The sequence below is a fragment of the Geodermatophilus siccatus genome (assembly GCF_900103785.1).
In the GTDB taxonomy this organism is placed as follows: domain Bacteria; phylum Actinomycetota; class Actinomycetes; order Mycobacteriales; family Geodermatophilaceae; genus Geodermatophilus; species Geodermatophilus siccatus.
On the sequence record NZ_FNHE01000006.1, the window covers coordinates 1 to 57,016 of the forward strand.

Genomic DNA, 57,016 nt, shown 5'->3' on the forward strand with positions numbered 1-57,016 from the left:
CCACGGCGTCACCCTCCGGCGGGTGCTGACCGACAACGCCAAGAGCTACCGCGTCGGGCGGGCCTGGATCGCCGTCTGCGCCCAGCTGGGCATCGGCCGCCGGTTCATCAAGCCCGGGCGGCCCTGGACCAACGGCAAGGCCGAGCGGTTCAACCGCACCCTGCAGACCGAGTGGGCCTACGCCACCGCCTGGAGCTGCAACGACGAGCGCACCGCCGCCCTGGACAGCTGGCTGACCCACTACAACACTTCCCGCAGCCACTCCGCCCTCGGCGGCCGCCCACCGATCAGCCGACTCGCCGCGTGAACAACCTCCCTGGTCACGACAGCTAGCGCGCCACCCGGGCCAGCTGGCGGGCCTGGGCGACCAGCCGGCCGGTGGCGTCCCAGATGCGGCACTCCTCGTCCGACCAGCCGCCGGCCACCTCGGTGGAGCGCGACTCGACCAGGCACCAGCCCGGCGCCGGCAGCGCGCGGACCAGCACCTGCAGCTGCACGGTGGGCGCCCAGCCCGTCCGGCCGACGGCGAAGGCGGTCGGCGGCAGGGCGTCGGCGAACAGCAGCAGCGCCAACGGGTCGGGGTCGCGGCCGTCGGCCAGCCGGATCCAGGAGCGCAGCACCCGCTGGTCGGAGAACCGGCCGACGGTCCAGCCCGCGGTCGCGGGGTCGAGCCGGGTGTCGATCCGCCGGACCAGGCCGACAGCCGGCCCGGCGCCGGTGGTCCGGGTGACGACGCAGTCCTCGGGGGCGGGCACCTCGGGCGCGGCGTTGACGGTGTACTCGGCCGGCTCGCTGCCGAGCGTCGCCGTCGTCACCTGCGCGGCGATCGACGGGCCGGCCTCGCCGGTGAGCAGCACCGTGGAGTGCGCCAGCGTGCGCCCGGCCGGGCCGGGCGTGACGGCGAGGTGGGCCGGCCCGGCGGCGGTGGCCCGCAGGTAGCTGGCCGACAGCGCGACCGGGTGCGGGTGCGGGCTGTCCAGGACCGCGGCACGGGCCGCGACCGCCAGCAGGTAGCCGCCGTTCAGGACGCCGCCGCCGACGTCCCAGCCGGGGCCGAGGTCGGCGACCAGCCCCCCGCCCTCGGCGCGGCGCACCGCCGTGGCGGCGTCGAAGGCGGACGGGGTCCCATCGGTCTGCGGCACGCCCGGAGCCTGCCAGGGCGGGAGTCCGGGCGTGCACGCACCCGAGCGCGGCCCGGCTCCCGCACCGCCGACGGTGACCGCCCCGCTCGGTCACCAAGCGGCGCCAATGAGGTACGGAAAGCGACGTCTCGGCGTCCGGAACGCCGCACCGTGACCACACCTTCACGAAGCGCGACGCGCCGTCCTCCGCACCCCCAGGACTGGGGGGCGGCGTCCCCCTCTGCCGCGTGTGCCCCGCACCTCCTCCTCCCCCGGAGCCTCGGATCCATCGAGAGCGAGCCGCGGGGGCGGGCTCTGCGACGCCGGGGGGCGGGTGCACGTGCACGGGTACGGGGACGAGACGGCCGGGGTGTGCCCGTTCAGCGGGACGGGCGCCGGGACGACGCGCCGCGGGGTCCCGCGGCGCACCGTGTTGGCCGGGCTGGCGAGCCTGGCCGCGCTGCCGGTCATGGGCGGGACGGCGCACGCCGCGCCGGGCCGGACGCCGACCTCGCCACCGCCGCCGCGGCCGCCGGCCCGCCGCCCGCGGGCCACGCGCGGCGCGCACGCCGTCGGCAACCCGCGCGGCAGCGACATCGCGGTGCGCGCCGGGCGGGACAAGGAGGCCCGCTTCGGCGTGATGTTCAAGAAGCTGCCGGCCTTCTCCCCGCCGGACGCGCTGCTGACCGCGCTGGCCCTCTCGATGAACGACGGCAAGGCACCGCTGTCCGACGTCAAGGACTCCGACGTCGCCTTCGACAACCCGGGCATGCCGGCCGGCTACATCTACCTCGGCCAGTTCATCGACCACGACATGACGCTGGACAAGACCCCGCTCACCCAGCAGCAGCAGGACCCGCGGGGGATGACCAACTACGACACGCCCCGCTTCGACCTGGCCAGCGTCTACGGCAAGGGCCCGGCCGGCAGTCCCGAGCTCTACGACCCGGCACGGCCGGGCTACCTGCTGTGCAACGACCACGACGGGGTGCGCGACCTGCCCCGCGACGACGTCGGCGCGGCCTACCTCGGCGACCCCCGCAACGACGAGAACCTGATCGTCGCCCAGCTGCACGCGGTCTTCCTGCGGCTGCACAACAGGCTGCGCGACCAGGGCCGGAGCTTCGAGCAGGCCCAGCAGCAGGTGCGCTGGCACTACCAGTGGCTGATCGTGAACGACTACCTGCCGCGCATCGTCGGGCGGGAGGTCGTCGACCGGCTGCTGCGCCGCCGCCGCAGCGGCCCGATCGAGTTCCTGGGCCGGTTCTACAAGCCACGCGACCCGCGACGGCCCTACATGCCGGTCGAGTACTCCGGTGCGGCCTACCGCTTCGGGCACAGCATGATCCGCGCCGAGTACGAGGTGCACGACCAGCACACCGTGCCGATCTTCGCCAACGAGGGCTACCAGGACCTGCGCGGCAACCGCCCGGTCCCCGAGGACCTCTGGATCGACTGGAACTACTTCTTCGAGATCCCCGGGATGAGCACGCCCGACGACCGGAACACGGCCCGCAGGATCGACACGCAGCTCTCCCTGCCGCTGTCCACGCTGCCACCGACCGTCGTCGCTCCGACCGCCGACGCGATCACCTCGCTGGCCGAGCGCAACCTGCTGCGCGGCAAGCGGCTGGGCCTGCCCGCCGGCCAGGACGTCGCCACGGCCATGGGCCTCGAGCCGCTCACCAACCAGCAGCTGGGCCTGACCGACCCCGGCTGGAAGGGGAAGGCGCCCCTGTGGTTCTACGTGCTCAAGGAGGCCGAGCTGCTGGGGGGCCACCGGCTGGGCCCGGTCGGCGGCACGATCGTCGCCGAGGTGGTCCTCGGCGTGATGGCCTGCGACACCACCTCCTACTTCACGGCGAACCCCGGCTTCGACCCCGGGCCGGGGTATGCCATGGGCTCCTTCCTGCTCTGGGCCGACGCCATCGACCCGCGGGCCTTCGAGGACCCGGAGGAGGAGCCTGCGGACGGCGAGGTCGACGAGCTGCCCGAGGAGGAGGCGCCGCACGAGGAGGAGCCCGAGGTCGAGGAGCCGGAGGACGCCGAGGAGCCCGAGCCGCTCGAGCCCGGGGAGGCGCCCGACCCCGCGGCCACGACCCCGGTCCCCGGCCCGGTCGTCTGAGGGAGGACCACCCCTCAGCGGCCGACCGGCCAGGCGGCGACCCGGTCGTAGCGCGGCACGGGTCCGAGGTGGCTCTCCAGCAGCTCCACCTCGGTCACGGGCCAGCCGGGGCCGCGGTGGCCGGCCAGCCGCTCGGGCAGGTCGCCGTCCCCCGGCCGGCCGGGCCGCCAGCGGCCGAGGGTGAGGTGGGCGCGGAAGGGCCGGTCCTCGACGGGCAGGCCGAGCCGGCGGGCGACGGCGGCCAGCCGGGCGGCGAGGACGCGCAGCGCCGCGTCGTCCCCCGTGACGCCGGCCCAGAACACCTGCGGACGACGCCGCGTGCCGAACCGCCCGGCGCCGGCGAGGCGCAGGCTCATCGGCGGGGTGGCTGCCACGGTGGGGCCGGCGGCGGCGACCAGCTCCTCGACCTGCTCGGCCGGGACCGCGCCGAGGAAGAGCAGCGTCAGGTGCCAGCGCTCGGGCGGCGTCCAGCGAGGTGCACCGGGTGCCTCGCGCAGCGGCGTCAGCGCACGGTCGAGGTCGGTCAACGCGCCGGCCGGCGGGGTCACCGCGAAGAACAGCCGCCGCGGCCGGGGCGCGGTCAGTCGGGCACCGCCAGGCCGGCGTCGCCCAGCGCCGCCTGCAGGCGCAGCCGCTCGACGTCGCGGGGCCGCCCCGGCGGGACGGCGTCCAGCGCGTGCGGCACCTCCAGCAGCCGGGCCGCCTCGACGAGGACGTCGTCGTAGGCCGCCTGCAGCCCGCGGCGGCGGGCCATCGGCGCCCCGGCCGGCACGCGGGCGAGCTGGGCGCCGAGCCGGCGCAGGTCGGCGGCCACCAGCTCGAGCGGGCGGCCGGCCGGCGCGATCGGCTCGCGTCTGCGGCGCAACGGCGCCGGCAGGCGCGCCGACCCGAAGACCAGGCGGGCCACCCAGCCGGCCAGGGCGACCGAGCCCACCACGCCGGCGACGATGGCGGCCAGGTGCAGCAACGAGGTCCCCATGCCGCCTCCACGGACGACTCGAGAGTGGTGGCCGTCACGGTACGACGGTCGGCCGGGGGTCAGCTCGCCTGCGTGCCCGGTGCCTCCGCCGACGCCGCCTCCGCCGCGGCCCGGGCCGTCGCCGGCGGGACCGCCCGCGGGGAGACGTGCAGCTGCAGCCGCGGTGGGACGACGCGCGCCTCCAGCCGGACCCGTCTGCCACGGGCCAGCCACGCCGCGGCGATCCCGCCCGCGGCGACCGCGACCGCGCCACCGAGGACGAACCCCCAGGGCGCCCCCCACCGCTCGGCCACCCAGCCGATCAGCGGCGAGCCGATCGGCGTCCCGCCCATGAAGCAGGTGAAGTACAGCGCCATCACCCGGCCGCGCAGCTGCGGGTCGACGCCCAGCTGCACGAAGCTGTTGTTGGCCACGCTGAACACCAGGCCCGCCGCGCCGGTCGGCACGAGCAGGGCGGCGAACGACCAGTACGTCGGCATCAGGCCGCAGACAATCGAGGCCACCCCGAAACCCGTGGCCGCGAGCACGAGGAACCGCTGCCTCGGCCGGGTGGTGCGCCGGGTCGACAGCAGCGCGCCGGACAGCGATCCGGCCGCGAAGCACGTGGTCAGCAGCCCGAACGCCTCGGCGCCGACGCCGAAGACCTCGCGGGCCATCAGCGCGATGGTGACCTGGGAGTTGAAGGTGAAGGTGCCCAGCACGAGCGCCAGCCCCAAGGCCAGCCTCAGGTCCGGCCGCGACCACGCGTAGGCCAGCCCCTCGCGCAGCTGGCCCCGGGCCCGCGCGACCGGTGGGCTGGAGTGCAGCTCGCCCGGCCGCATGGACAGGAGTGCGCCGATGGTGAACGCGAAGCTGGCCGCGTTGGTGAAGAAGGCCGGCGCGGTGTCTCCCGAGGCCGCGCCGATGAGCAGCCCGGCGACCGCGGGGCCGACCAGCCGGGCGCCGTTGAAGATCGTCGAGTTGAGGCTGACCGCGTTGGGCAGCAGCTCCGGGCCGACCAGCTCCGCGACGAAGGCCTGCCGCACCGGTGCATCGACGGCGGAGACCGAGCCGAGGGCGCCGGCGAGGACGAAGACGTGCCACAGCGCGATGCCGTCGGTGGCCACCAGCAGCCCGAGCAGGAGGGCGAGCAGACCCATCAAGGTCTGGGTGGCCACGAGCATGCGGCGCTTGGGGTAGCGGTCGGCGAGCACCCCGCCGTACAGGCCCAGCAGCAGCGTGGGGCCGAACTGCAGCGCGGTGATCAGCCCGAGGGCGACGCCGTTGTCACCGGAGAGCTGCAGGACCAGCCAGTCCTGACCGATGCGCTGCATCCAGGTGCCGGTGAGGCTGACCAGGTTGGACGCGGCATACAGCCGGTAGTTGCGTACGCGCAGCGACCGGAACGCCCCTGTGTCCCCAGCTCCCCTGCTCACCCACTCGCCGCCGGCCGCAGGTCGTGAGCCGGCGCCGCGGTGTCCGGCGTCGTCGGGCTCACGGTGCTCAGCCTAACCGCGGACCCCCAGCCGGACTCAGAAGAGCTGCTGGAGCGGCTCCAGGGCGAAGTAGACGAGGAACAGCGCGCTGATCAGCCACATGAGCAGGTGGATCTCGCGCCTGCGCCCGGCCGCGACGTGCAGCAGCACGTAGCTGACGACGCCGGCACCGATGCCGTTGGTGATCGAGTACGTGAACGGCATGAGCGCGATGGTGAGGAAGGCCGGGATCACCACCGTCATGTCCCCCCACTCCAGGTGGCGGATCTGGTTGACCATCAGCGCGCCCACGATCACGAGCACCGGCGCCGCGGCCTCCGACGGCACGATCTCCACCAGCGGGCTGAAGAACATCGCCAGCAGGAACAGGACGCCGGTGGCCACGCTGGCCAGGCCCGTCCGCGCGCCGTCGGCGACCCCGGCGGCGCTCTCGACGTAGGTCGTGTTCGACGAGACGCTCGCCGCACCTCCGGCCGCGGCGGCCACCGAGTCGACCAGCAGCACCGGTTGCGACCTGGGCAGGTTGCGCTCCTCGTCGAGCAGGTCACCCTCGGCGCCGACCGCGGTCACCGAGCCGACGGTGTCGAAGAAGTCGGCGATCATGATCGAGAAGACGATGAGCAGTGCCGCGATCACGCCGATCCGCTCGAAGCCGCCGAACAGCGAGAAGTTGCCCACGATCGACAGGTCGGGAGCGCTGACGACCTGGTCCGGCAGGGTCGGCACCTGCAGCGCCCAGCCACGCGGGTTGACCTCGCTGCCGTCGGCGCCGACACGCGGGCCGACGTCCGCCAGGGCCTCCACGACGATCGCGAGCACGGTCGAGACGACGATGCCGATGAGCAGCGCGCCCTTGACCCGGCGGACGACGAGCACGCTGGTGAGCAGCAGCCCGACGACGAAGACCAGCAGTGGCCAGCCGGCCAGCTGGCCGTTGACGCCGAAGCTGATCAGCGGGCTGCCCGGGCGGATGACCCCGGCGTCGGCCAGTCCGATGATCGTGAGGAAGAAGCCGATGCCGACGGCGATCGCCGTCTTCAGCTGCGCCGGGATCGCCTCGAAGACCGCCCGGCGGAAGCCGGTGAGCACCAGCACGGTGATGAGCAGGCCCTCGAGGACGACCAGGCCCATGATCTCGGGCCAGGACAGCTGCGTGGCCGCGAAGACCGCGACGATGGCGTTGATGCCCAGCCCGGTGGCCACGGCGAAGGGGTACCGCCCGACGATGCCCATGAGGAGCGTCATGACCCCGGCGACCAGCGCGGTGACCGCGGCGACCGAGGCGAAGGGCAGCGTGGCCCCGGTGATGTCCGCCCCCGACAGGATGATCGGGTTGAGCACCACGATGTAGGCCATCGTGAAGAAGGTCGTGAGACCGCCGCGCACCTCGCGGGTGACCGTCGAGCGGCGGGCGCTGATGCCGAAGTAGCGGTCCAGGCCGTTGCTCGGCCGGACGCGGGGGCCCTCGCTGCGGCGCGGGCGCTGTGCCCCGCCGGCGACGTCGGCGGGCGTGCCGCCGTCCGTGGTGCTGCCCGAGGACGGGCGGGACTTCTCTGCCATGGCGACTCTCCGGGCGCGCGGCCGGGCGAGCGGGCGGCGGGGGAAGCGCGCCGGCTGACCGGTGGGGACTGCGATGAGCGGCGACAGCGTGCCACACGGGTGTTCCGACCAGGTGACACGCGTCGGGGCCTGCGGGTTCTAGGGTCGACCCGTGCCCCGACCGGCCAAGCAGGCGCCTCCCCCACTGCATGTCGACACCGTGCGGGTGGTGCTGGCCGGGACGGCGCTGTGGGTGGTGGCGCTCGTCGTGCTGCTGCTGCTCGGCGACCGGGTGGACCGGGTGTGGACCTGGACCTGCGTCGCCGGCATCGCGCTGGCGTTCGTCGGGCTGGGCGTCATGCGCCTCCAGGGCCAGATCGGCCGGCGCGACTGACACCCCGCTGAGCTCGGCCACCGTCGCCGGCGCTGGAGCTGCTGCTCCCCGCCTCAGCCCCTGCCTCCCACCTGTGGGCAGGGGGTGACTCTCCTCACGGAACTCCTCCCTTGCTTCCTCCTGGAAGCAGCGGCTGAGGTTCCCGAAGACGGCTCCCCACCGTCGCGGACCGACGTGGGAGTCCGGAGGGTCCCCGAGGAGGGACGCGTCCGGCAGGGCTCGGCTCAGCCGGAGGACGGCACCTGGCCGCGGTGCTGCGACCGACGAGCGGGCCCGGAGGGTCCCCGAGGAGGGACGCGTCCGGCAGGGCTCAGCGCAGCGGGGGCACGGCACCTGGCCGCGGTGCTGCGACCGACGAGCGGGGCCCGGAGGGTCCCCGAGGAGGGACGCGTCCGGCAGGGCTCAGCGCAGCCGGAGGACGGCACCTGGCCGCGGTGTCGGCCGGTAGGCCGACAGATCACGGGGTCACAGGACGTCGAACGAGCCGGTGTCGTAGCGGGCCGAGCGCACGACCTCCGCGGCGTCGTCGGCGACCAGCGTCGCCTGGCTGTGCGCGCCGCAGCCGTAGTCGACGGCGACCACGCGGCCGTCGGCCGGGGCGTAGACGTTGCCGCAGGCACCGAAGCTCTGCCGCAGCGAGCCGGCCAGCGGCAGGAAGAACCCGCAGGTGCCGCACGGACCGGGCGCCTGGCGGGCCATCGCCGAGCGGGGACCGAACTCCCCGGCGTTCCAGCGGGCCACCGCCTCCGCGCGCCCCTCCCTGGACATGACCCGCTCGCGGCCGAGGCCGATCTCGGAGGCCACCACGGACCCCTCGGGGTCGTCGGCCGAGTCGTCGTCGGTCGTGTAGCCGGGGACCAGCCGGGGGTCGTCCTCGGTGGAGGGCAGCACGTCGCCGACCGAGAGGTCACCGGGGCGCAGCCGCTCGTGCCACGGCACCCAGGCGGGGGCGAGCAGCGCCTGCTCGCCGGGCAGCAGCACGACCTCGTCGACGGTGACGTGCTCCTCGCCGGGCACCGCCGCGAGGGTCACCGCCCAGTACCAGCCGACGTAGCCGGGCAGCCGGCTGGCGAAGGAGTGGGTGACCACGTCACCGAGGTCCGCGCCGCCCTGTTCCGCGGACGGCGTCTCGCGGGTGGCGCCGAGGTGCTCGCCCACCAGCTCGGGGGACCCGGCGGTGTCGACCGCAGCGGCCCGCGCCTGCTCGACGGCGGTGCTGGGCGCGTCGCTCCCCGCGGCGGCGGGGTCGGAGAACTCGGCCACGGCGCCATTGTCCCTGACGCCCGGAGCGGCCCGGGTGCGCGGGGGCGCTGTCCGTGTCCTCCCAGGTCGGTGCGGCACCATGGGCTGCGTGTCGTCGTCCCGCCCACCCGGCGCCCGCCGCGCCCTGCGCCGGCGCCCGTCGCCGCCTGCGGCCCCGGGTGCGGAGACGGCACCGTTGGAGGTGCCGCGGGCGGCCACCCGTCCGCTCCCGACCGCGGGCCAGGTGCCCGGGCCGTGGGCCGGGGACGGCGCGGGTGCTCCTCCGCCGACGGCTGCGCTGCCCCCGGCCGCCCCGCCGCTCGCCCCGGTGCCGCGGAAGCTGACCGTCACCCGGGTCGCGGCGGCGCGCACCCGTGAGCTGACCGGGGCCGCCGTCCGCCGGGTGCAGACCGCCAGCCGGGCCGACGGCGCCGCGGAGAGCGGGCTGGCGCAGCTGCTGTGGGTCAACGCCCTGCACATGGCCGGCGACGCGATGATCGCCGTCTCCCTGGCCGGCACCCTCTTCTTCGCCGCCACCACCGACGCGCAGCGCAGCAACGTGGCGCTCTACCTGCTCGTGACGATGGCGCCGTTCGCGGTCGTCGCCCCGGTGATCGGGCCGCTGCTCGACCGGCTGCAGCGCGGCCGCCGCTGGGCGCTGGCCGTCAGCCAGCTGGGCCGGGCCGCGCTGGCGCTGGTCATGGCCGCCCACTTCGACGACCTCTGGCTGTACCCCGCCGCGCTCGGCGTGCTGGTGCTGTCCAAGGCGCACAACGTGCTGCGCGCGGCGGTGGTCCCGCGAGTGCTGCCCGGCGCGATGTCGCTGACCTCGGCCAACGCCCGGACGTCGGTGTTCGGCCTGGTCACCGCCGGCGTCTTCGGCGGCATCGGCGCCGGCGTGGCCTGGGCGCTGGACTTCTCCTGGCTGCTGTGGGCCACCGCCGCGGTGTTCGTGTGCGGTGCGGTGCTCGCGCTGCGGCTGCCCCGGCACGTCGACGTCCCCACCGGTGAGCTGCCCGCCGACGTGCTCTCGACCGCGCCCCAGCCGGTGGCCGCGGGGCGGCGCCGCCGGCCGGTCAGCCCCCGGGTGGTCGTCGCGCTGCGGGCCAACGCGGCGCTGCGCGGCCTCGGCGGCTTCCTGACGATCTTCTCCGCCTTCCTCGTGCAGGCCACGGTCGAGGGCGGCTGGCCGGGCACGCTGGCGCTCGGCGCGGTCGCCGGGGCGGCCGGCGTGGGCAGCGTGCTGGGCACCGCCGTCGGCTCCCGGCTGCACCGGGTCGACCCGGACCGGGTGGTGCTGTGGTCGGCAGGCACCGCGGCGGCGATCACCGTCGTCGCGGCGGTCTTCTACAGCCTCGCGATGGCCGCCGTCGTCGCCGGCGTGGCCGCCGTCGCCAACGCGCTGGGCAAGGTCGCCCTCGACGCGATCATCCAGCGGGAGGTGCCCGAGAGCCTGCGGGCCTCGGCGTTCGCCCGGTCGGAGACGATGCTCCAGCTGTCCTGGGTCGTCGGCGGCGCGCTGGGCATCGCCCTCCCGCCGACCGGCTGGCTGGGCTTCACCGTCGCCGCGGGCCTGCTCGTGCTCGCCGTCGGGCTGGTGCTCTGGGGTCCGCGCCGCCGCACCCCGGCCCCGACCGCGCAGGTGCCCGCCGCGGACGCCCTCACCGACCCGCTGGGGCGGCTGTCGTGAGGCGGCTCGCGCTCCCGGCCGTCGTCCTGCTGCTGGCCGGTTGCGGCTCCGAGCCGTCGGGCCCGCAGGACGTCGTCGTCGAGGCCGGACCGCAGCGCGTCGAGGCCGCCCCCACCCAGTACTGCGTGGACGGCGAGGGGCAGCGCTACGCCACCGACCCGCCGTACGTCGAGGTCTCCCCCGACACGCCCATCCGGCTCACCGTGCCCGAGCCGGTGGCCGAGCGCGGCTGGAGCGTGCAGGTGTTCGACGAGAAGCTCGAGGGGCTGCTCGGCGAGGTGCCGGTCGACACCGGCGCGGCCGTGTTCGAGGTCAACAGCAACGACGTCGCCCCGCCGGCCTTCTACCTCGTCGTCGTCGAGGACGCCGGCGAGGAGTGCGACGGCTTCAGCGGGGCCTGGCCGATCGGCTTCCTGCGCGCCGGCGGCGCCCAGGACGGGACGGCGACGGAGCCGACGGCGCCCGCGCCCTAGGTGACGTCCTGGAACGACCCCGTCCCGGGCCCCGCCCTGAGGCTCGCCAAGGGGGCAGGACGGGGTCGTTCCTCAGTGCTCCAGGTCGGTGGCGACCGCGCGCAGCACCGAGGCGACCTTGCGGGCCACCGGCCGGTCGGGGTGCCGGCCGCGGCGCAGGCCGTTGGAGACGTCGTCGAGCAGCTTGATGAGGTCCTCGATGATCGGGACCAGCTCGTCGGGCTTCTTGCGGGTCCGCTCGGCGTGCGCCGCGGTCACCGAGGGCAGCGGGTCGAGGACCCGCACCTGCAGCGCCTGGTCGCCACGGCGGCCGGCGACGATGCCGAACTCCACCCGCTGGCCGGGCTTGAGCTCGCCGGTGCCGGACGGGAGGGCGTCCTTGTGCACGAAGACGTCCGGGCCGTCCTCACGGGAGAGGAAGCCGAACCCCTTCTCCGGGTTGAACCACTTGACTCTGCCGGTGGGCACGTTGATCCCTCAGTCGTCGATCGCGGGCGGCCCCGGCACCGGGCCGGGAGGACAGGCGGCACGGACGGCCGTTGATCCCAGGTTAGTCGCCGAGCGGCGTCGTCCCACCCGTATTGCGCCGCCCGCCTCCCCGGCCCGACCTAGCCTGGCTCGGTGCCGCCTGCCGACCACCCCGACTACCGGTTCACGCTGGCCAACGAGAGAACACTGCTGGCCTGGCTGCGCACCGGGCTGGCGTTGGTCGCCGGCGGCGTCGCGGTCGCGGAGTTCGCACCCGACCTCGGCGTCCCGTGGGGCAGCGCCGCGGTGGCGGTCGCGCTGGTGCTGACCGGGCTGGGCGCGGCCGTCGGCGGGTACGTGCGCTGGCGGCGCAACGAGCGGGCGATCGCCGCCGACCGGCCGCTGCCGCCGGGGCGCGTGCTGCCGGCACTGGTGGCCGCGGTGGCCGCCGTGCTCGTCGTCGTGGCCGTCCTGGTCGGTGTGGACGTGGTGCAGCGGTGAGCAGCCGGCAGACCCAGCCGGAGCGCACCGTCCTCTCCTGGCAGCGCACCGGCCTGGGCGTGCTCGCCCTCGCCGGCCTGCTGGCCCGCGCGGCGGTGACCGACGGTGCACCGGTGCGGCTGGCCGTGGCCGGCGGGGTGGCGCTGCTGGGCCTCGGCGTGCTGGGCGGCCTGACACCGGTGCGGGCCCGGGCGGTGGACCGGGCGCTCGACCGCGGGACCGGGGTGGCCGTGCCGCGGCTGGCGCTGGCGGTCACCGCCGTCGTCGTCGCCGTGGCCGGCGTCGCCCTGGTGGCGGTGCTCAGTCCCCGCTGACCGGCCGCTCGACGATGCCGAGCCGGTCGAGCAGCACGAGGAACACCGCGGCGAAGTCGTTGGCGGCCACCTCGCGGCGCACCCGGTCCCAGTCGACCTGCTCGCGCAGCGCCCGCGCCACCGGCAGCAGCCGCCCGTAGTCGCAGTAGTGCTCGTCGAGCGCCATGAGCTTGGTGACGACGATGTCGGTGGCCTCCAGCACCGGCATGTGCACCGAGAGCACCGGCATGTCCTCGGCCCGGTCGATGAGGTCCTGCTCCACCGGGATGCCGCAGGTGCGCCACAGGACGTCGATGAACGAGTTGCCCTGGACGACCTTGGTCAGCCAGTCCTCGGCCGGGTCGACGACCTGCAGCCCCGCCTCGGCCAGCACCTTGGCCGCCCGTTCGGCCTCCGCCGCCGGTACCAGGAAGTCCGCGTCGTGGTCGGGTTCGGGCGCCCCGCGGACCCAGGCGGCGTAGCCGCCGCACAGCGCGAAGGGGACGTCGCCCTGTTTGAGCGCGACGGCGACGCGCTTGAGGAGGTCACGGATCTCTTCGCGGTCCGAGGGTTGCACGCACAGCCTGCTACCCGGGGTGCGCCCTCCGGAACACGGCGGTGTGGGCGGCGGCGCGCGGGGCACAGGAGCCCTCGTGCGGATCGCGACCTTCAACATCCTCCACGGGCGCTCGCCGGTCGACGACCGGGTCGACGTCGAGCGCCTGGCCGCCGCGGTGAAGACCCTGGACGCCGACGTCCTGGGGCTGCAGGAGGTGGACCGGGACCAGCCGCGGTCGATGAACGCCGACCTGACCGCCGTCGCCGCCGAGGCGATGGGGGCGGTGGACTCGCAGTTCGTCGCGGCCCTCTCGGGCACCCCGGGCGGCACCTGGATGGCGGCCACCGGCGACGAGCAGCCGGGGTCGGCCAGCTACGGCATCGCGCTGCTGTCGCGCTACCCGGTGGTGTCCTGGCGGGTGGTGCGGCTGCCCGCGCTGCGCAGCCGGGTGCCGGTCTGGTTCCGCGGCGCCCCGCGCCCGAAGCTGGTCGGCGACGAGCCGCGGGTCGCCGTCGCCGCCGTCCTGGAGGGGCCCTGGGGGCAGTTCACCGTCTGCAACACGCACCTGTCGTTCGTGCCGGGGTGGGGCGCGCTGCAGCTGTCGAAGCTGGTCCGCTCGCTGACCGGCACCCGCGAGCCGCTGGTCCTCATGGGCGACCTGAACATGCAGGCCGGTCAGGCGGTGCGGGTCAGCGGGCTGCAGCCCCTCGCGCCGGCCACGACGCCGACCTTCCCGGTGGACGAGCCGATCCGGCAGCTGGACCACGTGCTGGCCCGCGGGCCGATCGCCGCGAGCGGCGCGGGCGAGGCGCTGCGGCTGCCGCTGTCGGACCACCGCGCCCTCGTGGTGCCCTGCGCCCCCGCCTAGCCTCCGCCGTCGGCCCCTGCCGGGTGGCGCCGCCGGCCCCGTCCAGAGGCTCGTCCCGAGCGTGCGAGAGATGAGGACGGAGTCCTCCCACTTCAGGCGTTGCGGACGGCGTCGGCCGCCTCCAGGCCGAGCTCCCGGACCGAGACCTCGCGCATCTCGACCTTGCGCACCTTGCCGGTGACCGTCATCGGGAAGCCGTCGACGATCTTGACGTAGCGCGGGATCTTGTAGTGGGCCAGCTTGCCGTTGCAGAACTCGCGCAGCGCCTCGGACGTGAGCGGGGCGGCGCCCTCGCGCAGCCGCACCCAGACCATGAGCTCCTCGCCGAAGCGCTCGTCGGGCACCCCGATGACCTGGGCGTCGACGATGTCGGGATGGGTGAAGAGGAACTCCTCGACCTCGCGCGGGTACACGTTCTCACCGCCGCGGATGACCATGTCCTTGATCCGGCCGACGATGTTGAGGTAGCCCTCGGCGTCCATGACGGCGAGGTCGCCGGTGTGCATCCAGCGGGCGGCGTCGACGACCTCGGCGGTCTTCTCCGGCTCGTCCCAGTAGCCCAGCATCACCGAGTAGCCGCGGGTGCAGAACTCCCCCGGCGTCCCGCGCGGCACGGTCAGCCCGGTCTCGGGGTCGATCACCTTGACCTCCAGGTGGGGGTGCACCCGCCCGACGGTCGAGGTGCGCCGGTCCAGGTCGTCGTCGGCGCCGGTCTGGGTGGAGACCGGTGAGGTCTCGGTCATGCCGTAGCAGATGGTCACCTCGGTCATCCCCATCTCCGCGACCACCCGCTTCATCACCTCCACCGGGCACGGCGAGCCGGCCATGATGCCGGTGCGCAGGCTGGAGAGGTCGTAGGAGGCGAAGTCGGGCAGGGCCAGCTCGGCGATGAACATGGTGGGGACGCCGTACAGCGAGGTGCAGCGCTCGTCCTGCACGGCGCGCAGCGTCGCGGCCGGGTCGAAGCCGGGCGCCGGGATCACCATCGTCGCGCCGTGCGAGGTGGCCGCGAGGTTGCCCATCCCCATGCCGAAGCAGTGGTAGTAGGGCACCGGGATGCAGATCCGGTCGGCCTCGGTGTAGCCGCAGCCCTCACCGACGAAGAACCCGTTGTTGAGCAGGTTGTGGTGGGTGAGGGTCGCGCCCTTGGGGAAGCCGGTCGTGCCCGAGGTGTACTGGATGTTGATCGGGTCGTCGGCCGACAGCTGGGTCTCCCGCTCGGCCAGCAGGCCGCGGTCGCCGGCCCGGCCGGTGGCCACCAGCTGCTCCCACTCCGGGGAGCCGAGGAAGACGACCTCGCGCAGGTCGGGGCAGCGGTCGCGGACCTCGTCGACCATCGCGCGGTAGTCGCTGGTCTTGAACGCAGGTGCGCTCACCAGCACCGAGATGCCGGCCTGCTCCAGCACATAGGCCAGCTCGTGGGTGCGGTAGGCCGGGTTGATGTTGACCAGGATCGCGCCGAGCTTCGCCGTCGCGTACTGCACGAAGGCCCACTCGGCGCAGTTCGGCGCCCAGATGCCGACCCGGTCGCCCTTGACCACCCCCAGGGCGTCGAGCCCCAGGGCCACGGCGTCGACCTCGGCGACGAACTCCGGGTAGGAGAAGCGGCGACCGGTGGCGCACTCGACGAGCGCCTCGTGGTCGCCCACCCGCGCCGCCGTCCGATCGAGGTCGGCCCCGATCGTGTCCCCGAGGAGGGGCACGGTCGAGGTGCCGTTGCTGTAGGACGGCAGCGCGGGCTGGGTCATGCTCTTCCTCCTGGATGTCGGCCCCCCTGCAGGGGCCCGCTGCGAGCTTGCGAGCTGTGGGGGGCAGGGGGGTCCTTCTACTACTCGCCCGCCTGGACGCCGGCCCGGTTGGGCTTGTCGGTCGGGTGCGCGTACCGGAGGCGGCTGGGCGGCAGCGGGAAGTCGTGGTCCTCGCCGAAGGGCGACAGCGGGCCGGCCGACTCCGCGAGGAACTCCGTCACCGGTGCGCCACCGTCGTCCGACTGACCCCAGGTGGGCTCCACCAGGTGCTCGTGCTTGGGGTTCCGCTTGGCCATGTGCCGTGCCCTCCGTTGTGCTGGTCCGCGCGGTGCACCGCCCGGTGCCCGCGTCCGTCGTGCATCTTGGCGGAAGCAGTACCCCGGACGCACGCCGGTCAGCCCCTGCGCCGGGTCAGTGGTGCCGCACCGCCCGGGCGCCGTAGAGCGTGGGGAGGCCGTCCGCGGTGAGCACCCACTCGCGCGGCCCGACGGGGGCGGCCCGCACCACCGCGTCGTGCAGCTGCTGGACCGCCCGGGTGCGCCAGACCGCGGTGCTGGTCAGCCGCAGCCGCACCGGTTCGGCCAGGGGGTCGAGCTCGTCGTAGCCCTCGGGCTCGAAGGACAGCACCGCGGGCCCCGCGATGCGCAGCACGCCGGTCTGCCAGGGCACCGTCTGCAGCGCCCGCTGCCAGCGGTGGTGCCGGGCCAGCGCGCCGGCCCCGGCGGCGGCCGACACCGAGCCCACCATCACCAGCGCGAGGACGACGAGGCCGGCCAGCGGCACCCGCTGCCCCGAGTCCCGGGCGATGGTGACCGCGGCGGCGCCGAGCAGCACCCCGAGGACGACGGCGATCAGCCCGCCGGCCAGCCAGCGCAGCGCCCCGGCCTGGTAGCCGGTCAGCGCGGTGCGGGTCTGGGGGTCGTCGGCGGCCGGGATCACGCCTCCATGCTGGCAGGGGCGTCGGTCGGAACGGCGACGTAACGTGGACCGGATGTCCTCGCCCGCCCCCGCGACGCTCGCCTCCTGGCTGCGCACCCGCAGCGACGAGCAGCTGGCCGCGCTGCTGTCCGCCCGGCCCGACGTGGCCCGCCCCGCGCCGTCCGACGTCGTGGCCCTCGCCAGCCGGCTGGCCGTGCCCGTGTCGGTCGACCGCGCCCTCGACGAGCTGGACGCCGCCACGCTGCAGGTGCTCGACGTGGTGCTGCTCGCCGACACCGACGGCGTGGACGCCGCCGACCTGCCCGCCGCGCTGCCCGCGGTGCCCGACGACGTGCTGCAGGGTGCCGTCGACCGGCTCACCACGCGGGCGCTGCTGTGGGGCGACGACGTCCTGCACGCCCCCGAGCCGGTGCGCCGCGCGGTCCGCCACCCGGCCGGCCTGGGACGGCGGGCGGGCGAGCTGCGGCTGACGCTGCCGGCCGACCTGCCGAAGGCGCTGGCCGAGCTGCCGGCCGAGGAGCGCGACGTGCTGCTGCGGCTGGCCGGCGACCGCCCCGTGGGTCACCTCCCCGACACCGACGGCAGCGCCGCCTCCCCCGCCCGGCGGCTGCTGCAGCGCGGGCTGCTGGCCCGCATCGACGCGCTCAACGTGGAGCTGCCCCGCGAGCTCGGGCTGCAGCTGCGCGGGGGCCTGCCCTACGGCCCGCCGCGGGTGCGCCCGGAGCCGGCCGTCGTCGAGCGGGACCCGGCCGTCGTCGACCGGCAGGCCGCCGGTGCCGCGATGGAGGCGATCGGGCGGGTCGGCGAGCTGCTGACCCTGCTCGAGGAGGAGCCGGCGGGGCTGCTGCGCAGCGGGGGCGTCGGCGTCCGCGACCAGAAGCGGCTGGCCCGCGCCCTGCAGGTGCCGGAGCCCGAGGCGGGCTGGCTGCTGGAGCTGGCGTACGCGGCCGGCCTGCTCGACGTCGGCGGGCCGCACCGCGACGAGTGGCTGCCCACCCGCGCCTTCGACCTGTGGCGGGAACAGGAGCTGCCCGACCGGTGGGCGACGCTGGCCGCCGGCTGGCTGGCCGCCGTGCGGCTGCCCTCCCTGGCCGGGCAGCGCGACGTCTCGGGCAAGGCGGTCAACGCCCTGTCCCCCGACCTGGTCCGGCACACCGCGCCGGCGATCCGCCGCTCGGCGCTCAGCGCGCTGGCCGAGTACCCGCCCGGCCGGGGCGTGGCCGCCGACGACCTGGTCGCGCTGCTGCGCTGGCGCACCCCGCGGCGGGCCGACCGGCTGGCCCCCGTGCCCGACCTGCTGGCCGAGGCCGCGCGGCTGGGCGTCGTCGTCGGCGGGGTGCTGTCCGGCGGCGGGCGCGGGCTGCTGGCCACCGGTGAGGACGGCGCGGCGGACGGCATGCGCGGGCTGCTGCCCGACCCGGTCGACCACGTGCTGGCCCAGCCCGACCTGTCGCTGGTGGCGCCCGGCCCGCTGGTGGCCGAGCTCGCCGACACCCTCGCCGTCGTCGCCGACGTCGAGTCCTCGGGCGGGGCGACGGTGTTCCGGGTGTCGGAGGCCAGCGTGCGCCGCGCCCTGGACTCCGGCTGGTCGGCCACCGACCTGCACGAGTTCTTCGCCCGCGCCTCGCGGACGCCGGTGCCGCAGGCCCTCGACTACCTGGTGGACGACGTCGCCCGCCAGCACGGCCGGCTGCGGGTGGGCGCGATCGAGAGCTACGTGCGCTCCGACGACCACGGGCTGCTCTCCCAGGTGCTCAACGACCGGCGCACGGCCAGCGCGGAGCTGCGCCGCCTCGCGCCCGGGGTGCTGGTCAGCGGGCTGGGGGCCGACGAGGTGCTCACGGTGCTGCGCGGCGCGGGCTACGCCCCGGCCGGCGAGTCCCCCGGCGGCGCCGTCCTCACCCGCCCGCCGGCCCGGCCGCGCGCCGCGGGCCGCCGTCCCGGGGGGTCGGCCCCGCAGGCGCCGCGGCCCCTCACCGGCGACGAGGTGGCCGCCACGGTGCGGGAGATCCGCGCCGGCGACGCCGCCCTGGCCGCCCGCCGCGGCGAGGCCGTGCGGCAGGTCCCCGGGGTCACCACGGCGAGCACGCTGGAGCTGCTCTCGCGGGCGGTCCGCGAGGGCGTGCCGGTGTGGCTGGGCTACGTCGACGCCCAGGGCAGCGGCAGCCAGCGCGTCGTCCAGCCGGTGTCGCTGGCCGGCGGCTTCCTGCAGGGCTACGACGAACGCCGGGGGGAGAGCCGGACGTTCGCCGTCCACCGGATCACCTCGGTGGCGCTGGTGGAGGACGAGGAGCGGGCCGCGTCGTCCTGACGTCTCGCACGCGTGAACCGCTTGCCTCCCGCAACGGTCGACGCGACCCTCCCGCTGCATGGGGACCGACGGGAGCACCGCCGAGCAGCTGGCCACTGCGCTGGGGACGGTGCTGGGGATCGACGACCTGCCCGTCCGGCTGCGGGCGTGGGACGGCTCCGTGGCCGGCCCGCCGGGCGCTCCGGTGGTCACCGTCCGCGACCGGCGGGCGCTGCGGCGCCTGGTCTGGGCGCCGGGTCAGGTGGGCCTGGGCCGCGCCTACGTCGTCGGGGAGCTCGACGTGGAGGACGACGTCGTGGCCACCCTGGCGGCCCTGACGACGGCCGGGTGGTCCGCCACCACCGAGCGCCCGCCGGTCCCGACGGTGCGGCAGCGCGCCTGCCTCGTGGGCACCGCCGCCCGGCTCGGGGCCCTCGGGCCACCTCCTCCGCGGCCGCCGCAGGAGGTGCCGGCACGCCGGTCCGGGCGCCGGCACACCCGGACCCGGGACGCCGCCGCGGTCTCCCACCACTACGACGTGGGCAACGACTTCTACCGCCTCGTCCTCGGCCCGACACTGGTCTACTCGTGCGCCGTCTGGGCCTCCCCCGCCACCGGCCTGGACGCCGCGCAGGAGGCCAAGCTCGACCTGGTCTGCCGCAAGCTCGCCCTGCGTCCGGGCGCCCGGCTGCTCGACGTCGGCTGCGGCTGGGGCAGCCTGGCGCTGCACGCCGCGCAGCGGTACGGGGCCGACGTCGTGGGGGTGACCATCTCCGCCGCGCAGGCGGCGCTGGCCCGCGAGCGGGTCGCCGCCGCCGGGCTCGCCGACCGGGTGGAGATCCGGGTCCAGGACTACCGCGACGTCCCCGACGGCCCGTTCGACGCCATCAGCTCGATCGGCATGGCCGAGCACGTCGGCGCGGCCGGGATGCCGGCGTACGTCGCCACCCTGCGCGACCTGCTCCGCCCCGGCGGCCGGCTGCTCAACCACGCCATCGCCCAGAACGCCGGGGACCCCCGCTCGCGCCGCGGCACCTTCATCAACCGGTTCGTCTTCCCCGACGGCGAGCTGCTCCGGCTGGGCGACACCGTCACCGCGCTGGAGGCCGGCGGCCTGGAGGTGCTCGACGTCGAGGCGCTACGCCGGCACTACGCGCTCACCCTGCGGGCCTGGCTGGAGCGCCTGGAGAAGCACTGGGACGCCGCGGTGGCCGCCAGCGACGAGGGCCGGGCGCGGGTGTGGCGGCTGTACATGGCGGCCAGCGCCCTGGCGTTCGAGACCGGGCGGCTGGGGGTCGACCAGGTGCTCACCCGGCGTCCCGGCGGTGAGGAGCCGCCGCTGCGCCTGCGCGCCTGGCTGTGAGCCCAGGTCACACGCTCAGCGGGAAGGGCCTGTCGGTCCCCGTGGTTACCGTGTCGGAGGCCGTGCGCGGCCGCCGTCCCCTCCCGCCTGCCGAAAGGTCCCCGTGAACGACGGACCCCTCATCGTCCAGTCGGACAAGACGCTGCTGCTCGAGGTCGACCACCCGGCCGCCCGCGAGTGCCGCGCGGCGATCGCGCCGTTCGCCGAGCTCGAGCGCTCGCCCGAGCACGTGCACACCTACCGGGTGACGCCGCTGGCGCTGTGGAACGCGCGCGCCGCCGGGCACGACGCCGAGCAGGTCGTCGACGCGCTGGTCCGCTACTCGCGCTACCCCGTGCCGCACGCGCTGCTGGTCGACGTCGCCGACACGATGGACCGCTTCGGCCGGCTGACCCTGCAGAACGACCCGGTGCACGGGCTGGTCCTCACCAGCTCCGACCGGGCGGTGCTCGAGGAGGTCGTCCGCAGCAAGAAGGTCGCCCCGATGCTGGGCGCGCGGATCGACGGCGACACCGTCGTCGTCCACCCCTCCGAGCGCGGCCGGCTCAAGCAGGCGCTGCTCAAGGTCGGCTGGCCGGCCGAGGACCTCGCCGGCTACGTCGACGGCCAGGCGCACCCGATCGAGCTGGCGCAGGACGGCTGGCACCTGCGCGACTACCAGCAGGAGGCCGTCGAGGGCTTCTGGCAGGGCGGCTCGGGCGTCGTCGTCCTCCCCTGTGGTGCGGGCAAGACGCTGGTCGGCGCCGCGGCGATGGCCGAGGCCAGGGCGACGACGCTGATCCTGGTGACCAACACCGTCTCCGGTCGGCAGTGGAAGCGCGAGCTGCTGGCCCGCACCTCGCTGACCGAGGACGAGATCGGCGAGTACTCCGGCGAGCGCAAGGAGATCCGCCCGGTCACCATCGCGACCTACCAGGTGATCACCACCCGCCGGAAGGGCGAGTACCGGCACCTGGACCTCTTCGACGCGCAGGACTGGGGGCTGATCGTCTACGACGAGGTGCACCTGCTGCCCGCGCCGATCTTCCGGCTCACCGCCGACCTGCAGTCCCGCCGCCGGCTGGGCCTGACCGCCACGCTGGTGCGCGAGGACGGCCGGGAGGACGACGTCTTCTCGCTGATCGGCCCGAAGCGCTACGACGCCCCGTGGAAGGACATCGAGTCCCAGGGCTACATCGCGCCGGCCGAGTGCATCGAGGTCCGGGTGTCGCTCGACGACGAGGAGCGGATGACCTACGCGGTCGCCGAGCCCGAGGAGCGCTACCGGATCGCCGCGACCGCGACGTCGAAGCTGCCGGTGATCCGCCGGGTGCTCGACCGGCACCCCGACGAGCAGAAGCTGGTGATCGGCGCGTACCTCGACCAGCTCGACGAGCTCGGCCGGGCGCTGGACGCCCCGGTCATCCAGGGCTCGACCACCAACCGGGAGCGGGAGAAGCTCTTCGACGCCTTCCGCGCCGGGGAGATCAAGACGCTGGTGGTGTCCAAGGTCGCCAACTTCTCCATCGACCTGCCCGAGGCCGCGGTCGCCGTCCAGGTGTCGGGCACCTTCGGGTCGCGGCAGGAGGAGGCCCAGCGGCTGGGCCGGGTGCTGCGCCCCAAGGCCGACGGCCGGCAGGCGCACTTCTACACCGTGGTCAGCCGCGACACCCTCGACGCCGAGTACGCCGCCCACCGGCAGCGCTTCCTGGCCGAGCAGGGCTACGCGTACACGATCGTCGACGCCGCCGACCTGGCCGGCCCGGGTGAGGTCAACGGCCCCGACTGGGTGGACGAGCCCGCCGACTGACGAAGGACCCTCTGCCCCCCACCACTCGCGAGCTCGCGGCGGGACCTGGCCGCGGTGCGACGCCGGACGAGCGGGGGCCCGGAGGGTCCCCCGAGGAGGGTGGGACCGCACGGCCCCGCCCTAGGGGGACGGCACCTGGGTGCGGTGCGACCCGGAGGGTCGCTGTGTCATCGTCCACGCGGCGATCTGCGCGCGGGAGCGGAAGCCCAGCCGGGTGAGGATCTGCTCGACGTGCGACTCCGCCGTCCGCGGTGAGATGACCAGCCGCGCGGCGATCTCCCGGTCGGTCAGCCCCTGGGCCACCAGGTCGGCCACCTCCCGCTGGCGGCGGGTCAGCGGGCCGGACGGCGGGGGCGTCGGCGTCCCCGCCACCGGCCCCTCCCCCAGTGCCAGCGCGACCGCCGACGCCCGCTCGAGGGCGCTGCCCTCGGCGTGCCGGGCGCCCCACCGCTGCTCGCCGAGGGCGCGACGGGCCACCCTCGTCCAGCGGTCGTCCACCGCGGTCAGCGGCCCCGGTAGCCGGGCGGGCACCGACCGCCAGACCGCGTCGGCCGCGCCGGCCAGCCGGGCGGCCGTCTCGGCATCCCCACGGGCGGCCGCGGTCCAGCCGAGGGCGGTCACGCAGAGCGCGACGCCGCTGCGGTCGTCGACCTCCCGCATGAGTCGCAGCGCCTGCTCCTCGAGCCGGGTGGCCGCTGCCGGGTCGCCGGCCGCCAGCCGCACCAGGCCCTGCCCCCAGAGGGCGTGGGACCGGGTCCACGGGTCCGCGGCTCCGGCGAGGCTCGTGACCAAGGCTGCGTCGGCGGATCCGAGATCGCCGGCGAGCAGGGCGGTCACCCCGACGTCGGCCCAGCAGAAGGCCGCGGCCGACGCTCCGGCCGCCTCGTGCTCCGCGGCCGCGGCGCGCAGCAGGCGGTCGGCCGCCGCCAGGTCGGCACGGAACAGCGCCGCCTGGCCGAGGTACTGGGTGGCCAGCGCGGCCACCGCCGGCTGGTCCAGCGCCCGCGCGTCCCGGAGCCCCTCCTCCAGCAGCGGGACGGCGGTGTCCGGGTCGGTCGCGACGAGGGCGAGGTATCCGGCGACGACCCGGGCCCGCGCCCGCTCGGGGCAGCGTGCCGGCACCGCCCGCAGCAGCAGGTCCAGCCAGCGCCGTCCCTCGCCGAGGTGGCCGCGGGCCGCCCAGTACAGCCAGGTGTCGGCGGCGGTCGCGAGCCCGGCCGCCTCCTCGCCGGGCGTGCGCAGGCAGTGCTCCAGCGCAGGGGCGAGCTCGGCGTGCACCCCGGCCAGCCGGTCGAAGGCGGCCACCTGCCCGGGGCCGAGGAACTCCGCCGCCGCGTCGGCCACGAGCCGGGCGCACCAGTCCCGGTGCCGCCGGTGCACCACCTGCTCCTGCCCCGACGCCGCGAGCAGGTCGCGACCGAACGCCCGGACGGTCTCCAGCATCCCGAACCGGCTCCCGGCGCCGTTCCGGACGACGGTGAGCAGCGAGGCGTCGACCAGCCCGCCGATCGCGTCGAGCAGGTCCGCCTCCGGAAGCCCGTCGTCCGCGCACACCGCCTCGGCGGCCGCCAGGTCGAAACCCCCGGCGAAGACCGAAGAGCGCGCCCACAGCAGCCGCTCGCGCCCGCCGAGCAGGTCCGCGCTCCACTCCATCGTCGCCCGCAGCGTTCGGTGCCGGTCCGGCCCCGCGGCCCCGGGCCGGCGCAGCAGCCCGAAGCGGTCGTCGAGCCGGTCCAGCAGCTCGGCCGGGGTCAGCGTGCGCAACCGGACGGCGGCCAGCTCGATCGCCAGGGGGATGCCGTCCAGCCTCCGGCACAGCTCGGCGAGGGTGCCGTCGTCCGCCGGGGTCAGCACCAGGTCGGGGGCCGCCGCCCGGGCCCGCTGACCGAGCAGCGCCACCGCCTCGGATCCCGCACCGACCGGCAGCGGCGGCACCGCGAGCAGCGCCTCCCCCGGCAGGTCCAGCGGCGTCCGGCTCGTGGCCAGGACCGACAGGCCGGGGCAGGCGGGGGTGAGCGCGTCGAGCAGCACGGCGCAGGCGTCACGCAGGTGCTCGCAGTTGTCGAGCACCAGCAGCACCCGCCGCTCGCCGAGGACGTCGGCCAGCGACGCCGGGAGCCAGCGGCCCGTGCTGTCCCGGACGTCGAAGGCGGCCGCGACCTGCGCGGCGGCGAGCGCGGGGTCGGCGACCGCGGTGAGGTCGGCCAGCACGACCCCGTCGGGGAAGGACCGGCGCAGCTCGTCGGCGGCCCGCAGGGCCAGCCGGGTCTTGCCCACCCCGCCCGGCCCCACCAGCGTCACCAGCCGCGACTCCGCCAGCAGCTCGCGCACCCGGCCCAGCTCGGCCCGCCGGCCGACGAACGAGCTGCGCTCGGCCGGCAGCCGGGACCCCGTCGCGGGGGCTGCCCGCCGCACCATGGCCGGGGACCGTAGCGGCCGGGTACGGGTGCGTGGGAGGACCCGTACCACCCTCCGGGAGATGCCCGCTGTGCGCACCGCCCGCCGGCGGCGAGCGTGGCCGCATGGGCGCGCGCGGGCACGGGGAGACCGGGCTCTTCCTCGTGCAGTTCCGCAGCTGCCCGCCGTCGGTGGCCGACGCGGTGGAGATGCACCGCGCCCTCCGCCGGGCGGTGACCCGGCTCGGCGCGGCCGGGACGGCGATCCGCTGGTGCGCCGCCTGGATCCTCCCCGACGAGTGCCGGTGCCTGTGCCTGGTGCAGGCGGCACGGCAGGCCGACGTCGTCCTCGCCCGCGACCTGGCCGCCCTGCCCACCGCGTCCGTCGCCCCGGCCCGCGCGCTGGACGGGCCTCCCCTCCCCCGAACCGGAAGCAGGTCCTGACATGTCCGCCACCGACGCCCGCCGTCCCGTCCCCACCGCGGCCGGCGGCCTGCGCGGCCGGGTCGCCCGGCGCCCGCTGACCGCCTTCCTCGTCCTGGTCGCCGTCGTGGGGTGGCCGCTCATGTCGCTGCCCGCGCTCACCACCCACGGGGTCCTGCCCGGCGGGCCGCTCCCGCAGGAGCCGTTCGCCCTCGGGACGACGCTGCTGGTGATGCTGCCCGCCGCGCTGTGGGTCACCGCGGTCGCCGACGGGCGCTCCGCCGTCCGGGTCCTGCTCCGCCGCGCCGTGCAGTGGCGCTTCGGCGCCGGCTGGTGGGCCGCGGTGCTGCTGGCCCTGCCGGTGCTCACCCTCGCCGTCGGGGTGGCCGCGGGGCAGGGCCTGCAGACCGGCGACCTGCTCGCGACGCTGGCGTCCGGCGCCCTCTCCGTGGTGGCCGCGGTGCTGCTCGTGCACCTGTGGGAGGAGACGGTGTGGGCCGGTTTCTTCCAGGGCCGCCTGGAGCGGCGGCACGGCTTCCTCGCGGCCGCCGCGCTGACCGCCGTCCCGTTCGCGGCGGTCCACCTGCCGCTGGCCTTCATCGGCGACCTGACGCCCGGCGGCGTCGGCCTCGCCGCCGGCGGGCTGCTGGTGCTCGGGGTGCTGATGCGGCTCCTGGTGGGCGCCACCGTGCGCGGCGCCGCCGGCAGCCTGCTGGCCGCCGGGATCGTGCACGCGACGTTCAACGCCTCCAACAACGAGGGCAACCTGGTCGACGACCTGCTCGCCGGCGGCCAGCCCACGCTCTACGCGGTCGTCGCCGCGGTGCTGTTCACGGCCGGCGCCCTGCTCGCGGTGCGGGGCCGGCGCTGAGTCGTCAGCCGCCCGAGACGGCACGCGAGCGGCTGGTCGCCGAGGGCCGGCTGATCCCGGCCACCGGGCCACGCTTCATCCCGGAGCCCGTGGCGGCCGCTCCTGGAGCGCCGAGCATCTCCGAGGCACTGGCCGAACAGCGCGCCGAGCGACTGTGATCGCCTTCGACGGTTCCGCCCTCACGAAGCTCGTCGTCCGCGAACAGGAGACCCCGCCTCTGCGCGCGTGGTCGGCAGCCCGTGAGGAGGCCGCGTGGTCAGCCAGCTCCCTGACCCGTGTCGAGGTCGTGCGGGCCGTGGCTCGGGCCGGGCCGCCGCGGTGCCGACTGCTCGCAGACTCCTCGCGGGGATGGACCTGATCCCCCTGAGCCTGGATCTCCTCGATGTGGCCGCCGACCTCGGGCCGCCGTCCCTGCGCGGCCTCGACGCCGTCCACCTGGCGACGGCCCTGATCCTCGGGTCGGCGCTGGACGCCTTCGTGGTCCACGACGAGCGGCTGGCGCAGGCTGCCACCGACGCGGGGCTGCCCGTCGTCGCACCGTCCTGACCCGGCTCAGACCTCCGCCAGCACCGCCCCCAGCCGGCGCACGCCCTCCGCGATCCGTTCCGGGGTGTTCGTGGTGAACGACAGCCGCAGCGTGGCGCGGTCCGGCGTCCCGGCGTAGAAGGCCGCACCGGGCACGAAGGCGACGTCGTGGGCCAGCGCACGGTGCAGCAGGTCGGCGGTGTCGGGGGTCCCGGGCAGGCGCACCCAGACGAACATCCCGCCGTCGGGGTCGGTCCAGGTGCTCCCCTGCGGCAGCGCGTGCGGCAGGGCCTCGACGAGGGCGTCACGGCGCGCGCGGTAGGCCGAGCACAGGGTCATGACGTGCGCCTCCACGTCGGCCCCGGCGAACCAGGCCGCCGCGGCGGCCTGGTCGATGGTGGAGGTGTGCAGGTCCGCCGCCTGCTTGGCGACGGTCAGCGCGGGCAGCAGCCGGGAGGGCGCCCGCAGCCAGCCCAGCCGCAGCCCCGGCGCGGCGATCTTGGAGAAGCTGCCGACGTGCAGCACGTGGTCGTCGGCGCCCGGCTGCGCGGCCAGCGGGAGCACCGGGGCGCCGCGGTAGCGCAGCTCGCCGTAGGGGTCGTCCTCGACGACCCAGACGCCGTGCCGGGCGGTGAGCTCGACGACCTCGGCCCGCCGCTGCGCCGGCATGGTGCGGCCGGTGGGGTTGGCGAAGGTCGGGACCAGGTACAGCAGCGCCGGCCGCTCCCGCTCCAGGACGTCGGCCAGCGCGGCCGGGTCGATGCCGTGCTCGTCGGTGGGCACGGGCACCACCCGGGCGCCGGCGAGCTGGAAGCACTGCAGCGCCGCGAGGTAGGTCGGGTCCTCCACCAGCACGACCGCACCCGGGTCGAGCAGCGCCGTCGCGACGAGGGTCAGCGCCTGCTGCGAGCCGGACGTGACCAGCAGGTCGTCGACGGTGGTGAGCAGGCCGCGGGCGGTCATCCGGGCGGCGACCCGGGCTCGCAGCTCCCGGTCGCCCTCGGTGGGCGCGTACTGGAGCGCCCGGCGGGCCGACGACCCCCACAGCACGGCGTCGTAGGCGGCGCGGACGCCGTCGAGGTCGAACAGCTCCGGCGCGGGCAGGCCACCGGCGAAGGAGACGACCTCCGGCCGGTCGAGGAGGGCCAGCAGCTCGCGGACCGGCGAGCTGGCCACCCCGGCCAGTCGCTCGGCGAGGGCGGGGGCAGGACGGGAGAGGGCGAGGGAGGACACGGGTGCTCCAGGAGGGACTGCACGGTGAGGGGGACGGCGCCGGGGTGCGGGTGGTGTGCCGCTGTCACCCGGGCCGGGAGGGCCTCCTGGTCGAGGAGCCGCACCCAGCGTACGACCGCTGCCGGCGCGACGCCCCGCACGACGCCCGGGTGGGACGGCTGGGGCGCGGTGGGCAGCCGGGACCGGCGGAACGCGCGACCCGGCCGGTCGCGGGCATGACGATGCCCACACCGTCCGGGTCGGACGGGGCATCGGCGCAGGTCAGCGGCGGAACGGTCGGCGCCATACGTCCTCGCGGACGGCGCGCGCGGGAGGTGGCCGGTTCGGCGTGTTGCTCGCCGCCCAGGCAGGATGACTCCCGACATGGCGAGTGCAGCACGCGCGGAGGCGGTCGCCCCGCAGAGGACCAGCCGACCGCTCCGGGCCTGGCAGCAGGCCGCGTTGGAGCAGTACGAACAGGAGTCACCGAAGGACTTCCTCGTCACCGCGACGCCGGGCGCAGGCAAGACGACCTTCGCCCTCACCCTGGCCGCGCGGCTGCTGCAGCGGCGCGAGGTCGCCCGCGTGATCGTCGTCTGCCCGACCGACCACCTGCGCCTGCAGTGGGCCGAGGCCGCCGACCGCATGGGCATCGTCCTGGACCCGAACCTGACCAACGCCGTCGGCCCGGTGCGCGCCGGCACCCAGGGCTACGTGACCACCTACGCGCAGGTCGCGGGCAAGCCGATGCTGCACGCGGCCCGCGCCACCGCCGTGAAGACGGTGGTCATCCTCGACGAGGTGCACCACGCCGGTGACGGCCTGTCCTGGGGCGAGGCGGTCGAGGAGGCCTACGGCTTCGCCGCGCGCCGGCTGTGCCTGACCGGGACGCCGTTCCGCACCAAGCCCGACGAGCGCATCCCCTTCGTGCGCTACGAGGAGGACGGCTTCGAGGGCGACGACGGCGAGGGCGGCATGGGGCTGGTCAGCCGCGCCGACTACACCTACGGCTACAAGGAGGCGCTGGCCGACAGCGTCGTCCGCCCGGTCGTCTTCGCCGCCTACACCGGCACCTCGCGCTGGCGGAACTCCGCCGGCGAGGTCGTCGCCGCGTCGCTGTCCGAGGCCGGCACCCGGTCGGTGGAGATGCAGGCCTGGCGCACCGCCCTGGACCCCAAGGGCCAGTGGGTGCCGCACGTCATCGCGGCCATGGACGACCGGATCACCCACCTGCGCGAGGAGGGCGGCATGCCCGACGCCGCCGGGCTGATCCTCGCCAGCGACCAGGACGACGCCCGCGCCTACGCCAAGATCGTCCGCCGGGTCACCGGCAAGGCACCCGAGCTGATCCTCTCGGACGACCCCAAGGCGTCGAAGAAGATCGAGCGCTTCGCCACCGGCTCGGCCCGGATCGCCGTCTGCGTGCGGATGATCTCCGAGGGCGTCGACGTCCCGCGGGCCGCCGTCCTGGCGTGGATGACCTCCTACCGGACGCCGCTGTTCTTCGCCCAGGCGGTCGGCCGCGTCGTCCGCGCGCGGGCCGCGCACGAGTCGGCGACGGTGTTCCTCCCCGCCGTGCGCCCGCTGCTGTCGCTGGCCGCGTCGATGGAGGAGCAGCGCAACCACGTCATGCCGCCGCCCAAGGCGCAGGACCCCGAGGGCCTCGACCTCGAGCCGCTCCCGGCCAAGGAGCGCGAGCCGGTCACCATGAAGCAGTTCGAGGCGCTGGAGGCCGACGCCCGCTTCGCCCACGTGCTGCACAGCGGCACCGCGCACACCGGCGAGGGCCGCCCGGCCACGGGGCGGGCGGGGGACGACATGGCCGCCGAGGAGGAGGACTTCCTCGGCATCCCCGGCCTGCTGACGCCGGAGCAGACGGCGTCCCTGCTGGCCCGGCGGGACGAGGAGCTGCGGCTGCGCATCGCCCAGCGCGTCCACGACGACGACACCGGCGAGCTGCCCATCGTCGAGGACCACCCCGACGAGGACGACGCCGGCCGCTCCTGGCGCGACGCCGCCGAGCTGCGCCGGGAGGTCAACCGGCTGGTCGCCCGGGTCGCGGCCAAGACCTCCAGGCCGCACGGGGTGGTGCACACCGAGCTGCGCAAGGCCGTCCCCGGCCCGCCGTCGGCCTCGGCGTCGGTCGAGGTGCTCCGCGCCCGCCGCGAACGCCTCCGCACGATGCTGTGACACTGCGGTCCTCCGGACCGCACCGCGGCCACGTGCCGTCCCCCGGTTGAGCTGAGCCCGCCCGGCCGCTCGTCGGGGACCCTCCGGGGCCCCGCTCCCCACGACCCCTGCACGAAGCCCCGCCGCAGGTCAGCCACCTGACCGAGCAGGCCGAGGTGATCTGCCCGGAGCCGGGGTGAGCAGGCCGCGGGCGGCGGCGAGGGCCACGGCCTCGGTGCGCCCGCCCGCGCCGAGCTTGGCCAGGATCCGGCTGACGTGCACGCTCGCGGTCTTCTCGCTGATGTACAGCTCCGCACCGATCTGCCGGTTGGTGCGGCCCTGGGCCAGCAGCCGCAGCACCTCGGCCTCCCGCGGCGTGAACACCGCCGCCGCGTCCGGCACGCGCCCGACCCCGGGCAGGTCGAGCCGCCCCCGCCGGGCCAGGGCCGTGACCGCCGACCGCAGCGGAGCCGCGCCGAGCCGGGCGGCGACCTCCGCGGCGGCACGCAGCTCCTCGGCCGCGGCGGCCCGGTCGCCGACGGCCAGCAGCGCCTCGGCCAGCCGCCACCGCGACCGGGCCTGCTCGTAGACGTGCCCGTAGCCGAAGGCGTCGACCGCGGCCCGCCACGGTGCCGGCTCCGCCCGGCCGGAGAGCCGGGCCGCCTCGGCCTCCACGCGGGCCTGCCAGGCGGCCGCCTCCACCCCGAACGGCCCGACGTCGCGCAGGTGGTCCTCGACCGCCGCGCGGGCCTCGGTGACCAGCTCCTGCCCCGCCTCGACCCAGCGCCGCGCCGCCGCCTCGTCGCCCTGCAGGCGGGCGGTCGCGGCGGCGTCCCCGACCGGGGCCAGCGCGGTCGCGACCAGCCGGAGCACGGCGAGCCGGTCGACGTCCCAGTGCGTCCGCACCTGCCGCACCGCCTCGCGCGCCCGTGCCACGGCGGTCCCGGCGTCCCCGGCCCAGGCGGCCAGGTCGATCTCCGCCCCGGCCGTCGCCAGCAGCAGCAGGACGTGCGCGTCCAGCCGCTCGATCAGCCCGCGGGCCCAGACCACGCGCTCGGCGGCCGACGGGTCCCCGCGGCCGACCTGCACCAGCAGCCCGGCGGCGCGCACGTGGGCGGCCATCTCCGGCACCCGCGCCAGCCGGTCGGCCAGCGCCAGGCTACCGTCCCAGTCGCCGGACACGTACCGGGCCGACACGCCCAGGTGGCGCAGCTCGGCGCCGTAGAACGACCACTCGACGCCGAGCTCGGCGGCGCGGTCCAGCGCCGCGTCGACCCGGCGCAGCGTGGCGGCGACGTCGCCGGCCTCGTACGGGACGACGGCGAGGTTGAACAGCACCCGCAGCTCGACGTCGGTGTCGCCCGACCGCCGGGCCCGCACGAGGGCCTCCTCCAGCCGGCCGGTGAGGTCGCTGCCGCCGCGCATGCGGGCCAGCGAGACCGCGGTGTCGGCCCACGCGCTGTCCAGGCCCAGGGCGTCGGCGGCGGCCAGTGCCTCGTCGGCCGCGGCGTCGGCCTCCGCCCGGCGGCCCAGGGACCAGCTGGTGCGCGCGTGGGTGGCCGCCGCCCAGGTGCGCACCGGGGACGGCGGGTCGGCCGGCACCAGCGCCATGGCCCGGCTGCTCTCCCGGTAGGCCGCCGCCTGGTCCTCGATCCGGCCCAGCGCCTGGGCCAGCCGGTAGTGCACCCGCGCCCGCTCGACCGGGTCGCCGTCCGGGCCGAGCAGGTCCAGCGCGGCGCGGATCAGCGCCACCGCCCGCTGCGGCTCCCCCGCGGTGCGGGCCGCGGCCGCGCTGTCGAGCAGCAGGGTCGGCTGGTCGCGCCCGGCGCGGGGAGCGGCGTCGGGCACGGCCGGCCACAGCGCCAGCGCCGTCTCCAGGTGCTGCAGCTGCTCGGCGGGCGCACCGGCGCGGCACGCCTCGGCCGCCGCCTCCAGCGACGCGGAGAACGCGCCGGCGAGGTCGTTGCTGGCGCGGGCGTGGTGGGCCAGCTCCGCGGCGGTGCCGGCCCCCGGCGTGGCGGCGAGGTGGGCGGCCGTGGTGGCGTGCAGCCGGACCCGCTCGCCGGGCAGCAGGTCGGCCAGGACGGCCTCGCGCAGCAGGGCGTGCCGGAAGCGGTAGCGGCCACCGTCGGAGACCACGAGCAGGTGGTGGTGCACCGCCTCGGCGAGGGCGGCCTCCAGGTCGGCCGGGGGCAGCCCGCTGACGGCGGCGACCAGGTCGTGGCGCACCTGCCGGCCGGCGACCGCGGCCACCCGCAGCACCTGCTGGGCCGCCTCGCCGAGCTGCTCCACCCGGGCCAGCAGCACGTCGGTCAGCCCCAGCGGCAGCGTCTCGCCGGCCAGCCCGGCGGCGAGCAGCTCCTCGGCGTAGAAGGCGTTGCCCTCGGCGCGGGCGACGACGTCCTCGACCGTGCGGTCGGGCACGCCGGCGGCCAGGCCGCGCACCAGCTCGCCGACGGCGGCGTCCGGGAGCGGCGCGAGCTCCAGCCGCTCGACCACGGGCAGCCGGACCAGCTCGGCGAGCAGCGGGCGCAGCGGGTGGCGGCGGTGCAGGTCGTCGGAGCGGTAGGAGGCGACGAGCGCGATCGGCTCCTCGGCCAGCCGGGCGAGCAGGTAGCGCAGCAGGTCGCGGCTGGAGCGGTCGGCCCAGTGCAGGTCCTCGAGGACGACGAGCAGCGGCGTCTCCGCGGCCAGCTCGCCCAGCAGCGCCGCGACCGACTCGAACAGCTGCAGCCGCCCGCCGTCCGCGACGGGACGGCGCACCAGCGGGCGGCCGAGGTCGGCGGCGTCCCCCGCCGGCAGCTCGGGGACCGCGGGGGCGCCCCGGCCCGACAGCAGCTCCGGCAGCCCGGGCTGCCCGGACCCCGCCGCCACCGGGCGCAGCAGGTCGACGAACGGCAGGTAGGGCAGCCCGACGTCGCCGAGGTCGACGCAGTGCCCGGTGAGCACGCGCAGGCCCCGCTGGGCGGCGCGCGCGGCGAGCTCGTCGAGCAGCCGGGTCTTGCCGACGCCGGCGTCCCCGGCGAGCAGCACCGCCCCGGCACGGCCCTCGAGAGCGTGGTCGACCGTGGCCAGGAGGCGGGCGAGCTCGGCGTCCCGGCCCACCAGCGGTCGGTCGTCGTCCCACTGCGGCACGGCGCCGATCGTGGCAGAAGGACCCTCCTGCCTCCCCACGCGCAGCGGGAGGACCCCGTCCTCCGTCAGCGCGCCCGCCGGGACCAGCGGGTGGTCCAGGCGTTGCGCCGGGTGCGGGTGCCGCGGCCGATCTGCTGCAGCAGCTCGCGGCGGTAGGCCAGCTCGGCCTCCAGTCCCGGGTTCGGGTAGGTGCTCACGACCGTCTCCTGTCGTCGTCGGATCGATGACGACGACGGTCGTGCTGAGGGGGCACCCACGGCATCGGTCGGTCGGGCGGACCTGCCGGGGTGGATCGCGGCTGAGGCCCCTCAGCCGGCCCTCTTCTGGTGGGGTGTGACGCCTGGTGCGCGTCCGCTGCCCCCCGGCACTGCCCGGCAGGATCGCCCCCCTGGGATGGGGCAGGGCGGCCGACCCCGGTGTCCGAGGAGAGGACGGCGATGGGCGAGAAGAGCAGCAGCCACGTCCCCGTGACCCACGAACGCTGTGCGCACGTCGAGGGCCCCTTCTACCACGGGACGAAGGCCGCGCTCCAGGCCGGCGACGAGCTGGTTCCCGGCTACGGCTCCAACTTCCAGGAGGGCCGGGTGTCGAACCACGTCTACTTCACCGCGCTCGTGGACACAGCCGCGTGGGGAGCGGAGCTGGCGACAGCGCTGGCCGGGAGCGCGGAGCGGGGACACGTCTACGTCGTGGAGCCCCTGGGCCCCTTCGAGGACGACCCGAACGTGACCGACGAGCGGTTCCCCGGCAACCCCACGCAGTCCTACCGCACCCGCCATCCGCTGCGCGTCGTCGGGGAACTGGACGACTGGGAGGGCCATGACCCGGAGGTCCTGGAGGGGATGCTGGACAGCCTGACGCGGCTGCGGGAACGGGGGCTGGACGTCATCGAGGACTAGCAGGGGTCCTCGCGTCGGCAGACGACACAGCTCTGCTCTCCCGCAGCGGAACAGCTGTTCCGCTGCGGGAGAGCAGAGCCGGCCGGTGCCACCACGCCTCCACCGTGAGGGAGGGCCGGGCCTCAGCGCAGCTCGGTGCCCTTGGTCTCCTGCAGGGTGAGGATGACGGCGAACGCGACCGCGGCGCCCACGGCGACGTACCAGAAGAACCACAGCGGGTGCCCGGCCTCGGACAGCCAGGTGATCACCAGGGGAGCCGTGCCGCCGAACGTGGCGACGGTCAGGTTGTACCAGGAGCCGATGCCGATGGCCCGCAGCTCGGTGGGGAACAGCTCGCTCATGATCGCCGGGGCGATCGAGGCCATGAGCGCGTAGAGCCCGAGGCCGGTGCAGAAGACGACGATCAGCGAGAGCAGGTTGTCGCGGACCAGGAAGGACAGCGGCACGATCAGCACGGCCATCGCGCCCGACCAGATCAGCAGCTGCGGCTTGCGCCCGATGTGGTCGGAGAGCTTCCCGAACGGGTAGCACAGCGCGACGAACAGCGCGGTGCCGATCGAGAGCGCGATGAAGACGTCGGTCTTGTCGGCGTCCCGGAAGGTGATCGCGAACGGCGTCAGCGCGCTGAAGAACGTGTAGTACGACAGCGTCGACAGCAGCGTGAACGCGCACAGCTGCACCACGGCCTTGGGGTGGTGCTTGATCGTCTGCAGCAGCGGGTGCTTCGTCGCGCGGGCCTTCTCGGCGTTCTCCTCGAACTGCTCGGTCTCCACCAGTGACCGGCGCAGCCACATGCCCACCAGGCCGAGCACGCCGCCGATGAAGAAGGCGATCCGCCAGCCGTAGGACTCCAACTGGTCCTGGCTGAGCGTGCTGGTCAGCAGCACGCCGAGCAGGGACGCCGCCAGCAGCGCCGACCCGGTGGAGATGTAGAAGAACGACGAGTACCGCCCGCGGTGGGCGGGCGGGGCGATCTCGCCGAGGTACGCGGAGGCGTTGGACACCTCACCACCGAGGGACATGCCCTGGGCGACCCGGGCGAGCAGCAGCAGGATCGGCGCCAGCCAGCCGACCTGCTCGTAGGTGGGCAGGATCGCGATGACCATCGAGCCGCCGGCCATCAGCAGGATGGTCAGCAGCATCCCGGCCTTGCGGCCGCGCAGGTCGGCGAACCGGCCGAGCAGGATGCCGCCCAGCGGCCGGAAGAAGAAGGCCAGCGCGTAGGTCGACGTCGCGCCGATCAGGGCGAGCGCCTGGTTCTCCGCCGGGAAGAACTGGCCGGCGAAGAAGACGACGAACGTCGCGTAGACCGTCCAGTCGAACCACTCGACCGCGTTGCCGATGCTTGCCGAGACCAGCGTCCGGACCGGCAGCCGGTGCCGCTCCTCGGTCGTCGTCGTGCCCGGACCCTGGTGGACCGTGTCGGCCATGGGACCTCCCCACGTCGCCCGAGATGTGGATTCGGATCGACCGTAAGGGCGACACGCCACGACGGCACGCCGAAGCAGGAGAAGGGTCCGGACCGGGCGACGGCCGCCTCGCGGCGAGAGGCACAACGCGGCTCCAGACCCCCGACCGAGGTCGGGGCGGTGGTCCGCGAAGGCGTAACCAAATTGGCACCCGGGGGCACGATGCGCCCGGCCCGGACGCTCTCCACGCTACCCCCGCGGACGCCCGCTCACACGGCCCGGGGCGGGGGACTTCGCCCCTCCGGACCGCGTGCCACACTCCGCCCGTGGCCGACCTGACCGACGCCGAGGCGCGCGTGCTGGCCGCCGTCGACGAGGCCTGGGCGGTCTCCCGGCTGCAGGAGCTGGTGGCCGTCCCCTCGGTCGGCGGCACCCCGGCGGAGTGCGAGGTGCAGCACCTGGTCGGTGACCGGCTGGAGGAGCTCGGCTGCGCCGTCGACCGCTGGCCGATCGACCTCGCCGCGGCAGCGACGGAACCGGACGCGCCCGGCCAGGAGGTCGAGCGCAGCGAGGCGTGGGGCGTGGTCGGCACGGCGCCGGCGGCCGAGGACGGGACGCCGGCGCTGGTCTTCTCCGGCCACACCGACGTCGTCCCGCCCGGGGACCGCGCGCTGTGGCCCGGCGACCCGTTCGACCCGCGCGTCGCCGACGGCGCGGTGCACGGCCGCGGCTCCTGCGACATGAAGGCCGGCGTGGTGGCCGCGCTCGCCGCGCTGGCCGCCGTCCGGACGGCGGGGGTGCGGCTGGCCCGACCGGTCGCGGTGCACGCCGTCGTCGGCGAGGAGGACGGCGGGCTCGGCGCCTGGGCGACCCTGCGGCGCGGGCACCGCGGCGAGGTGTGCGTCATCCCCGAGCCGACCGCCGGCGCCGTGGTCACCGCCAACGCCGGTGCGCTCACCTTCCGGCTCGAGGTCCCCGGGCACGCCGCACACGCCGCCCACCGCGACCGCGGGGTGAGCGCGGTCGAGAAGTTCGCCGAGGTGCACGCCGGGCTGTGCGCGTTCGAGGCCGAGCGGCAGCAGGGCGCCGACCCGCGCTTCGGCGACGCCCCCTACCCGTACGGCATCAACATCGGGCGGGTGCGGGCCGGGGACTGGGCCAGCTCGGTGCCCGACCGGCTGGTCGCCGACGGCCGCTACGGCGTCCGGCTCGGCGAGGACGTCGCCGCGGCGCGGGCCGCCCTCGAGGCACGGCTGGCCGAGCTGTGCGCCGCCGATCCCTGGCTGGCCGGGCACCCGGTGCGCCTGACGTGGACCGGTGGCGCCTTCGCCAGCGGCTCGCTGCCGCACGGGCACCCGCTGCTGCCCGCCGTCCAGCGCGCGGTCGCCGACACCGGCGCCGGGGTGCCGCCCGAACGGGCCATCCCGGCCGGCAGCGACCTGCGGCTCTACGCCGCGGCCGGGGTGCCGACGCTGCACTACGGCCCCGGTGACCTGCACCTGGCGCACGGTCCGCTGGAGCGCGTGCCGGTCGACGAGCTGGTCACCGCGGCACGGGCGTTCGCGCTGCTGACCCTGCGCACCTGCGGGGTGGCATGACGCTCGTCGGGTTCGAGGCGTGGGCGCGGCTGGCCGGGGACTCCCCCACCTCCCGCACCGAGTGGGCGGCCGTCGTCGCCGCGTGGGGTGAGCCGCACCGCCGGTACCACGACCTCCGGCACCTGGCCGCCGTCCTCGGGCTGGTCGGGGAGCTGGCCGCCGCCGCGACCGACCCCGACGCGGTGCGGCTGGCCGCCTGGTACCACGACGTGGTCTACGACCCCCGTCGCGGCGACAACGAACAGGTCAGCGCCGAGCGGGCGCGCGCCGGCCTGCGCGGGCTGGTGCCGCCGGAGCGGGTCGAGGAGGTGGCCCGGCTGGTGCTGCTCACCGCCGGGCACGCCCCGGCTCCGGACGACGCGAACGGCGCGGTCCTCTGCGACGCCGACCTCGCGGTGCTCGCCGGACCGCCCGAGGCCTACGCCGCGTACGCCTCCGCGGTGCGCGAGGAGTACGGGCACCTCTCCGACGCCGAGTTCACCGCCGGTCGCACCGCCGTCCTCGAGCACCTGCTGGCGCTGCCGGCGCTGTACCGGCTGCCGGCCGTCGCCGCCGAGTGGACGCCGCGGGCGCGGGCCAACCTCGCCGCCGAGCTCAGCCTGCTACAGCGCCGCGCCTCTCCTGGGTCGCAGGGGCCGCCCCAGCGGCACGGACCCCCCGCGTCTTCTTGAGCCGCAGCCCCGCCCCCATCAGCCGGGCGAGCAGCTCGCGCCCGCCGACCGGCTCGGCGCCGGCGGCCACCGCCACCTCGTAGAGCTCGTCGGGGACGTCGTAGTGGTCGCCCTGGAACGCCCGCCGCGGGATGCCCAGCTCCGTGGCGACGAAGGCGTGCAGCTCCTCGTAGGAGACGTCGCTGACCAGGTGCGACCAGCGCCGCCCGCGCCACGGCCACACCGGGGGGTCGATCAGCACCGCCACGGCGACAGTCTGCCCGCGGCACTAGCGTTCTGCCGGTGAGCGAGCAGATCCGCTGGGGCGTCGTCGGACCGGGCCGCATCGCCGAGAACGTGATGGCGGACTTCGCGCACGTGCCCGGCGCCCGGCCGGTCGCGGTCGCCTCCCGGTCGGCACAGCGCGCGGCGGCGTTCGCCGAGCGGCACGGGCTCGAGCGGGCGCACGGCTCCTACGCCGACGTCCTGGCCGACCCGGACGTCGACGTGCTGTACGTGGCCACGCCGCACCCCCAGCACCACGCGGTCGCCCTCGCCGCGATCGACGCGGGCAAGGCGCTGCTGGTCGAGAAGACCTTCACGGCCACGACCGAGGGCGCGCGCGAGGTGGTCGAGCGGGCCCGGGAGCGCGGGGTCTTCGTCATGGAGGCGATGTGGACGCGGTTCCAGCCGGTCGTCGTCCGGCTGCGGGAGCTGGTGGCCGACGGCGCGATCGGCGAGGTCCGCTCGGTGCAGGCCGACCTCGGCGTGGCCCGCGAGTACGACCCCGCCGACCGGCTGTTCGCCCACGACCTCGGCGGCGGCGCGCTGCTCGACGTCGGCGTCTACGTCGTCTCGTTCGCGCAGATGGTGCTCGGCGACCCGGACACCGTCACCGCGACCGGGTCGCTGTTCCCCACCGGCGTCGACGCCGAGGCCGCGCTGCTGCTGGGGTACGCCGACGGCCGGTCGGCCACGCTGACGGCCTCGCTGCGGTACCCGACGCCCGGGCAGGCGCGGGTGTTCGGCACCGCCGGCTGGATCGACGTCCTGCCCCGCTTCCACCACCCGCGCACCATCGTGCTGCACCGCGCCGGCGCCGATCCGGAGGAGATCACGCTGCCGCCGACGGGCACCGGCTACAGCCACGAGTTCGCCGAGGTGACCGAGTGCCTGCGGGCCGGGCGGACCGAGAGCGCCGTGATGCCGCTGGCCGACACCCTCGCCGTCCAGTCGGTTCTCGGCCGGGCCGCCGACCAGCTCGGCGTGGCGTTCCGGGAGGACCGGCACGTGCTCGCGTGACGCCACCCGGACGGGGGTCCGCCTCGAGCCGCCGCCGGGTTTGCCGACGGTCACACCGACCGCCCGGTCGCCCCCGATCCGTCCGGAGTCCAGCGTGTTCGTCGTCGGAGCCCTCGGTGCGCTCACCGCCGAGGTCGCCGCCGCCTCCACCGTCAGCGGGCCGTGGCCGGTCCGGGCGTCGCCGGCGCCGTCGGGGTCGTGTCCCCGTTGGACCTGCCGGACTCCGCGGACGACGCCACGGGGACCGACGACTCCGCCACCCCGGAGCGGCAGGCCCGCGAGGCCGCCCGCGACGCCGAGGAGCAGGCCCGCGAGGCCGCCGAGCGCGAGACGGAGCGCAGCTCCGACGACGGGTGTCGTCCGGTGGGACGACGGTGTCACGGCGTCCCGGGCTGCGACGTCTCCGGGGGCGCCCAGGCCCGGCCGCTGGCCTGGTCGGCGGTGGGCACGCGGGTCGGCGTCCGGCCCGCGCGGCGCACCGCCTCGGCGAAGACCACGGCGTCGGTGACGGCCGCACCCCCGGGGTCGTTGTTGAAGTACACGAGGACGTCGGAGTCGCCGTGGGTCTCCGACAGCCGCTCGGCCCACGCCTGCAGCGTCTCCGGGCGGTAGGCCCAGCCCTCGGCCCCGGTGTGCAGGCGCAGGTACCCCCAGTCGGCGGTGCGCCACAGCGGCGCGACCGGCTGCTCGGCCCGGTCGGCCCAGCACAGCGCCGCGCCGTAGCGCTCGAGCAGCGCGCGGACCTCGTCGGTCCACCAGGAGTCGTGCCGCGGCTCGACGGCGACGCGGACGCCGGCCGGGAACTGCGCGAGGCACTCGCGCAGCAGGTCCGGGTCGGCCTTCAGCGTGGGCGGCAGCTGCAGCAGGACGGCGTCGAGCCGGTCGCCGAGGCCGGCCATCCGGTCCACCAGCCGGGCGACCGGCTCCCCGGGGTCGCGCAACCGCTTGACGTGGGTGAGGAACCGGCTGGCCTTGACCGCCCACCGGTAGTCGGCGGGTGTGCGCTCCCGCCAGGCCTCGAAGGTGGTCCGCTCGGGCAGCCGGTAGAAGGCGTTGTTGCTCTCGACGGTGGCGAAGTGCTCCGCATGGTGCTCCAGCCACAGCCGCTGCGGCAGTCCCGGCGGGTAGAAGCGGCCGCGCCAGTCGCGGTACTGCCAGCCCGACGTCCCGATGAGCACCGCCACGGCAGCCGCCTACCCGCCCCGGCCGCCGCCGACGCGGATCGGCCGCGCCCCTCGGATTGGGGGGATCCGCTCCCCCTCCGCTCGGCTGCCGGGCGCGCCGCCGCAGGACGACCGTGACCCCCACGAGACCGGCCCACGGTGGTGTGGGGTCCGGCGCGACTGCGGAGTAGGCGATGACCAGGACACGACCGACCCAGCACGGCGGTCGCGGGGGTGCGCACAAGGCTGTGGTTCCCCCCGCGTCGCGAACGTCCCGATCCTCCAGGCGACTGATCGCCGGCGGTCTGGCGGCCCTGACGGCCACCGGGAGCCTGGTGACCTTCGCGACCATGGCCCAGGCCGGGAACCCGCCTCTGGGCCCCGGCAACATCGAGGTCTTCCCCAAGCGCGACATGGTGGCCCTCGAGGGCTACACCGACCAGGCCGGCGAGACGGCGACCGTCACCGTCTCGCGCAACGGGCAGCAGATCGGGATCGGTGAGGGCGTCGTCGACGCGACCGGCTTCCTGGAGTTCAACCACCCGGGTGGCTCCTGCTGGACCGGCGTGACGCCCAACATCCAGGGCGGCGACCTCGTCGAGGTGCGCTTCAGCGAGACCGCCTTCACCGACGGCGCCTACGTCAGCTCGGCGAAGATCACCAGCGTCACCCACAGCGACTTCGCCGCGACGGCGGCGGACGGCGACGTCGAGGGCACGGTCACCATCAGCGGCACCTACGGCGACGACTTCGGCACCCGCTTCGACCTCTCGCGCTTCGTCGTCGAGGTGGTCAACCCGGAGATGCGCCGTCCCGACCCGAGCACGCCGCCCACCCTCATCGGCGAGCGGGCGATCGGCTGGACGCCGGTCGTCGACCCGGCCGAGCCCAACGGCGGCCCGGGGTACGAGGTCACGGGCACCGCCGCGGACGGCGCCTTCTCGGTCACCTTCGGCATGTACTCCGCCGCCGACGCCGAGCGGGTCCTCGACGGCGAGCACGTGGTGACCTCCTGGATGCAGGACTCGGGCGAGCTGGCTCTCGGCAACTCGCTGTACGAGTTCGGCGAGACCGACGGCCCCGGCTTCGGTGGCTGCCCGGCCGGTCCGGCTTCGCAGGCCCCGGTGCCTCCCACGAGCGTCACGGCGACCCGGAGCGGCACGGACGTCACGCTGAACTGGACGACCCCGGCCCAGCCGGTGGACGCCAACCCGGTCACCCAGTACCGGGTGGCCGTCGTCGACGGGGTCACCGGGCAGGAGATCGCCGTCCGCCAGGGCGCCAACCCCGGCGAGAACTCGGCGACCATCCACGGCCTGGTCGCCGAGCAGGCCTACGGGCTCATCCTCGAGGCCACCAACGGCCAGTGGAGCCCCGTGGTGCAGCTGGGCACGCTCAACGCCGACGGCAGCATCACCCCGGCGACCGACCCGACCAACCCCGACACCACCGGTGGCGGCACGGGCGGCACGGGCGGCACGGGTGACGGCACCGGGGGTGGCGGCACCGGCGAGACCCCGACCGAGCCGGTCGCGGCGCCGCCGACGGCTCCGTCCCTCACCCGCGTCCTGGGCGGCCACGAGTCGGTCACGGCCGAGTGGACGGCGGCACAGCCGGGCAACGCCACCAGCCCGGTCACCGGCTACGAGATCATGGCCACGCCGGCAGCCGGCAGCACCGCCACCCCGGTGACGGCGCAGGCCCTGGCCACGGCCACCTCGGGCACGGTCACCGGTCTGGCCAACGGCGTCGACTACACCGTCCAGGTGTTCGCCCTCGCCGGTGACCAGCGCACCGGCAGCACCACGGCCACGGGCGTCAACGCGGTCGTCAAGCCGGGCGACGTCGTGACCGTCAGCCGGGCCCAGTACCGCGCCGACCGGCGGGAGTACCGGATCTCCGGCACCGCCCAGGACACCACCGCCAACCGGGTGCACCTGCGGGTCGGCGACGTCGCGGGCAGCGGTCAGGTCATCCAGCTCAACGTCCCGGTCCTGGCCGACGGCACCTGGTCGGTCGACCTCCGCAACGGTCCGGTCCTGCCGACCAACAACCGGTTCAACGTCACCTCCGACTCGGGGGCCAGCACGGTCGCCGCTCTGACGCGGTCGCGCTGATCCGGCCGGCACACGTCAGGGCAGCGGCCGGGCCCTGACACCCCGGACACACCGAGGGCCCGTTCCCGTTCGCGGGGGCGGGTCCTCGGTGCGCACGCGTGACTGCGCCACCGCGCGGGCACACCGAGCCGCGTGACCGACCTCCCCCCGACCGTCTTCGTGCTGTTCGGCGCCACCGGTGACCTGTCCCGCCGGATGGTGCTGCCGGCCTTCTTCGAACTCGCCCAGCGCGGCCTGCTCCCGGAGGACTGGCGGCTGGTCGGCAACGGCCGCGGCGACGTCTCGCACGTGGACTTCGCCGACCTGGTGCACGACGCGCTCACCGAGTTCGGCCCGCACCCCGACCAGGGCCCGTGGGAGCAGTTCGCCGCGCGGCTGCGCTTCGCCGGCGGCGGCTTCGAGGAGTCCGACCCGGGCAGCCTGCTCGACGTCCTCGGCGAGGCGCGCGAGGAGCTGGGTGGCGACCCGCAGCTGGTGCACTACCTGGCCGTCCCGCCGTCGGCCTTCGAGAAGCTGACCCGGGCACTGGGGCAGCACGGGCTCACCGAGGGCGCACGCGTCGTCTACGAGAAGCCCTACGGCACCTCGCCGGAGAGCTTCCGCGAGCTCGACGACCTGGTGCACTCCGTGCTCGACGAGGACCAGGTCTTCCGGATCGACCACTTCCTGGGCAAGGAGGGCACCCAGGACCTGCACGTGCTGCGCTTCGCCAACGGCCTGTTCCAGCACGCGTGGCACCGCGACCACGTGGCGCAGGTGCAGGTCGACGTCCCCGAGGACCTCGACGTCGCCCAGCGCGCGGAGTTCTACGACGCCACCGGCGCCGCCCTCGACATGCTGGTCACCCACCTGTTCCAGGTCGCCGCCGAGGTCGCGATGGAGCCGCCGGCCAGCTTCGGCCCCGCCGACCTGCAGGAGGCCCGCGAGAGCGTGCTCGCCGCCTTCCGGCCCCTGGACCCCGACGAGGTCGTGCTCGGCCAGTTCGACGGCTACACCGACATCGAGGGCGTCGCCGACGGCTCGCGGACCGACACCTACGTCGCCGCCCGGCTGTGGGTCGACACCGACCGCTGGCACGGCGTCCCGTTCGTGCTGCGGACCGGCAAGCGCATGGCGGCCAGCGAGCAGCGGGTGAGCCTGCTGCTGCGCCGTCCCGACGGGCCGGTCACCGACGTCCCCGGCCACGGCAACGTGCTGTCCCTGTCGCTGTCGGGGTCGGGCGCGGTGGACCTGCAGGTCGTCGCCAAGGAACCCGGCCCCGACCTCTCCCTCGCCACGGCGACGGCCACGCTGCAGCTGGCCGACGTCCCCGGGGGGACGCCGCTGCCGCCCTACGTGTCCCTGCTGCACGACGTGCTCGTCGGCGACCGGTCGCTGTTCACCAGCAGCGACGGCCTGGCGCACGCGTGGCGGGCGTTCGCCCCGCTGCAGCAGCGCCCTCCGCAGGTGCACCGCTACGCGCCGGGCTCCTGGGGCCCGGAGGAGGCCGAGGCGCTGGCCGAGCCCTGCGGCTGGCTGCTGGGCGACGGACGCCGCTGAAGAAGGGCCACCCTTCCCCCCACGCCTCGGAAGAGGACCCCCTTGCCCCCCACTCGCAAGCTCGCGGCGGGACCCTGCAAGGGGGCCGGCGGCCCCTGAAGGGTGGCCGCCGTCCGGGAGCCGCAGAACGCCGACAGGGGCGGCCCCGCGACTGCGGGACCGCCCCTGCCGGGCAGTGCTGGTGGTGCGGTGCCCCTCAGCGCGAGGGGCGGGCGGGACTCAGAAGTCCATGCCGCCCATGCCGCCGTCGGCGCCCGGCATGGCCGGGGCGGCCTTCTCCGGCTTGTCGGCGATGACGGCCTCGGTGGTGAGGAAGAGCGCCGCGATGGAGGCGGCGTTCTGCAGCGCCGAGCGGGTCACCTTGGCGGGGTCGATGATCCCGCTGGCGACGAGGTCCACGTACTCGCCGGTCGCGGCGTTGAGGCCCTGACCGGTCTCCGAGTTGCGCACCTTCTCCGCCACGACGCCGCCCTCGAGGCCGGCGTTGACGGCGATCTGCTTCAGCGGCGCCTCGAGCGCGACGCGCACGATGTTGGCACCGGTCGCCTCGTCACCCTCGAGGTCGAGCTTCTCGAACGCGACGGTGGTGGCCTGCGCCAGGGCGACGCCACCACCGGCGACGATGCCCTCCTCGACGGCGGCCTTCGCGTTGCGGACGGCGTCCTCGATGCGGTGCTTGCGCTCCTTGAGCTCGACCTCGGTCGCGGCGCCGGCCTTGATGACGGCGACGCCACCGGCCAGCTTGGCCAGGCGCTCCTGCAGCTTCTCGCGGTCGTAGTCGGAGTCCGACTTCTCGATCTCGGCGCGGATCTGGTTCACCCGGCCGGCGATCTGGTCGCTGTCACCGGCGCCCTCGACGATCGTCGTCTCGTCCTTGGTGACGACGACCTTGCGGGCGCGGCCCAGCAGGGAGACGTCGGCGGTGTCGAGCTTGAGGCCGACCTCCTCGCTGATGACCTGGCCACCGGTGAGGATGGCGATGTCGGCGAGCATGGCCTTGCGGCGGTCACCGAAGCCGGGGGCCTTGACGGCGACCGACTTGAAGGTGCCACGGATCTTGTTCACGACCAGGGTCGCCAGGGCCTCGCCCTCGACGTCCTCGGCGATGATGGCCAGCGGCTTGCCCGACTGCATGACCTTCTCCAGCAGCGGGAGCAGGTCCTTGACCGAGCTGATCTTGGAGTTGACGACGAGCACGTACGGGTCGTCGAGGACGGCCTCCATGCGCTCGGCGTCGGTGACGAAGTAGGGCGAGATGTAGCCCTTGTCGAAGCGCATGCCCTCAGTGAGCTCGAGCTCGAGGCCGAAGGTGTTGCTCTCCTCGACGGTGATGACGCCTTCCTTGCCGACCTTGTCCATCGCCTCGGCGATGAGCTCACCGATGGCGGTGTCGGCGGCGGAGATCGACGCGGTGGCGGCGATCTGCTCCTTGGTCTCGACGTCCTTGGCGGTCGAGAGGAGGTACTCGGTGACCGACTCGACGGCCTTCTCGATGCCCTTCTTCAGGGCCATCGGGTTGGCGCCGGCGGCGACGTTGCGCAGACCCTCGCGGACGAGCGCCTGGGCGAGCACGGTGGCGGTGGTGGTGCCGTCACCCGCGACGTCGTCGGTCTTCTTCGCGACCTCCTTGACGAGCTCGGCGCCGATCTTCTCCCACGGGTCCTCGAGCTCGATCTCCTTGGCGATGCTCACACCATCGTTGGTGATGGTGGGGGCGCCCCACTTCTTCTCGAGGACGACGTTGCGGCCCTTCGGGCCGAGGGTCACCTTGACGGCGTCGGCGAGGGTGTTCATGCCCCGCTCGAGGCCGCGGCGCGCCTCTTCCTCGAAGGCGATCATCTTGGCCATGTGGTGATGTCCTCCATGCATGGATCGCTGCACGGCCGGGACCGGCGCCCGCGACGGACGACACCGGCGGGGCGGGCACTCCGTCGGCCCGCACACCAGTGCCTCACCGTTCCGACCTGATTGGCACTCGGCACTGTCGAGTGCCAACCCGAGTCTGGCACTCGCCCCTGCCGAGTGCAAGAACGGGGGGCCGCCGCCTGCTGTTCCCACAGGTCCGCCCCCCACGGGACCCGTCAGCGCCGGGAGACCTCCGCCGCGACCGGGGCCGTCGGCCGGGCACCGGCCGGTTCACGCCCCCGGGTCGCGATCGTCGTCTGGAGCCGCAGCACGAGCCCCGGTGAGAGGCGCATGAGCCGCCACATCACCCGCGCGTGCCGCGGGGCCACGATGACCGCCCGGTTGCGGTCGACGCCCCGCAGCACGTCGGCGGCCAGCGCGTCGGCGCCGTAGAGCCGGCCCCCGCTCACCCGGGTGATCGCCGCGCGCGCGTCGGTCAGCTCGGCGGTCGGCACGCGCGGCAGGTCCGCCGGCATCCCCTTGTCGAGGATCGGGGTGTCGACGCCCCCGGGGCAGACCACGCTTACCCGGACCCCCCGCCGCGCGGCCTCGCCGCGCAGGCTGAGGGACAGCCCGACCACCGCCCACTTCGTCGTCGCGTAGGGGGCCATGCCCGGTCCCGGCAGGAGGCCGGCCAGCGACGCGGTGTTGACGATGTGACCGTGTCCCTGCCGCAGCATCAGGGGGTAGGCGGCCTGCACCCCGTGGACCACTCCGCGCAGGTTGACGTCGACGGCCCGGTCCCAGTGCGCCGGGCTCAGCTCCTCCACCGGCCCGCCGATCCCGATGCCGGCGTTGTTGAACAGCAGGTCCAGCCGGCCGTGCCGCTCCGCCGTGCTGGTGACGAGCGAGGCGACCGCGTCCGCCTCGCGCACGTCGACGACGGCAGCCGTCGCCGTGCCGGGTCCGGTGGCGCGCAGCCGTTCTGCGGCCTCCTCGGCCGCCGCGCCGTCGACGTCGGCGAGGACCACCCGGTCCCCGCGGCGCACCAGCGCCGTCCCCAGGGCTCGTCCGATCCCGGATGCACCACCCGTGACGATCGCGACGCGCGACATGGCCACCCCCTCGTCCCCCGGCGCCGACCGCGCCTCCCGGGGGCAGCGTCCCGCGGTCGCGAGCGCGGGACCACACCCCCGCCCACGGCTGCGGCACCGGCTCGCAGCGCGGGGGACGGGCTCCACGCGACAGGGGGACGGCACCTGGCCGCGGTCGTCCGGAGGACGACAGTCAGCACAGCACCGAGGCCCGGCCCCCTCTCGGGGAGCCGGGCCTCGGTGGTCGTGCTGAGGTGGTTCTCAGGCGCTGTGCCGGGTGCTCGCCTTCGCGAGCTCAGGCGACGCGGACGGCGTCGGCCTGCGGACCCTTCTCGCCCTGGACGACCTCGAAGGTGACCCGCTGGCCCTCGTCGAGGCTCTTGTAGCCGTCCATCTGGATGGCCGAGTAGTGGACGAAGACGTCCTGGCCGCCGTCGACGGCGATGAAGCCGAAGCCCTTCTCGGCGTTGAACCACTTCACGGTGCCCTGTGCCACGTGCGCTCCCACGTTTCGTGCCTGCGGACGACCCCCCACCGACCAGGGAGGCCGGGTCGAGCTCTTCCGCCCGCAGATCACGAACGTGGAACCGAACCGCGGGAGAACGTACAGCACAAAACGCGTGGTGAGAGCAGGCTCACGCACCCGGGACCCCAGATCGAGGGGGACGACTGCCCCCGCGACCCGGGATCACCCCGGCGGGTCAGCCGATGAGCCCCGCGCCCCGGACCGAGGACAGGGACGGCGCCACCTGGTGGGTCGGCCCGACGACCGGCTCCAGGGGGTCGAGGGTCTTCAGCCCCTCGCCGGTGTTGAGGATGACGGTCTCCTTCGCCGGGTCCAGCCGGCCGTCCTCGACCAGCTGGCGCAGCACCGCGGTGGTGACGCCGCCCGCCGTCTCGGCGAAGACGCCGGTGGTGCGGGCCAGGTCGCGGATGCCCTGCACGATCCGGGCGTCGTCCACCCGGCCGACGGCGCCGCCGGTGCGCCGGATGGCGTCGAGGGCGTAGGGGCCGTCGGCGGGGTTGCCGATGTTCAGCGACTTGGCGATCCCGGTCGGCTTGACCGGCTTGACGACGTCCCAGCCGTTGTCGAAGGCGGTGGCGATGGGGTCGCAGCCGGCGGACTGGGCGCCGAAGATCGTCCACTCGGTGGCCTCGACGATGCCGGCCGCGGTCAGCTCCCGGAACGCCTTGTCCACCTTGGTGAGCAGCGAGCCCGACGCCATCGGGATGACGACCTGGGCCGGGATCCGCCAGCCGAGCTGCTCGGCGATCTCGTAGCCCATCGTCTTGGAGCCCTCGGCGTAGTAGGGCCGCACGTTCTGGTTGACGAAGGCGGTGTCCTCGAACTCGTCGGTCTCGGCGAGCTCGCTGGTCAGCCGGTTGACGTCGTCGTAGGAGCCGTCGACGGCGACCAGCGTCTGCCCGTAGATCGCCGACTGCACGACCTTGCCCGGCTCGAGGTCCGATGGGATGAAGACGAAGGAGGGCAGGCCGACGCGGGCGGCGTGCGCGGCCACCGAGTTGGCCAGGTTGCCGGTCGAGGCGGCGGCGATCTTCGCGTAGCCCAGCCGCTTGGCGGCGGTGGCGGCCAGGCTGACCACGCGGTCCTTGAAGGAGTGGGTGGGGTTGGCCGAGTCGTCCTTGACCCACAGCCCGCCCGTGAGGCCCAGCTCGGCGGCCAGCCGGTCGGCGCGCACCAGCGGGGTCATGCCCGGGTCGAGGGTGACGCGGTCGGCCGGGTCCTGGCCCACCGGGAGCAGCGCGGCGTAGCGCCAGATGTTCTGCGGGCCGGCCTCGATCTGCTCGCGGGTGACCGCCCGCATCAGCTCGGGGTCGTAGTCGACCTCCAGCGGGCCGAAGCACTCGGCGCAGGCGTGCTCGGCGATCAGGCCGAAGGTGGCACCGCAGTTGCGGCAGACGAGCCCGCGGGCCGGGGACGGCGGGACGGGGCCGCCCGCGCTGGAGTCGGCCTGCAGAGAACCGGGAGCGGTCAGGGTCATGCGACGACTACCTCCTCATCTTCCCCGCGTCGGGCCGTCGAGCCGCGCGGGACGGAATTGGCACCCTTCCGCTGCGCGGACGCGCGGTGCGGCGGTTGCCGGGGCTTCGTCGGGCCGTGTCCCTCTGCCCCTCTGGATGAGTGGAACGCCCAGGACTCTACCCACGTCGTGGGCGTCGCAGTGGGCCGGGCCAGGATGGGCTGGTGAGCACGCGCGTCGTCTACACCGACCTCGACGGCACGATGGTCGGCCCGCGCGGTTCCTTCTGGCACACCGAGGGACGTGAGCTGACCGCCGAGCCGGCGGCCACCCTGCTGGAGCTGCACCGCGCCGGCGTGGCGCTCGTGCTGGTCAGCGGCCGCACCTTCGAGCAGGTGGTGGAGGCGGCGCGGATCTTCGCCGCCGACGGCGCCATCGCGGAGCTGGGCGCCACGATCAGCTGGGACGCCGCCCGGCAGACCCACCGGCTGATCGGCGCGCTGCCCGCGGAGCACGCGGGGCGCACGCCGACGGCGGTGATGGCCGAGCTCGGGGTGGTCGACGCCCTGGTCGCCCAGTACCCCGGGCAGGTCGAGTGGCACGCGCCGTGGCACGCCACCCACCAGACCGACGCCCTGCTGCGCGGCCGCCTCGACCCGCTGGCGGTGGACGCCTGGCTCGCCGAGCGGGGGCTGGGCTGGCTGACCCTCAAGGACAACGGGGCGCTGCCGCGGACGGCCCGCACGACGCTGGCACCCGCCGAGGTGCCGGCGCGGGTCTACCACCTGATGCCGCGCGGGATCACCAAGGGCGCGGCGATCGCCTGGGACCTCGAGCGGCGCGGGCTGACCCCGGCCGAGGCGGTGGCCATCGGCGACAGCGTCAGCGACCTGGAGATGGCGCCCGCGGTCGGCCGGCTGTGGATCACCGCGAACGGGGCCACCGTCGACGGCATGGCCGACCTGCTGGCCGCCGTCCCCAACGTGTCGGTGACCGACGCCCCGATGGGCGAGGGCTGGGCCCAGGCCGTCCGCGCGTCGCTGTGACACTGCGATCCTCCGGATCGCACCGCGGCCGATCGCCGTCCCCCTGCTGCGCGGAGCCGCCGCGCGCGAATGCGGGGAGGACCCTCCGGGCCCGTCCCCACGTCCCGCCCTCGCAGGGCTGCTGACCTCCTGCTACGACGTGACGTCCCGGCGGGAGAAGTGCCGCAAGCCCAGTGCCGTGAACACCACCGCGTAGACCAGCGACTGGACGACGCCGCGGAACAGGTCGCCGGAGTCGACGGGGGTCTGCAGCAGGTCGGTCCAGGCGAACTCCTCCGCGGTCGGGAAGAAGTCGCGGATGGACCCCAGCTGCTCGACCTGGTCGAGGATCGCGAAGACGAACATCGTGAACACCGCCCCGCCGACCGCGGCCAGCGGCGCGTCGGTCACGGTGGACAGCCAGAACGCCAGCGTGCCGACGACGAGCAGGTGGACGGCGAGGTAGCCGACCATCCCGGCCAGCCGCAGCAGCCCCTCCCCCTGGCCCAGGGTGACGCCGACCGGTGTCCGGACGGCGTCGAAGCCGAACGCGATGCCGCCGGCGAGCAGCGCGGTGAGCACGAGCGTGACCAGCGCGCCCACCGACAGCACCAGCGCGGCCAGCCACTTCTGCCGGAGCAGCCGCATCCGCGGCACCGGGGTGGCCAGGGTGTAGCGCAGCGACCCCCACTGGGCCTCGCTGGCCACCGTGTCGCCGAAGAACAGCGCGTAGACCACGACCAGGAAGAAGCTCGTCGTCGCGAACAGCACGAACAGCGTGAAGTTCAGCCCGCTGGCGGTGGCGACGTCGACCAGGTTGATCCGGCTGTTCTCCTCGGCCTCCTCGGTGCCGCCCAGCTGGAGAGCGGCGATGAGGATCAGCGGCAGCGCCACCATCAGCACCAGGACGCCGAGGGTGCGCCGGCGCTTGAACTGCCGGCGCAGCTCGACCGACAGCCGCAGCGTGCGCTCGGGCCGGTACCCGGCGACCGCCCCGGTCGGCTGCACGTGAGCTGTCACGGCTCCTCCTCGCTGACGCGCGTCGGCGTCGTGACCGACGGTGCTGTGCCCACCCGTGACCTCGCGAGCTCGGTCACGAGGAGCCCTCCCCCACCAGTGCCAGGAACGCGTCCTCCAGCCGCCGGCGCGGCGTGAACGCGTCCACCGCGATGCCGCCCGCCACCAGCGCCTGCAGCGCCCGCGCCCGGCCGGCGCCGTCGAGGTCGGCGACCAGCCCCTCGTCGGTGCGCTCCACCGTCACCCCGGGCAGCCCGGTGAGGACGGCGGCCGCCCGCTCGGTGTCGGCGTCGTCGGCCAGGCCGACCAGCACCGACCCGCCGGTGCCGACGATCTCCTCGACCGTGCCCTGGGCGATCTTCTGCCCCTTGGCCATGACGACGACGTGGCTGCAGGTCTGCTCGATCTCGCTGAGCAGGTGGCTGGAGACGATCACCGTGCGGCCGGTCGCCGCGTAGGAGCGCAGCACCTCGCGCATGGCGTGGATCTGGGGCGGGTCCAGCCCGTTGGTCGGCTCGTCGAGCACCAGCAGGTCGGGCAGGCCCAGCATCGCCTGGGCGATCGCGACCCGCTGGCGCATGCCCTGGCTGTAGCGGCGCACCGGCCGGTCGATCGCGGTCCCGAGGCCGGCGACCTCGATGGCCTCCGCCATGTGCGCGTCCTCGGCGGGGCGGCCGGTGGCGGCCCAGTACAGCCGCAGGTTGTCGCGGCCGGACAGGTGCGGCATCAGCCCGGTGCCCTCGACGAACGACCCCAGGCGGGACAGCACCGGCGCGCCCGGGCGGATCTCGTGGCCGAAGACGGTGATCCGCCCCTCGGTCGGCCGGATCAGCCCCATGAGCATGCGCAGCGACGTCGTCTTGCCCGCGCCGTTGGGGCCGAGCAGGCCGAGGACCTGGCCGCGGCGCACCTCGAAGGAGAGGTCGCGGACGGCGACGAAGCCGTCCTTGTAGGCCTTGGAGACGCCGGTGAAGCGCAGCGGCACGTCCTCGCCGTCGGGCTCGACCACCGAGACCCGCCGGCGGCGCCGTCGTCCCCACAGCAGCGCGGCCAGCCAGCCGAGCAGGCCCAGCGCCACCACGACGCCGAGCAGCACCCACCAGCGGGAGGTGCCGCCGGCGGTCTCGGTGCGCCCGCCGACCTCCGGGACGGCGAGGGCGGCGGCGTCCCCGCCCCCGGCCAGCGCGACGGAGTAGACGGCCGCCTCGGTCGGCAGCGCGAACGCCTGGTCGGTCGAGGAGACCACCACGCGCATCGTGTGCCCGGCCTCGAAGCGGTGCACGATCCCCGGCAGCGTCACGCTCACCCGCGTCGGCGCGGTCGGGTCGGCGGACAGGCCGGTGAGGGCCAGCGGTGCGACCAGGCCCGACGGCAGCGTCGCCGTCCCGTCGGGGGCGACGTCGTAGAGCTTGGCGAACAGGGTCGCCGAGCCGCCCGGCGAGGCGACGTCGAGGTCGATCGTCGAGGCGCCGACGACCTCCACCGCCTCGTCCAGCGGCTCGCTCTCGAAGGCGGCGAACTGGCCGGGGATCTCGAACGACTGCCCCGCCAGCGCCGAGGCCAGCGAGCCCAGCCCCGGGACGACGGTGATCGCGGCCGGCGTCCCACCGGCGGGCGTGACGACCGGCTGCAGCGGACCGTCGACGGCGACCGCCTCGCGCTGCGCGGGCTCGGTGCCGGCCAGGCCCGGGTACGCCGGCGCGGTCACGGTGCGGTTGCCGCCCTGAACGGTCCCGACGGTCGCCGTGACGCCGGTCGGGGCGGGGAACTCGAAGCCGGTGCCGGGGTCCTCACCCCGGCTCCGCAGGTGCCAGTCGAACCAGCCGGCGACCTGCTCGCGCAGCTCCTCGGTGGTGCGCTCGGAGGCCTGCGCGTCGTGGCCGCCGGCGTACCAGACGACCTTCACCGGGGTGCCGTCGGCGGCGATGCCGCGGGCGTTGGCGTCGGCCTGGCCCAGGCCGAACAGCGAGTCCTGGGTGCCCTGCACCAGCAGGGTGGGGGCGTCGATCCGGTCGAGCACCGTGGCCGGGCTGCTGCGGTCGAGCACGGCGGCGATCTCGGGGGTGAGCGTGCCGGTGGACGCCGCGGACTGGTACGCCGCGCAGACCTCGGCCGTGAAGCGGCCGCAGGTCAGCAGCTGCTCGACCGCCTGCGGGTCCACCGCCGCCGGGTCGATCGCCCCGAGGTCGGCGGGGAGGTCCGCGGGCGGGCCGCCGGCCGCGGCGGCTCCGTCGCCGTCGCCGTCCCCGCCGCCGAGTGCGCCGAGCAGCCCGCCGCTGGGGGCGGACCCGACGCCGAAGAACAGGCCCGACCACAGCCGCTTGTAGACGCCGCCGCCGGCCGCCTGCGGGGTGGCCGCGACGGTGCCGGTGGCCGGCTCGCCCACCTGCGAGGGGAAGAACGCGGCGGTCAGGGAGTTCCAGGTGATCTGCGGGGCGATCGCGTCGATGCGGTCGTCGTGGCCGGCGCCGAGCAGGGCCAGGGCCCCGCCGTAGGAGGCCCCGGCGACGCCGACCCGCGGGTCGCCCTCGGCGTCGAGCAGGACGTCGTCGCGCCCCGCGAGCCGGTCGAGCAGCGCGGAGAGGTCGGCCACCTCGAACCGCGGGTCGTCCAGCCCGATCCGGCCGGTGCTCTCCCCGAAGCCGCGGGCCGAGTAGGTCAGGACGACGTAGCCGCGGCCGGCCAGGTCGCGGGCGTCGTCGGCGACCGAGTCCTTGCTACCGCCGAAGCCGTGGGCCAGCACGACCGCCGCCGCCGGCTCGTCGGCCGTCGCGGATGCGGGCAGGTACAGGGTGGTGTCGAGCTCGGCGGCGTCCGCGCCCGTGCCGACGGGGACCCGTGCCTCCTCGGTGGCGACGTCCTCGGCCGCCGCGGCCGGGACGACGGGCAGCAGCCCGGCCACGGCCAGGGTGAGCAGCAGGAGCAGGGCGGCGGACGTCGCGCGGGCGCCGGGACGCGGGCGGGGACGCACGGGCCCGCGAACGGGACGCACGGAGCCGCCAACGCGCGGCCGCGCCCGGTGGTTCCGGAGGCGGGCGGAACCGGTCAGGGCAGCCACTCGCCGGTGGTGACGACCACGAGACCGGGCGTCGCGACGTCCGGGACCTCGAAGAAGCGCGACGCCGGGCCGCTGATCTGCGGGAACTGCTGGACCAGCTGGATCGCGGCGTCGTACTGGGCCTGGTCGCCGTCGGTGTAGTAGACGGTCGTCGTCGCCACGTCGGCGCCGTCGTACTGCCCGACGCCCGCGGACGCCCAGCCCCCGGAGGTCAGCTCCGCGGCGATGTCCCCCGCCAAGCCGGAGACGCCCGTGGCGTTGAGCACGGTCACGGGCACGCGCACCGGCGTGGCGGGCGCGGCGTCGACCGGCGGCAGCGGCTGGACGTCCAGCGGCGGCAGGGCCGAGCTCGGCACGGCGGGGGCCGACGCCGTCGCGCTGGGCTCGGTCGAGGCGTCGCGCGAGACCTCCTGCGCCTCGGGCGAGGTGAAGGAGTAGACGCCGAGCACCACGAGGGCGACGACGGCCACGGCCAGCAGGCCCACCGCGGCGCGGCGCACCCCCGTGGTGCGCCGCTCCTCCTGGCGGGCGGCGCGGACGGCGCGCAGCCGCTCGGCCTCGGCGGCCTGGCGCTCCGCACGGAACGCGGCGCGGCCCCCGACGACGCCGGTGGAGCTGCCGGTGTCCGGCCCGCGGCGGTCCTCGTGGTCGTCCGGCCGGTCCGCGTCGTCGTACGCGTCGTCGAACCGGTCGTCGTCGAACTCGTCGTCGTGGACGGGCGTGCGGTCGGGGATCGCCTCGGTCGCGGGCGCGGCCGCACGGGACGAGCCGGCGGGCGTGCGGTCGGGGATCGCCTCGGTGGCCGGCGGCGCGGGCGGGGCCTCGTCGCGGGTCCGGGAGGGGCTGGTCCAGTCGCGGTACCCCGGGGCGGCGCCGGGGGACGACGCGGCGGCCGACGGCCGGCCGGCGGACCAGGCGGGCTCGTCGTCGGGCTGGGCCGCGGCCGGGTGGCTCGTCGTCGCCGCGGTGCCGGCCGACGCCGCGTCGGCCGCCCACGGGCGGACCCGGTCCGCGGCACGGCGGCGGGGTGTCTCCGCGGGCCGGGCGGCCGGCGTCGGCGCCGGCTCGTCGGCCGGTTCGGGCGTGGGCACCGCCTGGAACGGGGCGACGGTGGTGCGGGGGGCAGCCGGCGCGGCCGGCGCCGCGGCCGCGGACGGCGGCACCGGCAGCCGCATGCGGGTCTGCGGCACGGGCTCCGCAGGCCGCCGGTCCGCGGACGGGGTCGGTCGCGGGCGACCGGCGGACGGCGCGGGACGGGCGGCCGACGGCGCCGGACGATCCGCGGACGGCGCGGGGCGAGCGGCACCGGCGACCGGGACCGGCACGGGACGGGCGGGGACCGCAGCGACGCGGCCGGCTCCGGCGGGACGGCTCCCCTGGGCGGCGGGCACGGCGGCACGTGCGGCGCCGGCGGCCGAGCTGCCGGTCCGTGCAGCGGTGGCACCGCGCGACGCGGCCGGGACGGCGGGGCGGGCGGGTGCGGCGGCGCGGGCCGGGACAGCGGCGCGTGACGGGCCGGCCGGCGGCACCGGGCGGCCCTGCGGGGGACGGGGGCGACCCGGGTCCTCCCCCGCCTCGAGCAGTCCGTCGCGCCGGCGGTCGGCGCGGCTGCGGTTGGGCGCCGTCGGGTGGTCACCCAGCTCGCGTGCGGCCGCAGGCGTGCCGGGCGGGCCGTCGGTGCGGCGTCGTCCGTGCGGGACGGGGGTGCTCCCCCGGTCCGTTCCGTCACCGCCTGGCGCGGCGTGCCTGCCCACGGTGACCAAATCTAGAGGGCGCGGCCTCCGTTGCCCAGGAACTGAGACGATCGACGCTGTCCGCGCGCGGCGCGCAGCCGGCGCAGCCGCCGCACCAGCAGCGGGTCGGCCTCGAGTGCCGCAGGCCGGTCCACCAGGGCGTTGAGCACCTGGTAGTAGCGGGTCGGGGCCAGGCCGAAGCGGTCACGGATGGCCGTCTCCTTGGCACCGGGCCGACGCCACCACTGCCGCTCGAACGCGAGCATCTCGTGCTCGCGGCGGGTCAGGCCGCCGGGTCGGGCGGGCGGGTCGGGGACGGGAGCGGGGGTCGGGTCGGCCGCCGGGGGAAGAGGCACCTCGCCCCCCGGCGGGGAGACCGCGGGAGCTGGTTCGGCAGACACGGGAGTCCTCCTTCGGAACACCCCCGACGGTAGTCCCGCCCACCGACATCTCCGAGCCGCCGGCAGCCCCCGTGCCGGGTCCCGCGCCGGCCCTGTCCCGGGTCCCGCCCGGAGCTCGCGGGGAGTGGGGAGGACGGGGTCCTCCTTCAGACCGGTGCGGGCGTGGCCTCCGCCGTCCGCCTGCGGACGGTGGCGCGGGCGTTGCGCAGGCTGTCGACCGTGAAGACGGCCAGGGCGATCCAGACGATGACGAAGCCGGCCAGCCGGGCCGGCGGCATGGGCTCCCCGTAGAGAAAGACGCCGATCGCCAGCTGCATGAGCGGCGTGACGTACTGCAGCAGGCCCACCGTGGACAGGGGGATGCGCCGCGTCGCGCCGGCGAACAGCAGCAGCGGGACGGCGGTCGCCACGCCCGAGCTCAGGAGCAGCAGCAGGTGGCCGGTGCCGGCGCTGCCCGCCGTCCCCTCCCCCCGCGCGTGCAGGACGGCGAGGACCGCCACCGCGGGGACGACGACCAGCGCGGTCTCCACGAACAGCCCCGGCGCGGCCGCGACGCGGACCAGCTTCTTCATCAGCCCGTACAGGCCGAAGCTGACCGCCAGCGCCAGGGCGATCCACGGCGGGCGGCCGTAGTCGACGGTGAGCACGCCCACCGCGACCGCGGCGATCCCGACGGCGACCCACTGCAGCCGGCGCAGCCGCTCGGCGAACACCACGACGCCGAGCAGCACGCTGACCAGCGGGTTGATGAAGTAGCCCAGCGAGGTCTCGACCACGTGCCCGGAGTTGACGGCGTAGACGAAGACCAGCCAGTTGGCGGCGATGAGGACCGCGGCGCCGGACAGCACCAGCAGCGCACGGCGGTCGGTGACCGTTGCGCGCACCTGCGGCCAGGCGCGCACCGCGGTCAGCAGGACGGCGACGAACAGCAGCGACCAGATGACCCGGTGGGCCACGATCTCCAGCCCGCCGGCGGGCTCGAGGAGGGGGAAGTACAGCGGGAACATCCCCCAGAGGCCGTACGCGGCCAGTCCGGAGGCGACCCCGGCGCGCCGCTCGTCCACCCGCGGCACGCTACGCCTGGCCCCGTCCCGAACCTGTGGCCGTCCGGAGGACGGGGTCCCTCACCCGGTCTGGATGTAGTCGACCAGCTGGGCGCGCTCCTCCTCCAGCTGGTCGAGCCGGGCCTTGACGACGTCGCCGATGGAGACGATGCCCACCAGCGCGCCGTGCTCGACGACGGGGACGTGCCGCACCCGGTGCTCGGTCATCGTGCGGGCCAGCTCCTCGACGCCCGCGTCCGGGACGCAGGTGTGCACCTGCGCGGTCATCACGCTGGCGACCGGGTCGGCGAGCAGCCCGGCGCCGCGCTCGTGCAGCGCCCGGACGACGTCCCGCTCGGAGACGATCCCGTCGACGCGGCGTCCGTCCTGGGAGACCACCAGGGCGCCGACCCCGTGCTCGGCGAGCAGCGCGAGGGCGGTGCGGACGCTGGCGGCCGCGTCGACGGTGGCGACGTCGGCTCCCTTGCGGCGGAGCAGCTGACGGATGTGCATGCCGGACCTCCTCGCCATCGGGTCGCGCGGGCCGAGTGTGC

General features: G+C 75.7%; 50 protein-coding genes and 1 riboswitch. Of the genes, 22 read left to right on the plus strand and 28 right to left on the minus strand.

The genetic code is table 11. The features are described 5' to 3' along the window. Window positions 1-307 (plus strand): integrase core domain-containing protein (locus tag BLS21_RS12250; RefSeq protein WP_139177094.1); only part of this gene is annotated, 307 nt, incomplete at its 5' end. 22 nt (window positions 308-329) lie between these two features. Here BLS21_RS12250 and BLS21_RS12255 read toward each other — a convergent pair. Beyond that, window positions 330-1,142 carry a thioesterase family protein gene (locus BLS21_RS12255; RefSeq protein ID WP_091218487.1) on the minus strand — a complete coding sequence of 271 codons (813 nt, stop codon included), beginning with the start codon at window positions 1,140-1,142 and terminating at the stop codon, window positions 330-332. Window positions 1,143-1,461: 319 nt separating this feature from the next. Here BLS21_RS12255 and BLS21_RS12260 point away from each other — a divergent pair, with 319 nt between their 5' ends. Beyond that, complete coding sequence (locus BLS21_RS12260; protein ID WP_139177096.1) at window positions 1,462-3,246, plus strand: peroxidase family protein; 1,785 nt, start codon at window positions 1,462-1,464, stop codon at window positions 3,244-3,246. 14 nt (window positions 3,247-3,260) lie between these two features. Here the strand turns inward: BLS21_RS12260 and thpR are convergent, their stop codons facing one another. The 4 genes from thpR to BLS21_RS12280 all read right to left on the minus strand — a co-directional run bounded on the left by thpR (window position 3,261) and on the right by BLS21_RS12280 (window position 7,260). Further along, window positions 3,261-3,830, minus strand: a complete 570-nt coding sequence (gene thpR / locus BLS21_RS12265) for an RNA 2',3'-cyclic phosphodiesterase (protein ID WP_091218492.1) — start codon at window positions 3,828-3,830, stop codon at window positions 3,261-3,263. Then, entirely contained in the window at window positions 3,827-4,225 is a 399-nt protein-coding gene (locus BLS21_RS12270) for a hypothetical protein (protein WP_091218495.1), read from the minus strand. Before BLS21_RS12270 ends, thpR begins: the two co-directional genes overlap by 4 nt. Window positions 4,226-4,284: 59 nt before the next feature. After that, window positions 4,285-5,640: an MFS transporter gene (locus BLS21_RS12275; RefSeq protein WP_091218497.1), complete on the minus strand. Its 1,356-nt coding sequence runs from the start codon at window positions 5,638-5,640 to the stop codon at window positions 4,285-4,287. Between the two features lie 96 nt (window positions 5,641-5,736). Continuing rightward, window positions 5,737-7,260 (minus strand): NCS2 family permease, encoded by a 1,524-nt coding sequence (locus BLS21_RS12280; RefSeq protein WP_091218500.1) that lies wholly within the window; start codon window positions 7,258-7,260, stop codon window positions 5,737-5,739. 151 nt (window positions 7,261-7,411) lie between these two features. On the opposite strand from BLS21_RS12280, the gene BLS21_RS12285 reads away from it, so the two are divergent. After that, window positions 7,412-7,633 carry a DUF2530 domain-containing protein gene (locus BLS21_RS12285; protein WP_091218502.1) on the plus strand — a complete coding sequence of 74 codons (222 nt, stop codon included), beginning with the start codon at window positions 7,412-7,414 and terminating at the stop codon, window positions 7,631-7,633. 465 nt (window positions 7,634-8,098) lie between these two features. Here the strand turns inward: BLS21_RS12285 and BLS21_RS12290 are convergent, their stop codons facing one another. Continuing rightward, window positions 8,099-8,896 (minus strand): DUF3027 domain-containing protein, encoded by a 798-nt coding sequence (locus BLS21_RS12290; protein WP_091218505.1) that lies wholly within the window; start codon window positions 8,894-8,896, stop codon window positions 8,099-8,101. Window positions 8,897-8,975: 79 nt separating this feature from the next. Here BLS21_RS12290 and BLS21_RS12295 point away from each other — a divergent pair, with 79 nt between their 5' ends. Then, window positions 8,976-10,565 (plus strand): MFS transporter, encoded by a 1,590-nt coding sequence (locus tag BLS21_RS12295; protein ID WP_245700361.1) that lies wholly within the window; start codon window positions 8,976-8,978, stop codon window positions 10,563-10,565. Further along, the gene (locus BLS21_RS12300; protein WP_091218508.1) at window positions 10,562-11,038 is read left to right on the plus strand and encodes a DUF2771 family protein; all 477 of its coding nucleotides are present in this window, start codon (window positions 10,562-10,564) and stop codon (window positions 11,036-11,038) included. Before BLS21_RS12295 ends, BLS21_RS12300 begins: the two co-directional genes overlap by 4 nt. A gap of 72 nt (window positions 11,039-11,110) precedes the next feature. Here BLS21_RS12300 and BLS21_RS26445 read toward each other — a convergent pair whose 3' ends face one another. Further along, window positions 11,111-11,506, minus strand: a complete 396-nt coding sequence (locus tag BLS21_RS26445; protein ID WP_091218511.1) for a cold-shock protein — start codon at window positions 11,504-11,506, stop codon at window positions 11,111-11,113. Window positions 11,507-11,659: 153 nt separating this feature from the next. On the opposite strand from BLS21_RS26445, the gene BLS21_RS12310 reads away from it, so the two are divergent. Both BLS21_RS12310 and BLS21_RS12315 read left to right on the plus strand, forming a co-directional pair. After that, window positions 11,660-12,007 (plus strand): YidH family protein, encoded by a 348-nt coding sequence (locus BLS21_RS12310; RefSeq protein WP_091218513.1) that lies wholly within the window; start codon window positions 11,660-11,662, stop codon window positions 12,005-12,007. Beyond that, window positions 12,004-12,321 (plus strand): DUF202 domain-containing protein, encoded by a 318-nt coding sequence (locus tag BLS21_RS12315; protein ID WP_091218515.1) that lies wholly within the window; start codon window positions 12,004-12,006, stop codon window positions 12,319-12,321. The genes BLS21_RS12310 and BLS21_RS12315 overlap by 4 nt, the downstream gene beginning before the upstream one ends. Here BLS21_RS12315 and BLS21_RS12320 read toward each other — a convergent pair. Continuing rightward, window positions 12,308-12,877, minus strand: a complete 570-nt coding sequence (locus tag BLS21_RS12320) for a nucleotidyltransferase family protein (protein WP_091218518.1) — start codon at window positions 12,875-12,877, stop codon at window positions 12,308-12,310. The two genes, BLS21_RS12315 and BLS21_RS12320, sit on opposite strands and share 14 nt — an antisense overlap. A 76-nt stretch (window positions 12,878-12,953) precedes the next feature. Between BLS21_RS12320 and BLS21_RS12325 the strand changes: the two genes are divergently transcribed. Further along, window positions 12,954-13,727, plus strand: a complete 774-nt coding sequence (locus tag BLS21_RS12325) for an endonuclease/exonuclease/phosphatase family protein (protein ID WP_091218519.1) — start codon at window positions 12,954-12,956, stop codon at window positions 13,725-13,727. A 92-nt stretch (window positions 13,728-13,819) separates the two neighbouring features. On the opposite strand, the gene BLS21_RS12330 is transcribed toward BLS21_RS12325, so the two are convergent. The 3 genes from BLS21_RS12330 to BLS21_RS12340 form a co-directional block, all read right to left on the minus strand. Then, window positions 13,820-15,475 (minus strand): AMP-binding protein, encoded by a 1,656-nt coding sequence (locus tag BLS21_RS12330; RefSeq protein WP_091218522.1) that lies wholly within the window; start codon window positions 15,473-15,475, stop codon window positions 13,820-13,822. Window positions 15,476-15,555: 80 nt separating this feature from the next. Continuing rightward, a complete protein-coding gene (locus tag BLS21_RS12335) occupies window positions 15,556-15,771 on the minus strand; it encodes a hypothetical protein (RefSeq protein WP_091218524.1) in 216 nt (71 codons plus the stop codon). A gap of 115 nt (window positions 15,772-15,886) precedes the next feature. Then, window positions 15,887-16,414 carry a hypothetical protein gene (locus BLS21_RS12340; RefSeq protein WP_091218526.1) on the minus strand — a complete coding sequence of 176 codons (528 nt, stop codon included), beginning with the start codon at window positions 16,412-16,414 and terminating at the stop codon, window positions 15,887-15,889. A 52-nt stretch (window positions 16,415-16,466) separates the two neighbouring features. Between BLS21_RS12340 and BLS21_RS12345 the strand changes: the two genes are divergently transcribed. From BLS21_RS12345 to BLS21_RS12355, 3 genes are all read left to right on the plus strand, one after another. After that, a complete protein-coding gene (locus BLS21_RS12345) occupies window positions 16,467-18,725 on the plus strand; it encodes a helicase C-terminal domain-containing protein (RefSeq protein WP_091219146.1) in 2,259 nt (752 codons plus the stop codon). Window positions 18,726-18,783: 58 nt separating this feature from the next. Beyond that, entirely contained in the window at window positions 18,784-20,067 is a 1,284-nt protein-coding gene (locus BLS21_RS12350) for an SAM-dependent methyltransferase (RefSeq protein ID WP_091218529.1), read from the plus strand. Window positions 20,068-20,170: 103 nt separating this feature from the next. Further along, entirely contained in the window at window positions 20,171-21,856 is a 1,686-nt protein-coding gene (locus tag BLS21_RS12355) for a DNA repair helicase XPB (protein WP_091218531.1), read from the plus strand. Window positions 21,857-21,976: 120 nt separating this feature from the next. Here BLS21_RS12355 and BLS21_RS26215 read toward each other — a convergent pair whose 3' ends face one another. Beyond that, window positions 21,977-24,274 (minus strand): ATP-binding protein, encoded by a 2,298-nt coding sequence (locus BLS21_RS26215; RefSeq protein ID WP_091218533.1) that lies wholly within the window; start codon window positions 24,272-24,274, stop codon window positions 21,977-21,979. 104 nt (window positions 24,275-24,378) lie between these two features. Here BLS21_RS26215 and BLS21_RS12365 point away from each other — a divergent pair, with 104 nt between their 5' ends. The 3 genes from BLS21_RS12365 (at window position 24,379) to BLS21_RS25565 (ending at window position 26,092) form a co-directional block, all read left to right on the plus strand. Next, window positions 24,379-24,696, plus strand: coding sequence for a hypothetical protein (locus BLS21_RS12365; RefSeq protein ID WP_091218536.1), 318 nt, complete (start codon window positions 24,379-24,381; stop codon window positions 24,694-24,696). A 1-nt stretch (window position 24,697) separates the two neighbouring features. Continuing rightward, window positions 24,698-25,546, plus strand: a complete 849-nt coding sequence (locus BLS21_RS12370; RefSeq protein ID WP_091218538.1) for a type II CAAX endopeptidase family protein — start codon at window positions 24,698-24,700, stop codon at window positions 25,544-25,546. Window positions 25,547-25,894: 348 nt separating this feature from the next. Next, window positions 25,895-26,092, plus strand: a complete 198-nt coding sequence (locus tag BLS21_RS25565; RefSeq protein ID WP_217636109.1) for a PIN domain-containing protein — start codon at window positions 25,895-25,897, stop codon at window positions 26,090-26,092. Between the two features lie 6 nt (window positions 26,093-26,098). Here the strand turns inward: BLS21_RS25565 and BLS21_RS12380 are convergent, their stop codons facing one another. Beyond that, window positions 26,099-27,304, minus strand: coding sequence for an aminotransferase-like domain-containing protein (locus BLS21_RS12380; protein ID WP_217636110.1), 1,206 nt, complete (start codon window positions 27,302-27,304; stop codon window positions 26,099-26,101). Between the two features lie 363 nt (window positions 27,305-27,667). Between BLS21_RS12380 and BLS21_RS12385 the strand changes: the two genes are divergently transcribed. Next, entirely contained in the window at window positions 27,668-29,473 is a 1,806-nt protein-coding gene (locus BLS21_RS12385) for a DEAD/DEAH box helicase (RefSeq protein ID WP_091218540.1), read from the plus strand. Window positions 29,474-29,602: 129 nt separating this feature from the next. Here BLS21_RS12385 and BLS21_RS12390 read toward each other — a convergent pair whose 3' ends face one another. Beyond that, complete coding sequence (locus tag BLS21_RS12390) at window positions 29,603-32,587, minus strand: ATP-binding protein (RefSeq protein ID WP_091218543.1); 2,985 nt, start codon at window positions 32,585-32,587, stop codon at window positions 29,603-29,605. A 65-nt stretch (window positions 32,588-32,652) separates the two neighbouring features. Further along, window positions 32,653-32,784 carry a hypothetical protein gene (locus BLS21_RS26220; protein ID WP_281241934.1) on the minus strand — a complete coding sequence of 44 codons (132 nt, stop codon included), beginning with the start codon at window positions 32,782-32,784 and terminating at the stop codon, window positions 32,653-32,655. Between the two features lie 240 nt (window positions 32,785-33,024). Between BLS21_RS26220 and arr the strand changes: the two genes are divergently transcribed. Next, on the plus strand, window positions 33,025-33,486 hold the full coding sequence (arr, locus tag BLS21_RS12395; protein WP_091218545.1) for an NAD(+)--rifampin ADP-ribosyltransferase: 462 nt from the start codon (window positions 33,025-33,027) through the stop codon (window positions 33,484-33,486). Between the two features lie 122 nt (window positions 33,487-33,608). Here the strand turns inward: arr and BLS21_RS12400 are convergent, their stop codons facing one another. Next, window positions 33,609-34,916 carry an MFS transporter gene (locus tag BLS21_RS12400; protein WP_091218547.1) on the minus strand — a complete coding sequence of 436 codons (1,308 nt, stop codon included), beginning with the start codon at window positions 34,914-34,916 and terminating at the stop codon, window positions 33,609-33,611. Between the two features lie 305 nt (window positions 34,917-35,221). Here BLS21_RS12400 and BLS21_RS12405 point away from each other — a divergent pair, with 305 nt between their 5' ends. Then, window positions 35,222-36,493, plus strand: coding sequence for an ArgE/DapE family deacylase (locus BLS21_RS12405; RefSeq protein ID WP_091218549.1), 1,272 nt, complete (start codon window positions 35,222-35,224; stop codon window positions 36,491-36,493). Continuing rightward, on the plus strand, window positions 36,490-37,164 hold the full coding sequence (locus tag BLS21_RS12410; RefSeq protein ID WP_091218551.1) for an HD domain-containing protein: 675 nt from the start codon (window positions 36,490-36,492) through the stop codon (window positions 37,162-37,164). The genes BLS21_RS12405 and BLS21_RS12410 overlap by 4 nt, the downstream gene beginning before the upstream one ends. Here BLS21_RS12410 and BLS21_RS12415 read toward each other — a convergent pair. Continuing rightward, window positions 37,088-37,411: a DUF4031 domain-containing protein gene (locus BLS21_RS12415; RefSeq protein ID WP_091218554.1), complete on the minus strand. Its 324-nt coding sequence runs from the start codon at window positions 37,409-37,411 to the stop codon at window positions 37,088-37,090. The genes BLS21_RS12410 and BLS21_RS12415 overlap by 77 nt on opposite strands. 35 nt (window positions 37,412-37,446) lie before the next feature. Between BLS21_RS12415 and BLS21_RS12420 the strand changes: the two genes are divergently transcribed. Next, window positions 37,447-38,445: a Gfo/Idh/MocA family protein gene (locus tag BLS21_RS12420; protein WP_091218557.1), complete on the plus strand. Its 999-nt coding sequence runs from the start codon at window positions 37,447-37,449 to the stop codon at window positions 38,443-38,445. 377 nt (window positions 38,446-38,822) lie between these two features. Here the strand turns inward: BLS21_RS12420 and BLS21_RS12425 are convergent, their stop codons facing one another. After that, a complete protein-coding gene (locus BLS21_RS12425) occupies window positions 38,823-39,629 on the minus strand; it encodes a DUF72 domain-containing protein (RefSeq protein WP_091218559.1) in 807 nt (268 codons plus the stop codon). A 314-nt stretch (window positions 39,630-39,943) separates the two neighbouring features. Between BLS21_RS12425 and BLS21_RS12430 the strand changes: the two genes are divergently transcribed. Next, a complete protein-coding gene (locus tag BLS21_RS12430; RefSeq protein ID WP_091218566.1) occupies window positions 39,944-41,725 on the plus strand; it encodes a fibronectin type III domain-containing protein in 1,782 nt (593 codons plus the stop codon). 132 nt (window positions 41,726-41,857) lie between these two features. Next, window positions 41,858-43,264 carry a glucose-6-phosphate dehydrogenase gene (locus tag BLS21_RS12435; protein WP_091218568.1) on the plus strand — a complete coding sequence of 469 codons (1,407 nt, stop codon included), beginning with the start codon at window positions 41,858-41,860 and terminating at the stop codon, window positions 43,262-43,264. A gap of 219 nt (window positions 43,265-43,483) precedes the next feature. Here BLS21_RS12435 and groL read toward each other — a convergent pair whose 3' ends face one another. From groL to thrC, 4 genes are all read right to left on the minus strand, one after another. Further along, window positions 43,484-45,112: a chaperonin GroEL gene (gene groL / locus BLS21_RS12440; protein WP_091218570.1), complete on the minus strand. Its 1,629-nt coding sequence runs from the start codon at window positions 45,110-45,112 to the stop codon at window positions 43,484-43,486. Window positions 45,113-45,345: 233 nt separating this feature from the next. Next, the gene (locus tag BLS21_RS12445; protein ID WP_091219150.1) at window positions 45,346-46,224 is read right to left on the minus strand and encodes an SDR family NAD(P)-dependent oxidoreductase; all 879 of its coding nucleotides are present in this window, start codon (window positions 46,222-46,224) and stop codon (window positions 45,346-45,348) included. Between the two features lie 274 nt (window positions 46,225-46,498). Next, a complete protein-coding gene (locus tag BLS21_RS12450) occupies window positions 46,499-46,699 on the minus strand; it encodes a cold-shock protein (RefSeq protein ID WP_091218572.1) in 201 nt (66 codons plus the stop codon). A 205-nt stretch (window positions 46,700-46,904) separates the two neighbouring features. Continuing rightward, window positions 46,905-48,206, minus strand: a complete 1,302-nt coding sequence (thrC, locus tag BLS21_RS12455; RefSeq protein ID WP_217636111.1) for a threonine synthase — start codon at window positions 48,204-48,206, stop codon at window positions 46,905-46,907. A 12-nt stretch (window positions 48,207-48,218) separates the two neighbouring features. Beyond that, window positions 48,219-48,349: riboswitch (SAM riboswitch) on the minus strand. 60 nt (window positions 48,350-48,409) lie between these two features. On the opposite strand from thrC, the gene BLS21_RS12460 reads away from it, so the two are divergent. Beyond that, window positions 48,410-49,231: an HAD family hydrolase gene (locus BLS21_RS12460; protein ID WP_091218574.1), complete on the plus strand. Its 822-nt coding sequence runs from the start codon at window positions 48,410-48,412 to the stop codon at window positions 49,229-49,231. 132 nt (window positions 49,232-49,363) lie between these two features. Here the strand turns inward: BLS21_RS12460 and BLS21_RS12465 are convergent, their stop codons facing one another. The 6 genes from BLS21_RS12465 to BLS21_RS12490 all read right to left on the minus strand — a co-directional run bounded on the left by BLS21_RS12465 (window position 49,364) and on the right by BLS21_RS12490 (window position 56,975). Further along, complete coding sequence (locus BLS21_RS12465) at window positions 49,364-50,230, minus strand: ABC transporter permease (RefSeq protein WP_091218576.1); 867 nt, start codon at window positions 50,228-50,230, stop codon at window positions 49,364-49,366. 73 nt (window positions 50,231-50,303) lie between these two features. Beyond that, window positions 50,304-53,198 carry an alpha/beta fold hydrolase gene (locus tag BLS21_RS12470; RefSeq protein WP_245700364.1) on the minus strand — a complete coding sequence of 965 codons (2,895 nt, stop codon included), beginning with the start codon at window positions 53,196-53,198 and terminating at the stop codon, window positions 50,304-50,306. Window positions 53,199-53,272: 74 nt separating this feature from the next. Next, window positions 53,273-54,475 carry a LytR C-terminal domain-containing protein gene (locus BLS21_RS12475; protein WP_139177100.1) on the minus strand — a complete coding sequence of 401 codons (1,203 nt, stop codon included), beginning with the start codon at window positions 54,473-54,475 and terminating at the stop codon, window positions 53,273-53,275. A gap of 575 nt (window positions 54,476-55,050) precedes the next feature. After that, the gene (locus BLS21_RS12480) at window positions 55,051-55,419 is read right to left on the minus strand and encodes a DUF3263 domain-containing protein (protein ID WP_175479555.1); all 369 of its coding nucleotides are present in this window, start codon (window positions 55,417-55,419) and stop codon (window positions 55,051-55,053) included. A gap of 146 nt (window positions 55,420-55,565) precedes the next feature. Then, entirely contained in the window at window positions 55,566-56,483 is a 918-nt protein-coding gene (rarD, locus tag BLS21_RS12485; protein WP_091219161.1) for an EamA family transporter RarD, read from the minus strand. 60 nt (window positions 56,484-56,543) lie between these two features. Beyond that, window positions 56,544-56,975, minus strand: coding sequence for a CBS domain-containing protein (locus BLS21_RS12490; RefSeq protein ID WP_091218580.1), 432 nt, complete (start codon window positions 56,973-56,975; stop codon window positions 56,544-56,546). Window positions 56,976-57,016 lie beyond the last annotated feature (41 nt).

Bases quoted from the DNA above. Each gene is read 5' to 3' on its own strand.
- BLS21_RS12335 (WP_091218524.1), bottom strand. From the start codon at position 15,771: ATGGCCAAGCGGAACCCCAAGCACGAGCACCTGGTGGAGCCCACCTGG.
- thrC (WP_217636111.1), bottom strand. From the start codon at position 48,206: ATGACCCTGACCGCTCCCGGTTCTCTGCAGGCCGACTCCAGCGCGGGC.
- BLS21_RS12385 (WP_091218540.1), top strand. From the start codon at position 27,668: ATGGCGAGTGCAGCACGCGCGGAGGCGGTCGCCCCGCAGAGGACCAGC.
- groL (WP_091218570.1), bottom strand. From the start codon at position 45,112: ATGGCCAAGATGATCGCCTTCGAGGAAGAGGCGCGCCGCGGCCTCGAG.
- BLS21_RS12350 (WP_091218529.1), top strand. From the start codon at position 18,784: ATGGGGACCGACGGGAGCACCGCCGAGCAGCTGGCCACTGCGCTGGGG.
- BLS21_RS12410 (WP_091218551.1), top strand. From the start codon at position 36,490: ATGACGCTCGTCGGGTTCGAGGCGTGGGCGCGGCTGGCCGGGGACTCC.
- BLS21_RS12280 (WP_091218500.1), bottom strand. From the start codon at position 7,260: ATGGCAGAGAAGTCCCGCCCGTCCTCGGGCAGCACCACGGACGGCGGC.
- BLS21_RS12445 (WP_091219150.1), bottom strand. From the start codon at position 46,224: ATGTCGCGCGTCGCGATCGTCACGGGTGGTGCATCCGGGATCGGACGA.
- BLS21_RS12345 (WP_091219146.1), top strand. From the start codon at position 16,467: ATGTCCTCGCCCGCCCCCGCGACGCTCGCCTCCTGGCTGCGCACCCGC.
- BLS21_RS12270 (WP_091218495.1), bottom strand. From the start codon at position 4,225: ATGGGGACCTCGTTGCTGCACCTGGCCGCCATCGTCGCCGGCGTGGTG.
- BLS21_RS12295 (WP_245700361.1), top strand. From the start codon at position 8,976: ATGGGCTGCGTGTCGTCGTCCCGCCCACCCGGCGCCCGCCGCGCCCTG.
- BLS21_RS12490 (WP_091218580.1), bottom strand. From the start codon at position 56,975: ATGCACATCCGTCAGCTGCTCCGCCGCAAGGGAGCCGACGTCGCCACC.
- BLS21_RS12330 (WP_091218522.1), bottom strand. From the start codon at position 15,475: ATGACCCAGCCCGCGCTGCCGTCCTACAGCAACGGCACCTCGACCGTG.
- BLS21_RS12365 (WP_091218536.1), top strand. From the start codon at position 24,379: ATGGGCGCGCGCGGGCACGGGGAGACCGGGCTCTTCCTCGTGCAGTTC.
- BLS21_RS12400 (WP_091218547.1), bottom strand. From the start codon at position 34,916: ATGGCCGACACGGTCCACCAGGGTCCGGGCACGACGACGACCGAGGAG.
- BLS21_RS12370 (WP_091218538.1), top strand. From the start codon at position 24,698: ATGTCCGCCACCGACGCCCGCCGTCCCGTCCCCACCGCGGCCGGCGGC.
- BLS21_RS25565 (WP_217636109.1), top strand. From the start codon at position 25,895: ATGGACCTGATCCCCCTGAGCCTGGATCTCCTCGATGTGGCCGCCGAC.
- BLS21_RS26215 (WP_091218533.1), bottom strand. From the start codon at position 24,274: ATGGTGCGGCGGGCAGCCCCCGCGACGGGGTCCCGGCTGCCGGCCGAG.
- arr (WP_091218545.1), top strand. From the start codon at position 33,025: ATGGGCGAGAAGAGCAGCAGCCACGTCCCCGTGACCCACGAACGCTGT.